Source organism: Promicromonospora sp. NPDC023987 (assembly GCF_040639055.1).
In the GTDB taxonomy this organism is placed as follows: Bacteria; Actinomycetota; Actinomycetes; order Actinomycetales; family Cellulomonadaceae; genus Promicromonospora.
In genome coordinates this window covers 1-54,409 of the sequence record NZ_JBEZZF010000032.1, presented here as the reverse complement: position 1 = coordinate 54,409, position 54,409 = coordinate 1, and the positions used below count along the sequence as shown (strand labels likewise).

59 protein-coding genes, 1 other RNA gene and 2 pseudogenes (1 of these 62 cut by a window edge) are annotated in these 54,409 nt (G+C 70.3%); 34 read left to right on the top strand and 28 right to left on the bottom strand.

Features of this window, described 5'->3' with window-relative positions; all coding sequences use genetic code 11:
- Positions 1-783: the 5' portion of an ABC transporter permease gene (locus tag AB0F40_RS15565; RefSeq protein WP_357469034.1), read on the bottom strand. It extends 45 nt beyond the left edge of the window; 783 of the gene's 828 nt are visible here — the first part of the coding sequence; its start codon is at positions 781-783; its stop codon lies off the left edge, out of view.
- Between the two features lie 2 nt (positions 784-785).
- Positions 786-1,691: an ATP-binding cassette domain-containing protein gene (locus AB0F40_RS15560; RefSeq protein ID WP_357469031.1), complete on the bottom strand. Its 906-nt coding sequence runs from the start codon at positions 1,689-1,691 to the stop codon at positions 786-788.
- Between the two features lie 113 nt (positions 1,692-1,804).
- Here AB0F40_RS15560 and AB0F40_RS15555 point away from each other — a divergent pair, with 113 nt between their 5' ends.
- Together AB0F40_RS15555 and AB0F40_RS15550 are read left to right on the top strand one after the other, a co-directional pair.
- Positions 1,805-2,128 carry a helix-turn-helix transcriptional regulator gene (locus AB0F40_RS15555; protein ID WP_357469028.1) on the top strand — a complete coding sequence of 108 codons (324 nt, stop codon included), beginning with the start codon at positions 1,805-1,807 and terminating at the stop codon, positions 2,126-2,128.
- Positions 2,125-2,769 (top strand): hypothetical protein, encoded by a 645-nt coding sequence (locus tag AB0F40_RS15550; RefSeq protein ID WP_357469026.1) that lies wholly within the window; start codon positions 2,125-2,127, stop codon positions 2,767-2,769. The genes AB0F40_RS15555 and AB0F40_RS15550 overlap by 4 nt, the downstream gene beginning before the upstream one ends.
- Before the next feature lie 68 nt (positions 2,770-2,837).
- On the opposite strand, the gene AB0F40_RS15545 is transcribed toward AB0F40_RS15550, so the two are convergent.
- Positions 2,838-3,500, bottom strand: coding sequence for a histidine phosphatase family protein (locus AB0F40_RS15545; protein ID WP_357469024.1), 663 nt, complete (start codon positions 3,498-3,500; stop codon positions 2,838-2,840).
- Between the two features lie 140 nt (positions 3,501-3,640).
- Here AB0F40_RS15545 and AB0F40_RS15540 point away from each other — a divergent pair, with 140 nt between their 5' ends.
- The 3 genes from AB0F40_RS15540 (at position 3,641) to AB0F40_RS15530 (ending at position 6,076) form a co-directional block, all read left to right on the top strand.
- Entirely contained in the window at positions 3,641-4,411 is a 771-nt protein-coding gene (locus tag AB0F40_RS15540; RefSeq protein WP_357469021.1) for a C40 family peptidase, read from the top strand.
- Between the two features lie 106 nt (positions 4,412-4,517).
- A complete protein-coding gene (locus AB0F40_RS15535; protein ID WP_357469018.1) occupies positions 4,518-5,420 on the top strand; it encodes an alpha/beta hydrolase in 903 nt (300 codons plus the stop codon).
- A 224-nt stretch (positions 5,421-5,644) separates the two neighbouring features.
- Complete coding sequence (locus tag AB0F40_RS15530) at positions 5,645-6,076, top strand: roadblock/LC7 domain-containing protein (protein WP_253867511.1); 432 nt, start codon at positions 5,645-5,647, stop codon at positions 6,074-6,076.
- A 104-nt stretch (positions 6,077-6,180) separates the two neighbouring features.
- Here AB0F40_RS15530 and AB0F40_RS15525 read toward each other — a convergent pair whose 3' ends face one another.
- A complete protein-coding gene (locus tag AB0F40_RS15525) occupies positions 6,181-6,585 on the bottom strand; it encodes a pilus assembly protein CpaE (protein WP_357469014.1) in 405 nt (134 codons plus the stop codon).
- 124 nt (positions 6,586-6,709) lie between these two features.
- Here AB0F40_RS15525 and AB0F40_RS15520 point away from each other — a divergent pair, with 124 nt between their 5' ends.
- Positions 6,710-7,084, top strand: coding sequence for a hypothetical protein (locus AB0F40_RS15520; RefSeq protein WP_357469011.1), 375 nt, complete (start codon positions 6,710-6,712; stop codon positions 7,082-7,084).
- Between the two features lie 8 nt (positions 7,085-7,092).
- Here the strand turns inward: AB0F40_RS15520 and AB0F40_RS15515 are convergent, their stop codons facing one another.
- Positions 7,093-7,794: a GNAT family N-acetyltransferase gene (locus AB0F40_RS15515; protein ID WP_357469008.1), complete on the bottom strand. Its 702-nt coding sequence runs from the start codon at positions 7,792-7,794 to the stop codon at positions 7,093-7,095.
- Between the two features lie 130 nt (positions 7,795-7,924).
- On the opposite strand from AB0F40_RS15515, the gene AB0F40_RS15510 reads away from it, so the two are divergent.
- Entirely contained in the window at positions 7,925-8,959 is a 1,035-nt protein-coding gene (locus tag AB0F40_RS15510) for a hypothetical protein (RefSeq protein ID WP_357469005.1), read from the top strand.
- A gap of 198 nt (positions 8,960-9,157) precedes the next feature.
- On the opposite strand, the gene AB0F40_RS15505 is transcribed toward AB0F40_RS15510, so the two are convergent.
- Both AB0F40_RS15505 and AB0F40_RS15500 read right to left on the bottom strand, forming a co-directional pair.
- Entirely contained in the window at positions 9,158-9,616 is a 459-nt protein-coding gene (locus tag AB0F40_RS15505; RefSeq protein ID WP_357469003.1) for a hypothetical protein, read from the bottom strand.
- Between the two features lie 149 nt (positions 9,617-9,765).
- Entirely contained in the window at positions 9,766-9,942 is a 177-nt protein-coding gene (locus tag AB0F40_RS15500; RefSeq protein ID WP_357469000.1) for a hypothetical protein, read from the bottom strand.
- A 256-nt stretch (positions 9,943-10,198) separates the two neighbouring features.
- On the opposite strand from AB0F40_RS15500, the gene AB0F40_RS15495 reads away from it, so the two are divergent.
- Positions 10,199-10,762: a dihydrofolate reductase family protein gene (locus AB0F40_RS15495; protein WP_357468997.1), complete on the top strand. Its 564-nt coding sequence runs from the start codon at positions 10,199-10,201 to the stop codon at positions 10,760-10,762.
- 120 nt (positions 10,763-10,882) lie between these two features.
- The gene (locus tag AB0F40_RS15490) at positions 10,883-11,839 is read left to right on the top strand and encodes a phosphotransferase (RefSeq protein WP_357468994.1); all 957 of its coding nucleotides are present in this window, start codon (positions 10,883-10,885) and stop codon (positions 11,837-11,839) included.
- A gap of 74 nt (positions 11,840-11,913) precedes the next feature.
- On the opposite strand, the gene AB0F40_RS15485 is transcribed toward AB0F40_RS15490, so the two are convergent.
- The 3 genes from AB0F40_RS15485 to AB0F40_RS15475 form a co-directional block, all read right to left on the bottom strand.
- Positions 11,914-12,642 (bottom strand): SDR family NAD(P)-dependent oxidoreductase, encoded by a 729-nt coding sequence (locus tag AB0F40_RS15485; protein ID WP_357468991.1) that lies wholly within the window; start codon positions 12,640-12,642, stop codon positions 11,914-11,916.
- 99 nt (positions 12,643-12,741) lie between these two features.
- Entirely contained in the window at positions 12,742-13,953 is a 1,212-nt protein-coding gene (locus tag AB0F40_RS15480) for an FAD-dependent oxidoreductase (RefSeq protein ID WP_357468988.1), read from the bottom strand.
- Positions 13,954-14,019: 66 nt separating this feature from the next.
- On the bottom strand, positions 14,020-14,871 hold the full coding sequence (locus AB0F40_RS15475; protein WP_357468985.1) for an SDR family NAD(P)-dependent oxidoreductase: 852 nt from the start codon (positions 14,869-14,871) through the stop codon (positions 14,020-14,022).
- Between the two features lie 252 nt (positions 14,872-15,123).
- Between AB0F40_RS15475 and AB0F40_RS15470 the strand changes: the two genes are divergently transcribed.
- On the top strand, positions 15,124-16,062 hold the full coding sequence (locus AB0F40_RS15470) for an RNA polymerase sigma-70 factor (protein ID WP_357468982.1): 939 nt from the start codon (positions 15,124-15,126) through the stop codon (positions 16,060-16,062).
- A 41-nt stretch (positions 16,063-16,103) separates the two neighbouring features.
- Complete coding sequence (locus AB0F40_RS15465; RefSeq protein ID WP_357468979.1) at positions 16,104-16,376, top strand: hypothetical protein; 273 nt, start codon at positions 16,104-16,106, stop codon at positions 16,374-16,376.
- A 110-nt stretch (positions 16,377-16,486) separates the two neighbouring features.
- On the opposite strand, the gene AB0F40_RS15460 is transcribed toward AB0F40_RS15465, so the two are convergent.
- Entirely contained in the window at positions 16,487-16,816 is a 330-nt protein-coding gene (locus AB0F40_RS15460) for a hypothetical protein (protein ID WP_357468976.1), read from the bottom strand.
- A gap of 475 nt (positions 16,817-17,291) precedes the next feature.
- On the opposite strand from AB0F40_RS15460, the gene AB0F40_RS15455 reads away from it, so the two are divergent.
- Positions 17,292-18,806 carry an MDR family MFS transporter gene (locus AB0F40_RS15455; protein WP_357468973.1) on the top strand — a complete coding sequence of 505 codons (1,515 nt, stop codon included), beginning with the start codon at positions 17,292-17,294 and terminating at the stop codon, positions 18,804-18,806.
- Between the two features lie 171 nt (positions 18,807-18,977).
- Here AB0F40_RS15455 and AB0F40_RS15450 read toward each other — a convergent pair whose 3' ends face one another.
- Positions 18,978-19,379 (bottom strand): squamosa promoter-binding protein 15, encoded by a 402-nt coding sequence (locus AB0F40_RS15450; protein ID WP_357468971.1) that lies wholly within the window; start codon positions 19,377-19,379, stop codon positions 18,978-18,980.
- A gap of 318 nt (positions 19,380-19,697) precedes the next feature.
- Here AB0F40_RS15450 and AB0F40_RS15445 point away from each other — a divergent pair, with 318 nt between their 5' ends.
- Both AB0F40_RS15445 and AB0F40_RS15440 read left to right on the top strand, forming a co-directional pair.
- Positions 19,698-20,411 carry a hypothetical protein gene (locus tag AB0F40_RS15445; RefSeq protein WP_357468968.1) on the top strand — a complete coding sequence of 238 codons (714 nt, stop codon included), beginning with the start codon at positions 19,698-19,700 and terminating at the stop codon, positions 20,409-20,411.
- Between the two features lie 388 nt (positions 20,412-20,799).
- The gene (locus tag AB0F40_RS15440) at positions 20,800-21,210 is read left to right on the top strand and encodes a contact-dependent growth inhibition system immunity protein (RefSeq protein WP_357468965.1); all 411 of its coding nucleotides are present in this window, start codon (positions 20,800-20,802) and stop codon (positions 21,208-21,210) included.
- Positions 21,211-21,232: 22 nt separating this feature from the next.
- Here AB0F40_RS15440 and AB0F40_RS15435 read toward each other — a convergent pair whose 3' ends face one another.
- Positions 21,233-21,748, bottom strand: coding sequence for a hypothetical protein (locus AB0F40_RS15435; RefSeq protein WP_357468962.1), 516 nt, complete (start codon positions 21,746-21,748; stop codon positions 21,233-21,235).
- A gap of 240 nt (positions 21,749-21,988) precedes the next feature.
- Here AB0F40_RS15435 and AB0F40_RS15430 point away from each other — a divergent pair, with 240 nt between their 5' ends.
- From AB0F40_RS15430 to AB0F40_RS15420, 3 genes are all read left to right on the top strand, one after another.
- Complete coding sequence (locus AB0F40_RS15430; RefSeq protein ID WP_357468960.1) at positions 21,989-22,111, top strand: hypothetical protein; 123 nt, start codon at positions 21,989-21,991, stop codon at positions 22,109-22,111.
- Between the two features lie 78 nt (positions 22,112-22,189).
- A complete protein-coding gene (locus AB0F40_RS15425) occupies positions 22,190-22,669 on the top strand; it encodes a hypothetical protein (protein WP_357468957.1) in 480 nt (159 codons plus the stop codon).
- A 663-nt stretch (positions 22,670-23,332) separates the two neighbouring features.
- Complete coding sequence (locus AB0F40_RS15420; RefSeq protein WP_357468954.1) at positions 23,333-24,349, top strand: Fic family protein; 1,017 nt, start codon at positions 23,333-23,335, stop codon at positions 24,347-24,349.
- A 363-nt stretch (positions 24,350-24,712) separates the two neighbouring features.
- On the opposite strand, the gene AB0F40_RS15415 is transcribed toward AB0F40_RS15420, so the two are convergent.
- Positions 24,713-25,114: a squamosa promoter-binding protein 15 gene (locus tag AB0F40_RS15415; protein WP_357468951.1), complete on the bottom strand. Its 402-nt coding sequence runs from the start codon at positions 25,112-25,114 to the stop codon at positions 24,713-24,715.
- 490 nt (positions 25,115-25,604) lie between these two features.
- Here AB0F40_RS15415 and AB0F40_RS15410 point away from each other — a divergent pair, with 490 nt between their 5' ends.
- Both AB0F40_RS15410 and AB0F40_RS15405 read left to right on the top strand, forming a co-directional pair.
- Positions 25,605-25,739 (top strand): hypothetical protein, encoded by a 135-nt coding sequence (locus AB0F40_RS15410; protein ID WP_357468948.1) that lies wholly within the window; start codon positions 25,605-25,607, stop codon positions 25,737-25,739.
- Between the two features lie 69 nt (positions 25,740-25,808).
- Entirely contained in the window at positions 25,809-27,041 is a 1,233-nt protein-coding gene (locus AB0F40_RS15405; protein WP_357468945.1) for a cytochrome P450, read from the top strand.
- A gap of 195 nt (positions 27,042-27,236) precedes the next feature.
- On the opposite strand, the gene AB0F40_RS15400 is transcribed toward AB0F40_RS15405, so the two are convergent.
- Positions 27,237-27,407 (bottom strand): hypothetical protein, encoded by a 171-nt coding sequence (locus AB0F40_RS15400; protein ID WP_357468942.1) that lies wholly within the window; start codon positions 27,405-27,407, stop codon positions 27,237-27,239.
- Positions 27,408-27,652: 245 nt separating this feature from the next.
- Here AB0F40_RS15400 and AB0F40_RS15395 point away from each other — a divergent pair, with 245 nt between their 5' ends.
- Both AB0F40_RS15395 and AB0F40_RS15390 read left to right on the top strand, forming a co-directional pair.
- Positions 27,653-29,728, top strand: a complete 2,076-nt coding sequence (locus AB0F40_RS15395) for a cytochrome P450 (protein ID WP_357468940.1) — start codon at positions 27,653-27,655, stop codon at positions 29,726-29,728.
- A gap of 334 nt (positions 29,729-30,062) precedes the next feature.
- Positions 30,063-30,278: pseudogene (locus tag AB0F40_RS15390) on the top strand (tyrosine-type recombinase/integrase); the annotation flags it as partial.
- Positions 30,279-30,281: 3 nt separating this feature from the next.
- Here the strand turns inward: AB0F40_RS15390 and rnpB are convergent.
- Together rnpB and AB0F40_RS15380 are read right to left on the bottom strand one after the other, a co-directional pair.
- An RNA gene (rnpB, locus tag AB0F40_RS15385) (RNase P RNA component class A) lies at positions 30,282-30,680 on the bottom strand.
- Between the two features lie 41 nt (positions 30,681-30,721).
- The gene (locus AB0F40_RS15380; RefSeq protein WP_357468937.1) at positions 30,722-31,105 is read right to left on the bottom strand and encodes a tautomerase family protein; all 384 of its coding nucleotides are present in this window, start codon (positions 31,103-31,105) and stop codon (positions 30,722-30,724) included.
- Positions 31,106-31,155: 50 nt separating this feature from the next.
- Here AB0F40_RS15380 and AB0F40_RS15375 point away from each other — a divergent pair, with 50 nt between their 5' ends.
- Both AB0F40_RS15375 and AB0F40_RS15370 read left to right on the top strand, forming a co-directional pair.
- Positions 31,156-31,983 carry a peroxide stress protein YaaA gene (locus tag AB0F40_RS15375; RefSeq protein ID WP_357468934.1) on the top strand — a complete coding sequence of 276 codons (828 nt, stop codon included), beginning with the start codon at positions 31,156-31,158 and terminating at the stop codon, positions 31,981-31,983.
- A 131-nt stretch (positions 31,984-32,114) separates the two neighbouring features.
- Entirely contained in the window at positions 32,115-33,359 is a 1,245-nt protein-coding gene (locus AB0F40_RS15370; protein ID WP_357468931.1) for an MFS transporter, read from the top strand.
- 22 nt (positions 33,360-33,381) lie between these two features.
- On the opposite strand, the gene AB0F40_RS15365 is transcribed toward AB0F40_RS15370, so the two are convergent.
- From AB0F40_RS15365 to AB0F40_RS15355, 3 genes are all read right to left on the bottom strand, one after another.
- Positions 33,382-34,134, bottom strand: a complete 753-nt coding sequence (locus AB0F40_RS15365; protein ID WP_357468928.1) for a histidine phosphatase family protein — start codon at positions 34,132-34,134, stop codon at positions 33,382-33,384.
- Complete coding sequence (locus tag AB0F40_RS15360; RefSeq protein ID WP_357468925.1) at positions 34,131-34,889, bottom strand: C4-type zinc ribbon domain-containing protein; 759 nt, start codon at positions 34,887-34,889, stop codon at positions 34,131-34,133. Before AB0F40_RS15360 ends, AB0F40_RS15365 begins: the two co-directional genes overlap by 4 nt.
- A gap of 87 nt (positions 34,890-34,976) precedes the next feature.
- Positions 34,977-35,900, bottom strand: a complete 924-nt coding sequence (locus AB0F40_RS15355) for a Nif3-like dinuclear metal center hexameric protein (protein ID WP_357468922.1) — start codon at positions 35,898-35,900, stop codon at positions 34,977-34,979.
- A 148-nt stretch (positions 35,901-36,048) separates the two neighbouring features.
- Here AB0F40_RS15355 and AB0F40_RS15350 point away from each other — a divergent pair.
- Positions 36,049-36,498, top strand: a pseudogene (locus AB0F40_RS15350) (S-ribosylhomocysteine lyase); the annotation flags it as partial.
- Positions 36,499-36,605: 107 nt separating this feature from the next.
- The gene (gene mtnN, locus AB0F40_RS15345) at positions 36,606-37,346 is read left to right on the top strand and encodes a 5'-methylthioadenosine/S-adenosylhomocysteine nucleosidase (RefSeq protein ID WP_357468919.1); all 741 of its coding nucleotides are present in this window, start codon (positions 36,606-36,608) and stop codon (positions 37,344-37,346) included.
- A gap of 11 nt (positions 37,347-37,357) precedes the next feature.
- On the opposite strand, the gene AB0F40_RS15340 is transcribed toward mtnN, so the two are convergent.
- Entirely contained in the window at positions 37,358-38,266 is a 909-nt protein-coding gene (locus AB0F40_RS15340; protein ID WP_357468916.1) for a LysR family transcriptional regulator, read from the bottom strand.
- A gap of 131 nt (positions 38,267-38,397) precedes the next feature.
- Between AB0F40_RS15340 and AB0F40_RS15335 the strand changes: the two genes are divergently transcribed.
- Positions 38,398-39,714: an aspartate aminotransferase family protein gene (locus AB0F40_RS15335; protein ID WP_357468914.1), complete on the top strand. Its 1,317-nt coding sequence runs from the start codon at positions 38,398-38,400 to the stop codon at positions 39,712-39,714.
- Here the strand turns inward: AB0F40_RS15335 and AB0F40_RS15330 are convergent.
- The 4 genes from AB0F40_RS15330 to AB0F40_RS15315 all read right to left on the bottom strand — a co-directional run bounded on the left by AB0F40_RS15330 (position 39,693) and on the right by AB0F40_RS15315 (position 44,744).
- Positions 39,693-41,585, bottom strand: a complete 1,893-nt coding sequence (locus AB0F40_RS15330) for a bifunctional 3'-5' exonuclease/DNA polymerase (RefSeq protein ID WP_357468911.1) — start codon at positions 41,583-41,585, stop codon at positions 39,693-39,695. The genes AB0F40_RS15335 and AB0F40_RS15330 overlap by 22 nt on opposite strands.
- 187 nt (positions 41,586-41,772) lie before the next feature.
- A complete protein-coding gene (aspS, locus tag AB0F40_RS15325; protein WP_357468908.1) occupies positions 41,773-43,170 on the bottom strand; it encodes an aspartate--tRNA(Asn) ligase in 1,398 nt (465 codons plus the stop codon).
- A gap of 244 nt (positions 43,171-43,414) precedes the next feature.
- Positions 43,415-44,326, bottom strand: coding sequence for an alpha/beta hydrolase (locus AB0F40_RS15320; protein ID WP_357468905.1), 912 nt, complete (start codon positions 44,324-44,326; stop codon positions 43,415-43,417).
- 88 nt (positions 44,327-44,414) lie between these two features.
- The gene (locus AB0F40_RS15315) at positions 44,415-44,744 is read right to left on the bottom strand and encodes a metalloregulator ArsR/SmtB family transcription factor (protein ID WP_357468902.1); all 330 of its coding nucleotides are present in this window, start codon (positions 44,742-44,744) and stop codon (positions 44,415-44,417) included.
- 112 nt (positions 44,745-44,856) lie between these two features.
- On the opposite strand from AB0F40_RS15315, the gene AB0F40_RS15310 reads away from it, so the two are divergent.
- The 3 genes from AB0F40_RS15310 to AB0F40_RS15300 all read left to right on the top strand — a co-directional run bounded on the left by AB0F40_RS15310 (position 44,857) and on the right by AB0F40_RS15300 (position 48,229).
- Positions 44,857-45,507, top strand: a complete 651-nt coding sequence (locus AB0F40_RS15310) for a biliverdin-producing heme oxygenase (RefSeq protein WP_357468899.1) — start codon at positions 44,857-44,859, stop codon at positions 45,505-45,507.
- Between the two features lie 132 nt (positions 45,508-45,639).
- Positions 45,640-46,416, top strand: a complete 777-nt coding sequence (locus tag AB0F40_RS15305; RefSeq protein WP_357468896.1) for an SDR family oxidoreductase — start codon at positions 45,640-45,642, stop codon at positions 46,414-46,416.
- A gap of 76 nt (positions 46,417-46,492) precedes the next feature.
- Positions 46,493-48,229, top strand: coding sequence for an FAD-binding protein (locus AB0F40_RS15300; protein ID WP_357468893.1), 1,737 nt, complete (start codon positions 46,493-46,495; stop codon positions 48,227-48,229).
- A 58-nt stretch (positions 48,230-48,287) separates the two neighbouring features.
- Here AB0F40_RS15300 and AB0F40_RS15295 read toward each other — a convergent pair whose 3' ends face one another.
- The gene (locus AB0F40_RS15295) at positions 48,288-48,938 is read right to left on the bottom strand and encodes a cytochrome b/b6 domain-containing protein (protein WP_357468890.1); all 651 of its coding nucleotides are present in this window, start codon (positions 48,936-48,938) and stop codon (positions 48,288-48,290) included.
- Positions 48,928-49,428, bottom strand: coding sequence for a hypothetical protein (locus AB0F40_RS15290; protein ID WP_357468887.1), 501 nt, complete (start codon positions 49,426-49,428; stop codon positions 48,928-48,930). The genes AB0F40_RS15295 and AB0F40_RS15290 overlap by 11 nt, the downstream gene beginning before the upstream one ends.
- Before the next feature lie 140 nt (positions 49,429-49,568).
- Between AB0F40_RS15290 and AB0F40_RS15285 the strand changes: the two genes are divergently transcribed.
- The 4 genes from AB0F40_RS15285 to AB0F40_RS15270 are packed head-to-tail and all read left to right on the top strand — an operon-like array spanning position 49,569 to position 52,172.
- The gene (locus tag AB0F40_RS15285) at positions 49,569-50,123 is read left to right on the top strand and encodes a sigma-70 family RNA polymerase sigma factor (protein ID WP_357468884.1); all 555 of its coding nucleotides are present in this window, start codon (positions 49,569-49,571) and stop codon (positions 50,121-50,123) included.
- The gene (locus tag AB0F40_RS15280; RefSeq protein WP_357468881.1) at positions 50,120-51,037 is read left to right on the top strand and encodes a hypothetical protein; all 918 of its coding nucleotides are present in this window, start codon (positions 50,120-50,122) and stop codon (positions 51,035-51,037) included. The genes AB0F40_RS15285 and AB0F40_RS15280 overlap by 4 nt, the downstream gene beginning before the upstream one ends.
- Before the next feature lie 56 nt (positions 51,038-51,093).
- Entirely contained in the window at positions 51,094-51,525 is a 432-nt protein-coding gene (locus AB0F40_RS15275; RefSeq protein ID WP_357468878.1) for a group III truncated hemoglobin, read from the top strand.
- Positions 51,526-51,536: 11 nt separating this feature from the next.
- Entirely contained in the window at positions 51,537-52,172 is a 636-nt protein-coding gene (locus tag AB0F40_RS15270; RefSeq protein ID WP_357468875.1) for a helix-turn-helix domain-containing protein, read from the top strand.
- 21 nt (positions 52,173-52,193) lie between these two features.
- Here AB0F40_RS15270 and AB0F40_RS15265 read toward each other — a convergent pair whose 3' ends face one another.
- On the bottom strand, positions 52,194-52,616 hold the full coding sequence (locus AB0F40_RS15265; protein WP_357468872.1) for a hypothetical protein: 423 nt from the start codon (positions 52,614-52,616) through the stop codon (positions 52,194-52,196).
- A 170-nt stretch (positions 52,617-52,786) separates the two neighbouring features.
- On the opposite strand from AB0F40_RS15265, the gene gdhA reads away from it, so the two are divergent.
- Entirely contained in the window at positions 52,787-54,133 is a 1,347-nt protein-coding gene (gdhA, locus tag AB0F40_RS15260; RefSeq protein WP_357468869.1) for an NADP-specific glutamate dehydrogenase, read from the top strand.
- The last annotated feature ends 276 nt before the right edge of the window (positions 54,134-54,409 follow it).

Below are 54,409 nucleotides of genomic sequence, written 5' to 3'. Positions count from 1 at the left end.
GGTAGCCGCAGCTGTCCACCCGAGAGAGCCGACCAGGGCACCGGTGTGGTCGACGGACTCGGATCCACCCCGAGCCAACGACTGGAAGAGCTGCCCGGGCAGCCACCGCGAGAGATCGTCGGAGAGTTCTACGAGCAGGATCTCGACCGGCAGCGCGTAGGCGACACCGACGCCGATCGTGGCTGGTGCCGAGCGCAACAGCATCGCAAGAGCGATCCCGAACGCCGCCCAGCCCCAGGTCGCGACGACGACGTTGCCCATCCCGCCGGCGGACGCCGCCAACCCTGCGCGCGTCCACCAGGCACCCGTCTCGACGTCGGAGCCCGCGAGCAGCTCAGCGAGCACGGCGCCACAGGTCGAAGCCAGGACGACGGCGACTGTCAGGTATCCCATGAGCGCAGTGATCTTGCCGAAGAACAAGCGCGTGCGGTGCGGCTGTCGCACGAGGAGGTTCCGGATCACCCCGTGGTTGTACTCGCTCCCGACGTTGATCGCGACGACTGTGAGCGTGACGATGCCGATGAAGGTGATGGAGTTCCCGAGGCTCCGGCCCAGCCCGTCCGACGCGGTCAGGGCTTCGCTCGAAAGCACGAGACCCGCCGGACCACGGTCAGACGTGACCTCCGGACCGGGCACCGCGATCACCATGGTGATCGCCATGAACGCGGCCATTGCGGCAGCGCAGATCCAATAGGTGCTCTGCCGCAGCTTGATCAGCTCGCTGCTGAACGCACCGGCAAATCCCTGTAGCCGGCCACGCCGGTACATCGGAAGGCGCGTCATGGTCACTCTTCTTCCTCGGTCAGCGCGAAAAAGATCTCCTCAAGGGTGGGTGGCCTGCTGGACAGCTCCGTCAGCGTGACGCCCTGTCCGTGCGCGGCCCGGTTGAGCAGACCGCTTGCCCCGCTCTGTGCGCCGACGACGAGCGTGCCTTGACCGACCACCGCGCTCCATCCATTGTCCCGAGCGATGCGCTCGAGCACGACAAGATGCTCCGGATCCTCCGGCCGGACGGTGATCCGCGCCTTGTTCTGGGCGATGAGGCCGGCGAGCGCACCCTGGTAGACCAGGCGCCCCTTGCGCAGAAGCACGACGTCGTCGCTGACCTCCTGGAGCTCGGAGAGCTGGTGACTGGAGACGAAGACGGTCGCGCCGTCGTCCGCGAGACGGCGTAACAACCTGCGGATGTCGCGGATACCTGCCGGATCGAGGCCGTTGGCCGGTTCGTCCAGGATCACGAGCGACGGGTCGGGAAGGAGCGCAGCGGCCAGTCCCAGCCGCTGCCGCATGCCCAACGAGTAGGTAGCCACCGGATCGTCCGCGCGGTCACTGAGCCCCACCACTTCGAGGACATGGGGAACTCGGTGGTCAAGAGTCGCGAGCCTCGCGAGGACACGTAGGTTCGACCGCCCGCTCAGCCGGGGATAGAACGCAGGGCCGTCAACCAGGGACCCGACTCGGTGGAGGTACGACGGCGCATCTGCCAGCCGCCGGTCCAGCACCTGAGCGGTCCCCGAGGTCGGCCGGATCAGGCCGAGCAGCATCCGGATGGTCGTGGTCTTCCCTGCCCCGTTCGGGCCGACGAAGCCGGTCACCTGGCCGGCTCGTACCTCGATCGTCAGCCGGTCGACGGCGTGGCGCCGACCATAGACCTTGGTGAGGTTGTCGGTGGCTATGGCCACGTCAGACATGGTGCACCTCCGGAAGCTGGTCGGCTGACAGACGGCGAGCGGTAGCGCCACTACCTGTAGCGTTTCTACGCATAGCCGGTACGGTAGCAAAACTTCATGTAGCGTTGCTACCTATGAGTACCGAGAGGTTGAAGGGCCACCTCGATGCACTGCTCCTGGCTGTCCTGGAGCCTGGCCCGCTGCACGGGTACGGCGTGGTCGAGAAGCTGCGGTCCCGCAGCGCCGGCGCCTTCGACCTCCCATCGGGCACCATCTATCCGGCGCTGCACCGTCTGGAGCGGACGGGGTTGATCACCGGCGACTGGAGCGTGCACAACGGCCGCCGTCGGCGCACGTACACGATCACGGCGGCCGGGCGCACGTACCTCGCTTCGGAGCGGACGGAGTGGCGCGGGTTCGCCGGAGTTGTCGACCGCGTCCTGGAGTTTCCGGCATGACTGGGACAAGTGCTGTCGATGCCTACCTCGCACAGGTGGAGACGCAGCTCCCTCGGAGAGGACGGGCACGAGGCGAGATCCTCGACGAGCTCAGGGACGGACTGTCAGAGGCGCTCGAACGGCACCCCGGGACGGACTCCCTGGTGCGCGAGTTCGGTGATCCACGCGAGGTCGGCGCGGCGATGGCCCGCGAGCTGGCGCTACGCGTGTTCCGTCGGCACGCCGCGCAGACGCTCTTCCTACTGCTCCTGACCAGCCTCGGGTGGTACCTGTACGAAGCGCTCGTCGGCGTATCCCGGTCAGCGGTCCCGAGCGGCGGTGCGGCGCCGGTCTTCCTCATCGGCATCGAGGTGCTCAGGGGCGCGATCGCGGCTGCGCTCGTAGGCGCCGTCCTGACCGTTGTCGCCACGTCGCTGCCGACGCGTCGGATCGGGACGTCCGTCCCCACGTGGCTCGGCCGGGCGACGGCGGCGGCTCTGGTCGTCTTCGTCGTGGCGGTGCTGACGATGTTGATATCGATCGCTCCGGCCCATCGGCCCGGCGGGATCCTGCTGGGCGTTCCGGTCGTCGCCGTGGCCCTGCTCGCGCTCGTGATCACGCACCGGGCCGTCCGGAACCGCGCACCGAGAACCGCCGGCTGACGAGTGATGCGGCCGGTGTTGGCACCGGGCCTTCGACAACCTTCGCGCTGGGGCGCCGCTGACGGGGCTCAGTCCTCGACCGGTTCTCCGGTCGGGTCGTCGGCAGCCGGTGCGTCCAGCTCGAGCCCACCGACCGGCCCGGCGGACCAGTCGACGAGCCGCCAGCCGCCGACGGGGTCGCCGTCGATCTCCACCAGACCGGTGTTGGCCAGCGCGGTCCGCTCGACGTGATCGACGTCCACGCCCGCCACGCGCGCCGACACCCAGGAACGGATGGCGGCGCCGTGGGAGACCACGACGACGCTGTCCCAGCCGTGCGCGGCGATCGCCGCGACGGCGCCGTCATACCGGCCGAGGAAAGCGCGGCCGTCCGGCCCTCCGGGCATGGCCCTGCCGACCTCACCGCGCGCCCAGGCGAAGACGGTCCCGAGGTAGCGCAGGTGCGCCTCATGGTCGCCGGCCATCTCGAGCGCCCCCGCTTCGACCTCCTGCAGGCCGTCGACCATCAGCGGTTCGAGGCCCCGCGCTCGGGCGAGAGGCGCGGCCGTACGCGCCGTCCGCACCAGCGGGGACACGGCTATGGCGTCCACCTGTCGATCCCGGAGCGCCTCCGGAACCGCGGCGGCCTGGCGTTCACCGAGCGTGGTCAGCCCAGGACCGGGGTGTGCCGTGTCGAGCAGGCCTTCCACGTTGGCGGGTGTCTGTCCGTGGCGCAGGAGCAGAAGTCTCATGGGGTGCATTCTCTCCGACTGGTCGCGTCGTCTCGCACACCGCCCCGGACAGGGGGTTTCGGTCGCCGTGGCCGTTCCGTTACCCTTGGGCTCGCCGTGAGTCTGATATGCCGTTTTCGATCGGAAAGGTCCCTGCGTTCATGGATCCCCAGTCCAGCCCGGCCACGTCCCAGTCCCTGCGTGGTCGTCACCGGGCAGCACGCGGCCCCGTTCGAACCCTCGTCACGCGGGCAGCCTCCGCGCAGACTGGCGCGATCACCGGTCGTGGTGCCGTGATCGCCGCGGCAGGTGGCGGTGTCCTGCTGTCCCTGGTCGCCCCGCCCGCCCAGGCGGCGCCCGTCCCGGCGGTCAACACAGCCCTGGCAGGCAAGGCCGTCCAGGGCACGCTCAACACGGCCGACCTCAACGCCCTGACCAGCCAGGCCCGCCAGAGCATGGCCGCGACGACTGTCGTCGCCGTCAATCCCAGCGCGGAGCTGAAGGTCGAGAAGGCGGCAGTCTCCGTCATCTCGGCCGCCGAGAACGAGGACTACCAGGCGCAGCGTGCCGCGGAGGCCGAGGCGGAGGCGATCGAGCAACGAGGTTCAGCGGTGGTATCCATCGCGATGCGGTACCTCGGCGTCCCGTACGTGTGGGGCGGGACGACCCCGGCCGGGTTCGACTGCTCCGGCTTCACCTCCTACGTCTACGCCCAGGTCGGCATCGACCTGCCGCGTACGTCGTCCGCGCAGCGATACGCCGGGACCCCCGTGTCCTGGGCGGACGCTCAGCCGGGCGACATGATCTGGACCCCCGGACACATCGCGATCTATGCCGGCGACGGGATGCAGATCGAGGCCCCGGTCCCCGGCAAGAGCGTGCGGTACACCAGCATCTGGCAGTCCAACCCGACGTTCATCCGCGTGGGCTGAACCACTGCGGGTGCGGGGCGGACCCTGACGTCGGTATCCGTCTCGACGATGCCGGGCCGGGTGCCGGACATGGGTGCCGGGCATGGGTGCCGGGCATACTCGAGGTGTGTTCGAGGGCTTCACGACCGAGTGGATCGACAGCGACGAGGCGTCGATCTTCGTCCGGCACGCCGGGTCGGGCCCGCCCGTGCTGCTGCTCCATGGTCATCCACGCACCTCGGCGACCTGGCACCGCGTGGCCCCGCGGCTCGTCGCCGCCGGTTTCTCCGTGGTGTGTCCCGACCTTCGCGGCTACGGCCGGTCACGAGGTCCAGAACCCGGCCCGGACCATTCCGCTCACTCGAAACGAGCGGTCGCCCGGGACATGGTCACGGTCATGAGCCGTCTTGGCCACGAGCGTTTCTGCGCGGCGGGCCATGACCGCGGGAGCCTGGTGGCGCTCCGCCTGGCGCTCGACCACCCGACGGCGGTCGAGCGGCTGGTCCTGATCGACTGCCTCCCCGTCAGCGAGCACCTCCGCCGCGCGGGCGCGGACTTCGCCACACGTTGGTGGCACTGGTTCTTCTTCGCCCAGCCGGAGATCCCGGAGCGGGTGATCAATGCCGACCCTGCCTCGTGGTACGGACGGAAGGCGGACCCGGCCAGCATGGGAGCCGACAACCACGCCGAGCTCATGGACGCCGTCGCGCACCCTGAGGTGGTGCGAGCGATGCTCGAGGACTATCGCGCCGGCCTCTCCGTGGACCGCGCGCACGAGGAGGCGGACCGTGCGGCGCCCCGGCACGTCACCGCGCCGCTTCGCGTCCTGTGGTCGCTCCAGGACGACATCGAAGAGCTCTACGGCAACCCGCTGGACATCTGGCGCGGCTGGGCGGACGAGCTGGACGGATTCGGCATCGACTCGGGCCACCACGTCGCGGAGGAGAACCCGGCTGCCCTCGCGGAAGCCCTGATCGGTCACTTCCGTCCCTTGTCGAGCCAGAGGGGGCCGGTGCCAGGTTTGAGGTGAACGTGCGAGACTGCATCGTTTCCACCACCGTTGCGGCGCTATCGTGGCCGCAGCGACGGATCCCATGCCGACGTTGCGGTACCCCCCGCCGACCCGTTGACCGGACGCACCAGCATGCTGCGCCGCGTCGTTCCCGCACGCATGCACTACGCCCAGATCCGCAAGTTCAACCGGTTGCCTGTCCGAGCCCGTCAGCGGGAAGCAGGCACCAGAGGAGCAGAAGAGTGACCCTCAGTACCGAAGCAACGAATTTCGGGTGGCTGCTCGACAACTTCGTGCGCACCGTGCCGGGCAGCCGGCACACGCTCGTCGTTTCAGCAGACGGCCTGCTCATGGCGATGTCCGACCAGCTCGACCGCACCAGCGGCGACCAGCTCGCGGCGATCGTCTCGGGCATGTCGAGCCTCACGCGCGGAGCCTCGCGACAGCTCAACGGCGGCAACGTCCGCCAGACGATCATCGAGATGGACAAGGGGTTCCTGTTCCTGATGAGCGTCTCGAACGGGTCCGTGCTCGGCGTGGTCGCGGAGGCCACGTGCGACATCGGCCTCGTCGGGTACGAGATGGCTCTCCTGGTCTCCCGCACCGAGGGCACGCTCACCCCGCAGCTGATCTCGGAGATGCGGGGCAGCCTCCCCGTCGACCGCCAGCGCTAGTTCCCGTCTCGCGGACAGCTTTTCGCCGTCCGAGGCGATCTCGCCCGGCGGCGTCGGGCACCGGGGCCGGCCGCGGCCTGGCCAGCACATGGACGTGCTCCAGGTCAGCGGCTGAGCCCGATGAGGGCGAGCAGTGCCCGGCCGTACGCCTCGTCGGGTTGCGGCTCCGCAAAGACGCGAGTCTGCCCCAGGAGCTCGACCTCGACCTCGTAGGCGCCGTCGGTACGCCGTAGGGCCTGGAAGCTCGAGCGCAGGAGGACGCGCAGCTGGTCCTCGCGCGGCAGCCAGAGCGCGTCCTCGATCGCGACCGAGTCCAGCGCCCACTCGGTGGTGCCGTTGAAGCCGAGGATCGTGCCTGTCGGGTATTCGTGCGCCTCGATGGTCATGGTGCTGACGGTGAAGACGTCGCTCGTGAGCTCGGGCGCCTGGACCCGGAACTGGTCACCGTCGGCCGGTGTCCAGACCAGGCCGGCGTCGCGCAGCGTGGCCGCGAGTTCGGTGGAGATCATCGGGCCATTCTCCAGCACCTGGAGCCGGGCCGGCTGTGACGGGAGCCGCCGTAGCTGCCATCGCTGGAGCTCGGCGGCGCACTTTGCTCGGCTTCCAAGGCGGCGATCTATAGGCTCTCGGACCGTGGGAGAGACTGACGCGGACGACCAGGAGACCCGAGCGACGCTCTACGCCGTCGGGCACGCGCTCGCGCTCGTCGCCGCCGCGGTGATCGCCACCTGGACCCTCGTGAACATCTGGACCCTCGCCAACCCGCCCGGCCACGGGACGGTGTGTGCGCTGGTGTACCCGGCGCCGCCTGGTTGTGCGCCGCACGCCCGGTTCACACCGGCGTTCATCTCCGCGGTCGTCATCACCCTGGCCTACAGCACGGTGACGTTCCTCTTGCTGACCCTGGGCCGGCGTCGGGCCATGGTTGCCGCGTGGGGCCTCGGTGGCCTGCTGATCCTCGGCGTCCTCGCCGACCAGTTCGTCACCTGGGGCGGCGTGCGGGGCTGAGCCGGGCATCAGGCCGAAGGCAGTGTCTTCATGCTGGCGGTGCCCCGTTGCCGGTCCCAGTCACTCCGCAACAGCACGCACACGGTGAACGGCGCGTCGTCCCGCTCCCCCTCGACCCCCTCGACTATCCCGCGGCTTCGGATCTCCCCTGCGTAGCGCAAGCCGATGCGCTCCATGACGGCGCGCGAACGCACGTTGTGGCGGACCGTGCACGACGCCACGGCGTGCACTCCGAGGGCGTCGAACGCAAACGCCAGCCCGGCGCGGCCGATCTCAGACGCGTAGCCGCGCCCCCAGAACTCGCGCCGTAGCGCCCATCCGATCTCGAGCCAGTTCGCGTGTGCGACGAACGGGCGGCCCGCCCCGTGCGCCACGCGCACCCACGGCTCGGCCGGAAGGAACTCGTAGATCTGCCCCCAGTCGTCATCGACCGGCGTCCGGGACAACCCGCCGCGACCGACAACCTCGCCGCTCACGCGGTCATACGCCATCCACTTGTGGACGCCGTGAGAACGCCACGCCTCGCCCATGAGTCGCGCCTGCTGCCCCGCTTGTTCGATGCTCGGCTGCTTGCCGCCGTACCACGGCCACACTTCGTCGTCGTCCTGCACGAGCCGCAGGTCACGAGCGTTCGCGGGACCGACCGGCTCCAGCCGCAAACGCTTCGTGAGGCGGGAGTGAACGGCATCGGTCGGTGGTGGGTCGTCCATGTGGCCAACGTCCCACAACGGATGACGACGCTGTACCTGAATTGGGCGACGGCAGCCCGGTCAGGGCCTGAGAGCGGACGAACCGGTTCGTACTTCACCAGCGCGATCGGCCCGCTCTAGGCTGCGTGCCATGGTCAGCAGCCGAAAGCAGAAGCGCGCCATCAAAGATTTGACCGCACAGGTCGACGCGCTGCGCGTTGAACGGCACGCACGTGACGACGTCGAGGTCGTCCACTCCCTGGGATTCGCACTGTTCGAGCTCAGCTCGGAACTGCGGCACAAACCCAGGATGACGCAGGACTACAGGGAGACGCTGAACGAAGGAATCGAAGTCCTCGGCGAATCACGGCTCGACCCGCGGGTCACGAACGCCCTCGGAGCGATGCTCGCGCGGCGCGCCTGGTTGCAGCTCCAGATCGGGGACGATCGGCGTGCCCGCGAGAGCGCGGAAGCCTGTGCTGCCCTGCTGCAGGACGTCCGTGTGACCGACGCGCTCGACCCCGTGGAAGCCGTAGAGTCCCTGGTGACGTCGGCCAAAGTCCTGGCCCGATGCGGTCGGCACGACGCATCTCTGGAGGCAGCTCGCCTGGCGGAAGGATTCGCGGCCGAAGCTGATCAACCGGCGGACTTCGAACGTCTCTCGTGCCTGGCGTTGCTGGCGCACTGCAGCGCGCTCGAAGCCGTGCAAGACCACGATGCGGCGCGGGTCAAGGCTCAGCAGGCGGCTCGCTACGCGAATCGAGCGTTTGAGACTGACGCGAACGGCCAGAACGCCTATGTGACGGCGCTCACTCAGCATGCTGTCGCGACGGCCATGTCCAACGAGCAGAGGCCCCGCGATGCGCTGCCGTTCGCCCAGTCAGCCGTGGACTGGTTCGAGCAGTCCGAGAAGCTCGGGCACAAGTCCTACAGCAGCATGAACCACACTGCCGCCCTGACCACCTTGATGCACCTCCATCTGGCCCTGGGCAACCAGCGAGAGGCGAGGTCATATGCGAACAGTGCCTACAACAGCCTCGGTTACCGGGTGCTGCGCACCTCTGACATCGCTGAGCTGCGGGATCAGGCGCAGGCCGTCGTCAGCGCGCTGCTCGAGGTGGGCAAGACGCGCGACGCGCAGTTCGTGGCACGGGTCGTCAACAAGCGGACCGGGGCTTCGTCCTGAGTGTCGGGCGGCTGCGATGGACGACTTTCTGACGCGACGGCGTCGTCGCTGAAGCCGGCGGACGGCCGACGCGGCTGATCGCCCGGTAGACACGCCATTCTCTGCGTGTCACGCCATCTTCCGCTGCCCGACCGGCTGTTCGGTGGACCATGGCGTGGCACGCGGAGGATGGCGTGGTCCGACGGCGACGCCAGGCAGCTAATCGAAGAACATCCCGTTGATGCACCAGATGATGAAAGCCGCAACGACGCCGAAGAAGAGCCAGGGTGCAAAGGCATCCGCCCATGAGAGCGCAAGGTTGAAGCGCCCTATGTAGATCTCGGTGCGCTCACCCGCTGCAAAGGTGCCCGCTACGGTGCCGGTCTGCTCACGCCCGTTGTCCCAATAGGAGACGGAGGCCCAGGACGACGTCGTGCAGCTATATGTCTGATGTTCGGCAGGACCGTGCCAACCGCAGTCCTGCTCGGTCCAGGTGTCGAGAACGACTGCATCGCGGTACTCGCCGCCGTCCGCGTTCAGCCATCCAACGACCGCGCCCGCGATCACGACACCTGCGATGAGGATCCACAACACGGCACGGTGCAGCGCTTCGAACGCCGCCGTCGACCGGCGCCTCGGCATGCGATGGCCCTTGCTTCGACGCGCTAGCAGCCGCATGATTCCTCCTTCGGCCGAGCTGGGCTCCCCGGCAAGCTAGCCGTGTGCCGCCGGGACCGGTCCCGGCGGCACAGGGCGAGAATCTCGTCGGCCCTGCCCGCGTCAAGGGCGGTGAGCGCTGAGATGACTCGGGCCACACATCCATCCATTCACGACGACGACCTCCGCAACACGTCCTGGTCACGTTGCCCGTCGATCAGCACCTTCGCCGCCCGGTCGATGTTGTCGGCGCACTGGTAGACGCCGATGACGAGCTGGATGGTGCCGGCAACGAGCGTCACGATCCCGAGAATCACCAGCAGCCAAAACACCGAGGCCCCGGCCACGGGACCGAACACACTTCCAAGGAGCAGGACGATCGCACCCCCAGGAGGAGGCTGAGCCCCAGCGCGATCGCGTCTGCCGAACGATAGGCACCCCGCTCCCCTGTTCCGGCGTCTGCGGTGGCACTCATCTCGTCGCGCATGGGGTGAAGCGTGCCACCGAACCGTCCGAGAATCGACGGAAGTACGGCTCGAGGGTCGATGAGTTTCCCGCGCCGCGCCGGTCTCTGTTGAGACAACCGACGGAAGGCACGAAGCCATGCGGAAGCTGCTCTACGGCATGAACCTGTCCCTGGACGGCTACATCGCCGCGCCCGGCGACAACCTCGGCTGGAGCGCGCCGAGCGACGAGCTGTTCCAGTGGTGGCTCGACCAGGAGCGGGCGATCGGCCTGTTCCTGTACGGGCGCAGGCTGTGGGAGACCATGAGCTCCCACTGGCCGACCGGCGACCAGCAGCCGGACGCCACCCCTGCGCAGGTCGAGTTCGCGCGGAACTGGCGGGACACGCCGAAGGTGGTGTTCTCGTCGACGATCGACAAGGTCGACTGGAACACCCGCGTGGTCGCCGACGACGCGGTCGCGGAGATCACCCGGCTCAAAGGCGAGGACGGCGGGCCGATGAGGGTCGGTGGCGCGAAGCTCGCCGGGGCGGCCATGCGGGCCGGGCTGATCGACGAGTACGCGATCGCCACCCATCCGGTCCTGGTGGGTGGCGGCACATCGTTCTTCACCGCGCTGGACAGCTGGGTGAACCTGAACCTGGTGGAGACGCGGAGGTTTCCCGGCGGAGTGGTCCTGAACAGGTACGAGACGAGCAGCTAGTCGGATGGTGCAATCTGCGAACGGTCAAAGCGCAACCCTGCGCCGGCTCACCGCCAAGGCCGCGTTCGGCCGTAAGGTCCTGTGCATGTGCTGCGCTCTCGCCGTTGCGGCCCCGAGCCGATGAACCAGGGCACCCATCCCGAAGGGCCGCTGGCCGAGGTCCTGGACGACGTGGCCGGTGCGGTCGGAGCAGAGGTCACTCTTCTCGGTCGCCTACCCGGAGGCGTCAACGGGGGCGCCACGCGCGTCCAGTTGGCCGGAAGTGCAGCTGCAGTTCTCAAAGCAGTGCCCCGGGCACACCCCAACCACCTGGACGAGACGTTGCGCGCCCAGCGAGTGGTCGAGCACATGCGCAGGCGCGGCTATCCCACACCGGCCTGGCTCGGCGTGGGGGCCACGGCCACTCATGTCTGGCAGCTGATGGACTTCGTCGACGCTGCTGCCGCGTCGGAGCTGACCCCTTCTCTCGTCGAGCAGCTGATGGAGATCATCGAGCTCCAGGCCGGGCAAGCCTCCGAGCCCTACGACCACTGGTCGTACGCCTGGCGGGTCGCCACGGCTCAGGATCCGGCCAGCACCGGGCTGGATCTCAACGAGACGCGGGAGCAGTCACGTCTCCGCCGGTCCATGGCCAGGCTCCCGGGGTACTCCTCCGAGGTGTCGGACCTGGTCGAGCGCCTGCGACTCGTGTGTGCCGACGCCCCACCACCACGCGACGCCCCTGACATGGTCCATGCCGATCTCGCGACCCCCAGCAACATCCTGGTCCGTGACGGAGCGGTAGTGGCGGTCGTAGATGTCGGGAACGCCGGTAGCGGCACGCGGGCGATCGATCTCACGAACCTCGTCTGGTACACCTTCCGGGATCCGCTGCTGGACGATGTCCGACGGCGGCTGTGGACGAGAATCCTCGACCTGGTCGGCCTGGACGGGGCGGCGGTGCTCACAGCGGCGCACGTCCTCCACATGCTTGAGATCCCCGTCCGTGACGGGCGCCACGATGTCGTTCCAGGGGTGGTCAAGCGCGGCCATCGCGCCCTCGACGAACTGAACGCGCTTCGCTGGTCGCGTGCTTGACATCGACCACCGTCACCCCGGTGATACCGACCCCTGAGACGGCCGCGTCCGTCGACGACCAACCAGACGGAGAACTACCAGGCTATGGGGCCGAGGCGATCGATGAAGATCCCGGTCGGCCCGTCAGAGGCGCGCGTCGCGAGCTCGATGATCGGATCGCTGCCCTCGGTGACCGTCAGCTCGCCCATGTGTCTGCTCATGTCGGTGGCGGGGAACCTGCTGGTGGCTAGTTCGCCGGGGATCACTGCGTTGAACTTGATGGCGGGCAGTGCCTGGGCGTATCGGACGGTGATCATGTTCAGCGCCGCCTTCGACGAGGTGTAGGCGAGCTCGTACATCTTCGAGACCGGTTGCCCGGGGTCGGTCACGTACTCGATCGAGCCCCCGGGGCCGGTGACCATCACCACCCGAGGGCTGTCGGCCGCCTGCAACAGCGGCAGGAACGCTTGCGTGACCCGGACCGGCCCGTAGACGTTGGTGTCGTAGACGGCGTGGATGTCCTTGGCTGTCGCGTCCGCCGGGTTGACACCGCCGCCTGGCGTGGCGGCGTTGTTGATCAGCACGTTGATCCGGTCGGTGTGCTCCCGGACCAGCCGCACGGCCCCTGCCACCGACTTCTCCGAGGACACGTCCAAGGGGACCATGATGACGTGTGCGCCGTCGGCGGCCAGCTTCTGGGCGGCAGCCCTACCCCGGCCTTCGTCGCGTGAGCCGAGGAAGACCGTCCAGCCCAGCTCCCCGAGCCTGCGCGCGGTCTCGTAGCCAAGGCCTTTGTTCGCTCCAGTGATCAGTGCTGAGGTCATGTTCTCTCCTGATGTCGTCGTACCTACGGCCAGGTGGCGGGCCGAGCCGATCCCGCGGTGCCGCTGAGGCGTGCGGTCGATCCCGGTGAAAGCTCCGGACTATGCGGCTGCGCGAGCGCCTTCTCGGCGAGACGCGTCCGGCGCAGTGGCGAGCCGGCGCTTGCGCTTGGGCAGGCCGAAGGTCGGGTGCGGGATGCCCCACAGCGAGATCTTGAGGATGCCCGTCTTGATACGCGCGGCTGTCCGGCCGCCCATGTACTTCGGTCTCGCTCGTCCTGTGTGGTCGACCGGCTGCAGGATCCCGTCCCGCCGTCCGAGGCTGATGTGGTTGCCCGGGTAGTCCAGGTTGCCCTTCGCGATCTTGTGGCCGGTCAGGCGTCCGACGATCGCGTCAGTGGCCTGCCGTCCGGTGGAGCCGGCCGACGCGCACGACATCGGCAGTGGCCGGCCGTTGTGGCCGATGACGTGGGCGCTGTCGCCGGCGGCGTAGACGTTCGGGTGCGAGACCGACCGCATGGTGTCGTCGACAACGATCTGGCCGTTCTCGGTGAACTCCAGCCCGCTGGCGGCGGCGATCGGGCTGACCGCGAAACCGGCTGTCCACACGGTTGCGTCGGCTGCCACGGCCGTGCCGTCGGCGCACAGCACCCGCGTCGCTTCGACGGCTCCGACACTGGTGTGCTCCAGGACGGTGATGCCCAGCCGGTCGCAGGCCTGGCGCAGGTGCCTGCGTGCTCCGGCGGAGAGCCGGGCGCCCAGCTCACCGCGGGCGATGAGCGCTACCGACAGGCCGGGCCGGGACTCGGCGAGCTCGGTGGCGGTCTCGATGCCGGTCAGCCCGTCGCCGACGACCAGCACACTCCCGCCGCCCCGCCTGTCCAGACTGTCCAGGCGCTCGCGCAGGCGCAGGGCCGCGGGCCGAGCGGTGACGTGGAAGGCATGCTCGGCCACGCCAGGGACGCCGCAGTCGGCAACGTGGCTGCCGAGCGCGTAGACAAGCGTGTCGTAGCCGAGCTCGCCGCCGCCGTCGGCCATCGCGAGGGCGACGACCTGGCGCTCGGTGTCGACGGCGGCCACACGGGCCAGGCGCAGCCGTATCCCCGTGCCCGCAAAGACGTCGGCGAGCCCTGGAGTATCGATCTCCTGGCCGGCGGCGAGCTGGTGCAGCCGCAGCCGCTGGACGAAGTCCGGCTCAGCGTTGACGACGGTGATCTCGGTGTCGGCCGGGGACAGCCGGCGGGCCAGGTTCCCGGCCACATAGGCCCCGGCGTAGCCAGCGCCGAGGACGACGATGTGATGCTTGTTCCTCATGGGTTGCTCCTCAATGGGTTGCTCTCCTGGTCGGCTTGCTCCGGGTGAGTTGACTCGCCCCAGGGATCACCGATTCTCTGGATCGAGGTTGCCGTGAGCCTCCGCCGAGAGGTCCTGCCAGTCGGCCCAGGTCTTGAGCCGGTCGGCGTAGACCTGCTGGAGCATCGGGTAGAAGCCTTGCCCGAAGAGCACCCGCAGGGGCGGATTGTCGGAGTCGACGAGCTTGAGGAGTGCCTGGGCCGCGGCGGCCGGGTCGCCGGCAGGTTGGTTGCCCGCGAACGCGGCGATGCGCAGGCGAAGGTCGTCATAGATCGGGTTGGGCTCGGACAGGTGGCCGTTGTTGAGCGGATCGGGGTTCTTGCCGGACCGCGTGGCGAAGCCGCCGGGCTCGACAACGGTCACCGTGATGCCGAAGTCGGCGACCTCGTGGGCGAGGGATTCGTTCAGGGCTTCCAGCGCCCACTTGGAGGCGCTGTAGGCGCCGCTGAGCGGCATCGCCATCAGTCCGGCCGCCGAGGACAGCTGGACGATGTGCCCCGAGCGTTGCTCGCGCAGGTGAGGCAGTGCGGCCTGGATCACCCACACCGCGCCGAACAGGTTGGTCTCCAGCTGGTCGCGCAGGTCCTGCTCGGCGAGCTCCTCGACCGTGCCGACCTGGGCCCAGCCGGCGTTGTTCACGATGACGTCCAGACGGCCGAACCGCTCCTTGGCCCGCTTCACGCTCTCGAAGACGGCGGTCTTGTCGGTCACGTCCAGCTCCAGGGGAAACACCGCCTCGCCGTAGGCGGCGACCAGCTCCGCATGGCTTGCTGTAGTCCGGGCAGCCGCGGCCACCTTGTCACCGCGCGACAGAGCGGCCTCGACGAAGTTGCGGCCCAGGCCGCGAGACGAACCAGTGACGAACCAGACCTTGCTCATAGTGCCTCTTCCGTTCCTTCTGCGGTGGCGGTCGCGCGGCGGTCACCACGCAACGAGCCACCGTGATCGCTCGCGGATTCGTGTGCCGCACGTGTCGCGGCGTCCTGACGACCATGTGGCGTCGGCACGGCGAGATTTGTGACAGTGCGGTCATGTGAGGTGTCTCACCGATCATGGGTGTCACACGGCGCAGGACGTCGGCGCCCTGTGCACGGAGCAGAAATATTGCGGACGGACAGGCAGGAGCCAGGTATGGACGAGCGCAAAGATGTGACGACGGGCGCAGCCGAGCTGACGGCTGGCGGCCAGATGGAACACGCGACCGAAGCGTTCCTCGCCCACCGCAACCTGCTGTTCACCGTCGCCTACGAGATGCTTGGCTCCGCTGCCGACGCCGAAGACGCCCTGCAGGAGACCTGGCTGCGGTGGGTCAAGGTCGACCTCGGACAGGTACACGACCAGCGCGCCTACCTGGTCCGGATCGCCACCCGGCGCTCGCTGGACCGGCTGCGCACGATGAAGCGCCGCAAGGAGGCGTATGTCGGCCCCTGGTTGCCCGAGCCGCTGCTCACCGCGCCGGACGTGGCCGAAGACGTCGAGCTTGCCGAGAGCGTGTCGATGGCGCTCATGCTCGTCCTGGAAACGCTTTCGCCGACCGAGCGTGCCGTCTTCGTTCTGCGCGAGGTCTTCGACGTGGACTACGACGAGATCGCGGCCGCCGTCGGCAAGACCCCGGCGGCCGTTCGCCAGATCGCGCACCGGGCCCGCAAGCACGTCGACGCACGCCGCCCGCGCCAGACGGTCTCCCCGGCCCAGACCCGTGAGGCCCTGGAGTCGTTCCAGCGCGCGCTTGAGACCAGGGACCTCCAGGGCCTCCTCGATGTACTCGCCCCTGAGGTCGTGCTGATGAGCGACGGCGGCGGCGTCAAGCAGGCCGCGCCGCGGCCGATCACCGGCGCCGACAAGGTAGCCCGCATGATCGTCGATGGCCTCGGCAAGGCCCGGCTCGCGCTCAGCAGCGAGCTCACCATGGTCAACGGCAACCCGGCCCTCCTCCTTCGCGTGGACGGCGAGATCGACGGCGTCATAGCGGTGGGTATCGAGGACGTCCGCATCACCGGCCTCTACTACGTCCGCAACCCGCAGAAGCTGACCCGCATCACATCGGAGACTCCGCTCACGCTGAGGTGACCTTTCAGCCGCCAGCCTTGATCACGACATCTCGACGATGCGTGCCTACCGCTGCGCGAAGCAGGAGTTCCTGCGAGCTCGACCGTGACCCCGGCGCGTACGCCCTGGAGCAGGAGCGCTCCGAGACCAGCCTGACGATCCACTACGCCAAGGTCGACGGCTCCGTCCGGCGGCTGCAGGACCTGGTCGAGGTAGAGAGGACCTGCTGCGCGTTCGTGGACTGGACTATCGACAAGACTCACCCCGACCTGCGCTTGATCGTGTCCGGCACCCCGCTACAGCTGGCCGCACTCAACATCGGAATGGTCCAGTAGGCCGGTACGCCTCGATCGCGTCCCCGACGCCGTCAATCAGGTTGAGGGGAGGGTCCCGGCACCTGGGCGCCGGTCGGGCCCAGATGCCGGAGGTCCGTCCCAGCGTTGGATCAGCTGTCGTCGCCCACGTTGCCTTCGTCGGACGGCGTCATGTTCGCGTACTCCTCGATCCGGTCGATGAGGCCGTCCTTGAAACCGAAGTACATCGCCACGGGCAGCTCGGTGCCGGACCCGTCGGGCATGTTGATGTGCAGCACGTGCTGCTGGAGCACCTCGTCGGGCTTCTGGAACTGCCGGACGATGTCGTACCGCAACGCAACGACGCCCCCGCCGCTCGACATCTGCTTGAGCTGCTCGAGGTTCTCCTCGATCGTCTGCACGCCCTTGCCGTCGTTGTTCGGCGCCGCAACCAACCAGCCCGTGGAATACCTCTGCCTCATCGAACGACAAGGCGAGCCGCACGCATCCGCGCCCGCACCACCTCGAGGAAATGAACTAGGTCGCCAGCCGGGCAACCACGGCCGTCCCCCTGACGTTTGCCAAGGCGGCAAACAGCTTTGGTGTTCTCCCGCGCGCCGAGCCAGTCTCGTGCATCGACCCAGGCCGCGGTGGCTTCGGGCATCACCAGAGGCAGGAGAACGCAACGATGAAGGTTGTCATCGTGGGTGGCGTGGCCGGTGGCATGTCAGCGGCCACACGCTTGCGCAGGCTCGTACCGGACGCCGAGATCATCGTGCTCGAACGAGGCGAACACCTCAGGAATGGCAACCACCGTGTCACCGGGCGAGATTTGCCGGACTGGCAAAGATGTTTGACGATCTCGCCGGCACGGAGCCAGCCTTGTTCGTCAGAAGCAGGTCGCGTGCAACGTCGCTCTCGACCCCGTCCCACGCGCTGTACGAGAGGGCAAAGCCCATGAGTGCCACGACTGACACATCCGACCACCTGAGCGATCCACCGACCACTGCGGCCACATCCGACGGCGCATCGAGTGACGCCTCCGCGCCGTCACGCACCGACAAGCTCGCCCCAGGCCATCTCCGCGTCATCGCGCTGCTCATGGCGAGCGCGTTCACCGTGATCCTCAACGAGACCACGATGTCCGTGGCGCTGCCGCCGATCATGGCCGACCTGGGCGTGACCGCCACGACGGGCCAGTGGCTCACCACCGCGTTCATGCTGACCATGGCCGTGGTCATCCCCGCGACGGGCTTCCTCATCAACCGGCTGGGCACGCGCCGTGCCTACCTGCTGGCGATGGCGCTGTTCACAGCCGGCACCGCGCTGGCGATGATCGCACCAGGCTTCGCGATCCTCGTCACCGGACGCGTGGTGCAGGCGACGGGCACGGCCATCATGACGCCGCTGCTCATGACCACCATCATGACGATCGTCCCGCCGCACATGCGCGGCCGGATCATGGGCAACGTGACGCTGGTCATCGCGCTGGCGCCGGCGCTCGGCCCGACGCTGTCGGGTGCGGTCCTCGACCCCCTGGGCTGGCGCGGCGTGTTCGGCGTCGTCCTGCCGATCTCGGCGCTCGCCCTGGCCGCCGGCATCCTCTGGATCCGCGACGTGTCCGACAAGGACGAGCACCACCTCGACCCGCTGTCACTGCTGCTCGCACTGGTCGCGTTCGGTGGTGTCGTGTGGGGCCTTTCCGGCCTGGGCGAGGCGGCGCAGCACGCCACGGCGGTCAACCCGTGGATCCCGCTCGGCGTGGGCCTCGCGGTGCTCGGCCTGTTCATCTGGCGGCAGATCGCACGGCAGCGCACCGACTCCGCACTGCTCGACCTGCGCACGTTCCTCGAGCCGAACTTCCGCGTCGCCGTCGTCATCATGGCGGTCGCGATGATGGCGATGTTCGGCACGATGATCGTGCTGCCGCTGGTCCTGCAGGACGCCCTCGGTATGGCGCCGCTGACCGTCGGCCTGCTCATGCTGCCGGGAGGCGTCGCGATGGGTGTGCTCGGCCCGGTCGTCGGCCGCTGGTACGACAGGTTCGGCCCCCGGCCGATCATGATCCCCGCCACCGTGGTGGTCACGGTGGCGAGCGGGGCGTTCGCGTTCATCTCGCCGACGACGTCGATCTTCTACATCCTCGGCGCGCACATCCTGCTCATGGTCGGCCTCGCCTCCGTGTTCACGCCGCTGTTCAGCGCCGCGCTCGGGGTGCTCAAGCCGCACCAGTACTCGCACGGTTCGGCCACCCTCAACACGGTGCAGCAGGTCGCGGGTGCCGCCGGTACCGCGCTCTTCATCGCGATCATGACCATCCGGGCGGCATCCCTGGAAGACGGCGGGTCGTCCGGCGCGGCGGCGATGGCCGAAGGCGCCGGTCTGGCGTTCGGGATCGGTGCCGGCGTCATGGCACTGACCATCGGGCTCGCCACGATGATCAAGCGCCCGGAGAGCGACGGCGCAACCTGAATGCGCTGGTCAGAGCGTTTAAAGCGGACGAGTCGGTCTGTACGCCGGGTTCTCCCGGAGGGCGTACCGGTATGTCTCGCGGTGTCCGCCGAGTTGGTTGGGCACTGCGAGAACGTTGAAATTTCGCGGTTCTGCCGGGTCCGCGGTGCGATCGGTCTTGTGCTTGGCTCTTCACTCCCGAAAGAAGACCTCGTCGTCCTCGCTCGGTACGAGCGGCGCGAACTGCCGAAGCTCGGCGCCGCGGATCATCCACAGCCGGAAGAAGCCCTCTTCCTGGTCCATCACGAACAGTTGCGCCGCGTTCGGCTCGCGCCACGGCGTCTCGAAGAATCGCTGCCGGACAGCATCAAGGTCAGCATGGTTCAGCGCACCCGCCCACACCTCGCACTCGGGCGCCTTCCACCCGCCCCATTGGCCGCCCTCCGCGCTGGTGAGCAACCTCAGATACCCCACTCCGCCACGCTCAGGACTCGACCGGAGGGGAGCCTCCGTCCGCAGCCACTCGCTCAGCGCCTCCGCGTTCTCGGTGTCGTCCATGTCGACCGAGATCATGACGTTCGCCACCCAGCTCATAGCGATCGTTCTACCGGAACGGACAGCACGTCACCAATGAGCGGTGCTCAGCGCCTACACGACGGTACCTATCGCGTCCTCGTTGACTCAACGAGACCTACGGCATCTCCCGGCCACGCAGCGACTTGGCAGTCCTAACCCCTGCCAGTTTTGACGCGATCGACCCAGGCTGCACCCTAGGCTCGATGCTCGCATCGTCGATGGGAGGGTGCCCTCCCATGCATCCGCTGGATCGTGCAGATCGCCGAGTACCGGGCTAGCACCCACGGTCCTGCCTGTCCTGCCCCTAGGTTCCGGTCGCGCCAGTAGCATCTCGGCATGACAGCCGCTCAGAGCACTCCTCCACGGATTTCACGCGGCTGGACGAGAATCGTCCTGGTGGCGGTTGGCGTCGTGCTCATGCTCATCGGGGCTTCCCAGGTCTTCGCCTGGACCGCGTACAAGCTCAGGGCCTTGCCGATCGGACTGTGGCAGGTTCTGGAACACGCCGGATTCAACGGTGTCCTCGGTGAGAACCTCGACGCCGCGATCGGTCGAGGCCTCACATGGACCGTCGGCTTCGTCATCGTCTCGGTGGCCATGCTCGGCATCGTCAGACGCCGAGCGGCGCACAGGCTCCCGGTGTGCGTCGTCGTGCTCGGTGCGGTGTTCATCACGTCATGGGCGGTCCCGGGAAGCGTCGGCCTGACACATGACAGTGCGCGGCACGACTTTTACACGCTGCGCCCCGCGCTCGACGACGTCGTCGAACGCGCGGTGCAGGGCGATCTCGACGGGCCATATGCCGAACTTCCCCGGACCCTGGACTTCGTCTCCGTGACCGGCTCCGTCGACGTCTACCACGAGGCCGAAGGCCCTGATGCGGTGACCATCTTCGTTCCGCAGTGGGCACGGCTGGTCGACGACGCGGGCGGCTACATCTACTCGCCCCACCGCAGACCCGACGTAAACATGCGTGGCATGGCCTGCACCGCCCCGGCCCGGCTGGACGAGGGCTGGTGGTCCTGCGGGATGAGAACAGGATCCAGCTGAGGCCGCTGGCCGGAAACGCTGGGGACTCCGAGACGTCACTGGTTGGGTGGAACGCCCGAGCGTCGAATGGACCCGGCTGTATCGGCGAGATCAGTTCGGGCCGTTGATGGCTGTCCGGCTCGCTGCGCGAGGCTCCGCTCCGGACGACCTCGCACAACGCGACAGCTCGGGCTTCTCCGGCCACCGCTCCGACGCAGGTCAGAGGCTCAAAAGCGGACGAGCCGGTCTGTACGCCGGGTTCTCCCGGATGGTGTGCTGGTATGTCTCGCGGTGTCCGACGAGTTGGTTGGGCGCCGTGAGATCGTTGGAACTTGGCGGTTCTGCCGGGTCCGGGGCGCGTTGGAGAGGCTGGCATCAGATGGGCAGAGACGGCACTCATGTGTACCCGATGTGTACCCGATGTGTACCCGGCGCCCCCGCCGCACGGCGCGGCCTTGACCCTGCCCCGGACGCCACCGGGTTGATGCGGCGCGCGCATGCCACACGTCAGCGGCCGCTGACCGAACTCACTCCTGAAGACCTGCGGGTCCTCGTCGCCCAGCAGCTGGCGCTCGTGCGGGTGCTCCCCATAGCAGTGCAAGTGCTGATCGAGGGCCCCTTCGTGAGCGGGGACTTCTACCCCGGCGACCTGCTGCTCGCGGTCATCCGAGCGCCTGACGACGCCTGGGACCACCTGAGCGACATGACATTGGCATCCCGCCTCGCCACGGTCATCGGCAACCTCCCTGACAGGATGATCGCCACCTTGCCAAGGAACGACGCCGAGTTGCTCGCGAGGTTCAACGCCGTCCACGGCTAAGACAGCGAGCACATCCGCTGTGTCACCCGATCCGGTGCCAGGAGTACTCAGGCTGCGGGTCGTCGAACGACAGCCCGTTCTCGTCCAGGGCGTTGTAGACGGTCACCTGCCCCTCGTCGAACACGAGATGGACAGCGACCATGCCGCTGGCCATGTCGCGGCCCCGCCATTCGAGCAACGAGACTTGCCTGACGGACTGGCCTTGGAGGCCCGACAAGATCGCCGCCGCGTCGCTCCGCCAGCACAGGTCGAAGTCCTCGAACCGCACAGGACCGCCCGGGTCAACCGTGTTCCAGGTGAGTGACAGCTCATCGAACTTGTGGTGCTGGACCTCGACCTGCTCGCTGTCGAACTCGAGGAGCACAGGTGCGTCGGCGAACCACTCGTCGCGTTCGCTATCCCAGAGCAGCCACGCGCAGGTGAGGCGCTGACCGATGAGTCCCGCGAGACGCCGCCGATGCGTTTCCGCGATCGTTGCGAGGCCACGCTGATAGCCCGGCTGGTAGCCCTCGACGCCGAGGTACGGGTAGGTCGTCACGGCGCCAAGGCTATGGCCCAGCCCGGCCCCGGAACCTCAGGAGGCCATCACCGGCCGCCCACCAGATGCCGTAGTAGAGCTCGAAGTCGTATCTGGGGGATGGCCAGCATCGGCCTCGTTGGAAACGTTGGAATCTAGCGGTTTCTGCGTTGGTCGGTGCTGGCTGGAGGAGGTGACTGCCGGGATGCTTGTGAACTCTTCCTGGACTGGCCCGTAGCAAGGCGCAGATAGGCTCCAGCTGTGGAAATCAAGGTCAACGAAGGACAGTTCGTCGAGATCACGACGGCTCAGGGAGTTGATCGCCGGGTATCCGGTGAGTTCATCGGCCCACGCGGCGAGCTGGCGTCGTACGCGTTCGGCTGAGTTTCGGGCGCGGACTCCGGGCGCGCCTCCGTCGGGATCGGCGCCGGCAACGCGGGCGGCGCAACCATCCACGCAGCGGTGTTCGCCCACGACGGCGACATCGCCTACGCCTTGGTCGACGAACCCTTCGAGACTGTGCCCCAGGGCGGCCCGCACCTGACCGCCGTCGAGGCCAGGGAACATGAGGATCTTCCGTTCATCTGGGCTGTGGTCGACGCCGTGATGGCTCTCGACAGCCGCGCGGGATGGCTACGGCACTGCGTCCTTGGTACAGCCAGCGTCGCCACGTCAGGAGTACCGGCTGGCGAGGAACCGGTGCTGTACGTCTCGCACGACGGCGACGACGGGATGTGGCAGTTCATCGGGACGTCCGACGCGACCATCGTGAACGGAAGGATCGGCCACCTCCACCACATCGTCGAACTCGACGCCACCCTGATCGAGGTACTGAACATCGAACCCGGCGAGCACGCCACCCGCACACACGTAGGCGGCGCATGGACCAGGTCCGACGCGAACGGGCGACGGCGAAGGCGCGGCCCGTTCGGACGACGCTGACCAGCGGCCACGGTCCCGGCACTCACGGGCCTATACGCCGGGTTTCCTCGGCAGGCCTTATGGCCTGTCGGGGTACCCGGCAGGATCGGCCGGGAACGTGGGAATTCTGCGGCTCCGCGAGCGTTGGCGGCCTTGGTGTCTGACGGCCTGTGGCACGACTTCCGGGAGACGCGGATCACCGACATCCCGCACTCGGTTCGTCCCTACCTCGGTGAGAAGGCCAGCAACGAGACGATCACTCGTGACTAGGTCGCCCACATGCCCGACGCGGTCGTGGCGGGTAGCCCTATGACCTGGCACGACCAGGCCCAGGCCTGACCCTGCGCGGTCCGTACCCAGTCCGCAGAGAGTCCGCAAGAGCCCTACCAACCGCCGCACGGGCCGGGTCCGCGCCCTCCTCGGCGGCGATGAGCCCTGCGACCTGCGCAACGCGGAGGCCGTACTCCGCGACCGACCCCGGATCGCGGACACCGACCTGCCACCACCCAGCACGACGTAGTCGCCTGAGCACACCCATGTCGTGGGCGAGCTAGATCGCCGTCCTCACAGCCCTCGCTCGCCTGCGGCTGATAAGTTCAATTGGGTCGGCTCCTCGTGTATCAACCAGAGACCTCCTTGATAAGATCCATTGGGTAGCGATCTGGTGTATCGGTCAGGAGGCACATGGCACGCGGGAGACCCTCACGGGCAACGGTGTACGCACGGCTTGAAGGCGCGATCGGTGAGCTCAACGAGCGCCTCGGGGGACTCCCCTCCCCGAAGGAGTCGGAGTTCGTCTGGTCGGACATCTGGCACCTCGAGGCGCACCACTCGACCGCACTCGAAGGCAACACCCTCGTTCTGCGCGAGGTAACCGCGCTACTGGACGACGGCCGCGCAGTAGGAGCCAAGCCCCTCAAGGAATACATGGAAGTCCAGGGGTACGGCACCGCCGCGCAGTGGGTCTACGGACACGCGCTAGAACCCGGTGACTGGCACGACGGCAACCTGATCAGCGTCTTCGAGGTGCGCCAGGTGCATCAGCGGACGATGAGCCCCGTATGGGAGGTCGCACCACATCCGGATGCCACATCCCACGAGGGACCGGGGCAATTCCGAGAACACGACATCCACCCGTTCGGGGCTGGCATGCAACCCCCCGGCTGGCCACTGGTCCCGGCCATGGTCCAGGACTGGGTCGACTCCGTGAACGCCGCACGGGACGAGCTGCGAGACCGGACCAGCCAAGCTCCGTGGCCCGAGCGCCTCGCCGAGATTCACAACCAGTTCGAGCGCGTCCACCCGTTCATCGACGGCAACGGACGCACAGGTCGCCTCCTGCTCAACCTCATCCTGGTCCGTCTTGGCTACCCACCGGTCATCGTGCTCAAGCGCGAACGTCCGGCCTACCTGTCGGCGATGCAGAGGTCGGACGCGGGCGAGCACGGGCCCCTGGGCGAGCTCCTCGCGCGTGCCATGTACGACAACCTCAACCGGTTCATCGTTCCGGCAGTGGCGGGCCCGGCCCGCCTGGTACCGCTCGCGTCGCTGGTAAACAAGGACTTCAGCTTGGCCGCGCTGCGTCAGGCCGCACAGCGTGGCCGGCTCGACGCCATCCAAGGACCCGACGGCATTTGGCGATCAAGCAGAAAGGCCGTCCAGGCTTATCAGCGCACCAAGCGGTCCCGCGCCAAAAAGTAAGCGGAGGACTCCGCCGATATCCGGCGCCCGGTCCTACGGACCCACATGCAGATCACAGGTGGACGACCGGCGCCCCAGGGTCTTTACCGCAGGTCGGAAACTGAAGAGCGGACGAGCCGGTCTGTACGCCGGGTTCTCCCGGAGGGTGTACCGGTATGTCTCGCGGTGTCCGACGAGTTGGTTGGGCGCCGCGAGATCGTTGGAACTTGGCGGTTCTGCCGGGTCCGGGGCGCGTTGGTGGAGGTGGCGTCGCATGGGCTCAGACAGCGCTCATGTGTACCCGATGTGTACCGAGCGGCTCTTCAATCGGACCGCGTGCAGGCTCGCCGCCGTCCGGGTGTGAACGGTCTTGTGCTTGGCTCTTCACTCCCGATAGAAGACCTCGTCGTCCTTGCTCGGTACGAGCGGCGTGAACTGCCGAAGCTCGTCGCCGCGGATCATCCACAGCCGGAAGAAGCCCTCTTCCTGGTCCATCACGAACAGTTGCGCCGCGTTCGGCTCGCGCCACGGCATCTCGAAGAAGCGCTGCCGGACAGCATCAAGGTCAGCATGGTTCAGCGCACCCGCCCACACCTCGCACTCGGGCGCCTTCCACCCGCCCCATTGGCCGCCCTCCGCGCTGGTGAGCAACCTCAGATACCCCACTCCGCCACGCTCAGGACTCGACCGGAGGGGAGCCTCCGTCCGCAGCCACTCGCTCAGCGCCTCCGCGTTCTCGGTGTCGTCCATGTCGACCGAGATCATGACGTTCGCCACCCAGCTCATAGCGATCGTTCTACCGGAACGGACAGCACGTCACCAATGAGCGGTGCTCAGCGCCTACACGACGGTACCTATCGCGTCTTCGTCAACTCAGAGACCTACGGCACCTCCTGGCTACGCAGCGACTGGCAGTCCTACCCCCAGGTTGAAGCGATCGACCCAGGCTGCACCCTAGGCTCGGTGCTCGCATCGTCGATGTGGCGCCCGGGTGCCGGCCAGTGTCGCACGGCGCGCACGATGGTGAGCCCTTCCCCCTACCACGGTCTGCTACCAGACGCGTGCAGCGGGGCCATGGCGTGGGCGGCGATCACCGCCGCACGGGTTGCAGTAGAGCTCGAAGTCGTGCCTGGGGAAAGCCCAGCATCGGCCTCGTTGGAAACGTTGGAGTCTAGCGGTTTCCGCGTTGGCCGGTGCTGGCTGAATGGGGTGACTGCCGGGTCAGTACAGGGAAGTCACGGTGGCAAGGATGGGGTCGAGCTGGCCCTGAGCGGTCATGAACAGAGCGAGGGTCCCGCGAGAGGCGTTCCGGGTGCTGGCGTTCGCGACGGCGATGAGCCCGGACCTGGCCGCCGTGGGGAAGAACGCCGCGTGTTTCGTGTTCTCTGCTGCCCGTGATAGAAACGCCTGATCGGGCGTCTACGCAGGTCGCCCCAGATTTCGATGGATAATTTAGATGAATGTCGACGGGTGGAGGGGCATGCCTGACCTGGAACCGCAGCGGAGCGGGGGCCGGGTCGCGCTGGTGGACCTGACCGGTGCAGAGGACATGACTGCGGCACTGCGCAAGCTGCAGGACCAGTGGGGGGCGGTGGCCCCCGTGGACCTGGAGCCAGGCGTACCGGGCTGGCTCGTGCTGGGGCACGCCGAGGTCATGGAGGTGATGCGCACCGAGAGCGTCTTCGCCCGGAACCCACGGCACTGGAGAGAGCAGCTACCACCGCAGTCGACCCTGCACGCCATCCTGTCCCCGACCGGACGGCGGAACCTGTACTTCTCGGACGGCGCGGAACACCGGCGGCTGCGGCTCCCGGTGGACGAGGCGTTCGCCGACATGGACGAGGTCCGGACGGCAGCACTCGTGCGCGTCGTCTGCGCCCGGCTCATCGACTCGTTCGCCGCCAAGGGCCGTGCGGACCTGATGGGCGAGTATGCGGCGGCGGTGTCATTCCTGGCGGTGTCGGGCATGTTCGGGTTCGACGAGCGGCAGGGGTTCGACCTGTTGCGCTGCGCGAGCGAGATCTTCGGGCACGGCGGCGATCCCGTGTCAGCCCTGGTCCGGATGGACCAGATCGTGCTGGACCACGTCATCGCGACCCGGGCGGAGCCAGGCCCGAACCTGACCGACAGCTTCATCAAGCACCCGAGTTTCGAGGACGACACCGAGATCGTGCACTCCATGGTGATCGCGATCTGCGCGGCCAACGAGATGCTCGTGACCTGGATCGCGGCCACACTTCGCCGCATGCTCACCGACCCCCGGTACACCGGCCGCGTCACCGGCGTGCGCCGCGGCCTCGACGACGCGATGGACGAGACGCTGTGGAGCGAGCCGCCCGTCGCGAACCTGCCCGCCCGGTACGCCGTGACCGACTGCACCCTCGGCACGGCGCGGATCCGCGCCGGCGACGCGATAGTGATGGGCGTGGCCGCCGCGAACAACGACCCGCGGGTACGCACCGCGGACGACCTCTTCGAGGCGAACAACCGGTCGCACCTGTCCTTCGGCGTCGGGCCGCACGCGTGCCCCGCCAAGCGCCCCGGGCGGCTCGTGGTCAAGATCGCGGTGGAGAGCCTCATGGAGCGGCTCGACCTGAGGCTCACCGACCCGGTGGTGAAGTGGGCGCCATCGCCGTGGTCGCGCTACCCGTCCACGCTGCCGGTGACGTTCACTCCCGAGCGCCAGGCCGCCCGCACGCCTGCCCGCGTCTGACCTGCCCCTGGAGCGTCAGACGGCATCGACGTGCGCCTTGCCGTTCACGCAAGTCTTCGTGCGCCATGCCCGCGCGGGGTTCGCCGTCGGGGACCTGCATCTTGCAGCATGAACTCGAGGTTCCAGCGTGCCTCGTCGAGGATGTTGGCGACTCGATCTACCGATGCTCGGGACGAGCACCAGCGGCTGGGGGACTCAGGCCGTGCTGGCGAGGGTCTCCGGGTGCACCGGCGTACGGAACGTCCCGGTGCGCACCCAGGACTCGACCTCGTCCACCGCAGCCTCCCCGAGGCGTCGCACCTCTCCGCCGATCGACCCGGCAATGACGGTGTCGTTCGTGACGAACTGACAGGGGGTCTTCGACACCGGGGTCGGCGTGGCAGGCGGTTGCCGAGGCTGCCAGGTTGCGCCAACGGCGCACAAGACTACCCGCACCGTCACATGGCTGTCTCGTAGTCACTTCTTTACGCAATGGTCACACGGCGACCCGCAAGTGCCGAACGTTCTGCCCGGTATGCACGTTATGTTTAACGTTGTCCGTCGGCAGACGAGATGGTGTCTTGGCTGAAGAAGGAGCCCCAGTGCCTGACCACACCGGTAGATCCCGGAAGATGACAGACGCCGTCGCAGCCAGTTCGGACCGCGAGTCCCGCCGCCGCGTGACCAAGCTGATCCGGCACCTGAGCACGCCCGAAGGGCGCGCCGACCCCCACGCCGTCTACGACGAGCTGCGGGCCATGGGCCCGGCGGTACGCATGCCGTGGGGAGCCTGGATGGTCACCTCGCACGACGCGAGCCACGAGGTGCTCAGCGGATCCGGCTGGCGCACCGTGGACGCCGCCTGGCGCACCGCGCGCCAGCCGACGTGGGCGCGGCACCCGGGCCTGAAGTTCCTGCACGACTCCGCGCTCGGCACCAACCCGCCCGGGCACGCCGGGCTGCGCCGCAGCCTTGGCTCGTTCGTCTCGCCGCAGTCGGTCGCTGACCTCACACCGCAGATCGTCCAGACCGTCCACGAGTACCTCGACCGGTTCGATGCGGTGCTGCGCGCCGACGGCGAGGCGGACTTCGGGGCCCTGGTCGGCGACCGGCTGCCCATGGCGGTGCTCTGCATCGTTCTCGGGCTGCCGCGCGAGGACATCCCGCTGCTGTGCGAGATGAGCCGCATGCTCTCGAACGTGCACGACCTCGCGCCGAGCAAGGCGCGGATGGCGCAGGCCGACCGCGCGGGCAAGCTGTGGAACGCGTACTGGGAACAGCTCGTAGCCCAGCCCAGACCCCGGCTCACGGAGGACTCCCCGCTGGGAGAGTGGCTCGACGCAGAGACCGACCCCGCGGTGCGCGCGGTGGCCGGCTCCCAGCTCAACGTCATGATCGAGGCGGGCCTCGAGACGACGACGTCCCTGCTGTCCGACGGCGTGGTGCAGCTCCTGCGCCGGCCCGACCAGGCCACGTGGATGCTCGAGCACCCGGAAGCCGTGCACGGCGCCGTCGAGGAGCTGGTCCGCTTCGTATCGCCCGTACAGCTCATGACCCGGTACGCAGCGCAGGACACGGAGCTGCCGGGCGGCATCCCGGTGACAGCCGGGCAGATCGTGCACGCCGTGGTCGCCGCGGCCAACCACGACCCCGACGCCTACGACTCGCCGCACGACCTGAACCTCTCGCGCCCGCCCCGCCGCAACCTCGCCTTCGGCGTGGGCATGCACTACTGCCTAGGCGCGCCGCTGGCCCGTCTGGAAGCGACGACACTGTTCCCCGAGGTGCTGCAGCGGTTCGATCTCGAGTTCGCCGGGCCAGTGGGCTACGACGAGACCCTCGCCTTCCGCGGAACGCGTTCGGTGCCGGTACGGCGGCGACCCCGTCCAGCCGCGACCGCGGGTGCTGGTGCGGCGGTGGGTGCTGGTGCGGCGGTGGCCGCTGGTGAGAGCGCGTCCGCCGCCGGACCCGTCGTGGTCAACCGCGAGGACGCCGTGCTGGTGGTGACCCTCACGCGGCCCAACGGCGACAACCGGCTCGACCGAGCGACGCTGACCGCCCTGGGCGACGTGCTCACGACGCTGCCCGACGACGTCGCCGCCGTCGTGCTGCGCGCCGAAGGGCGCCACTTCTGCATAGGCGGCGACCTGGACGAGCTCGGCCAGCTCGCCACCAACGACCCCGACGGCTACCGGAACCTCGTCGAGCTCAGCGACGAGGTGCTGCGCGCCTGGCGCACCTGCCCGGCGGTGACAGTCGCGGCGCTGCACGGCAACGTCGCCGGAACAGGGCTCGGGCTGGCGGTCGCGAGCGACCTGCGCGTGGCCGCCGAGGACGCACGGTTCCGCGCGCCCGAGACGGTCGTCAGCATCCCGGTGGGTCCGAGTGAGGTGCTGGACCGCCTGGTCGCCGAGATCGGTTCCGGCTGGACCCGCGCGATGCTGCTGCTCGGCGATGCCATCAACGCCCAGGAGGCGCTGGAGGGCGGGCTCGTGCAATCCGTCGTCCCGACCGAGAACGTGTGGGCCGAGGCCAAGCGCCTGGCCCGGCGCATCGCCCGGCGCGACCGGGAAGCCATCCGCGTCACCAAGCAGACGATGGCCCGGCTTCCGCACGACGGTCCCGATCCGACGGAGGGCACCGACGTGTGGGAGGCACCACTAGCCCAGGCCCTGCGGCGCCGGATCACCCTTGGCGACGCGAGGTAGCGACTCCTCGTCGACGAAAGGCCGGCGGGGCCAGCGACAATGCTGGCCCCGGGAAGCGCGCCCGAGACGATCGTCAGCATTCCGGTCGGCCCGAGCGAGGTGCTGGACCGGAACTCGCGGCGACCGTCGTCCTGGCGGTCTGGAGACGGCGACCCGTCGACCCGGACGCCGGCAAGTTCACGTTCAAGGAGCACGCCGAGCACTGGCGGACGCTCCAGGTCCATCGCGGCAACACAGAGGACCAGGTCGACGTGGTTCTTGAGATCCGAACCTACCCACGGTTGGGACACCTGCCGCTAGCCCCGATCGACTCCGAGGACATCCAGTCGACTTCCACGATCTGCGTCACTACTACGCGAGCCCGCGCATCCGCCACGGCGCGCCCGTCAAGGCGGTTCAGGCACGACTGGGCCACAAGGACGCGAGTGAGACCCTGGACACCTACTGGTATCACCACGGCCTTCAGGCCAGGCGACCATGGCGCAACTGCGAACGTGATCTCGCGCCTGGAAGCCTCCGACTGGTGCTCCGATGCAGGTCAGGGCGTTAAAAGCGGACGAGCCGGTCTGTACGCCGGGTTCTGTTCCCACGCCGGGTTACCCCCGCGCGGGCGACGGCCATCCATCTAGGCCCTGCGTTGCCGCAGGGCTCGAGCGGTCTACCCGACTGTGCTTCTCAACAGAGAATCGGGCGGGCCGCCCTCAAACACAGTCTGTCTGACCTTGCTCCAGGTGGGGTTTACCTAGCCGCTACCGTCACCGGCAGCGCTGGTGGTCTCTTACACCACCGTTTCACCCTTACCCCAGGTCCTAAGATCTGGGGCGGTCTGTTTTCTGTGGCACTGTCCCGCGGGTCACCCCGGGTGGCTGTTAACCACCACCTTGCCCTGTGGAGCCCGGACGTTCCTCGGCGGGCGCCCGAGGGCACCCAACGCGACCGTCCGACCGACTCGTCCGCAGGTAGAAGAGTACCGCCAAGTCGTCGCACCGCCCGTCAGACGTCGACGCGGTACGCGAGCGCTAGCTCGTCCCCCGAGACGCCGCGGATCCCCCAGTTCTCCTTCGGACTCTCCAGGATGACCACCTCGAGGTCGTTCGCGGCCAGTCCGAGGTGCGGCGCGACGTCGTCGTACAGCGCCGCGATGAGGGCACGCTTGGCCTTGCGGGTGCGGCCGGTGAAGCAGACGATCTCCACGACGAGGTAGGCGTCCGAGCGCGGGGCGACCAGGTCGCCGTCGTCCAGGAGGAGGAAGCGGTGGAACCGCTTGTCCGCCGGAAGCCGCCAGGTGCGCACGAGCGCGACATGCAGCGCGTCGGAGATCTCCGCACGTCGCTCGCCCCACACGGACCGGTTCCCGTACACCTTGATCTGGGCCATGCTCGGAAACCCTAGCCAGCCGTGTCGGCCGGCCGCCTTAGGCTGAGCGGGTGATGTTGCTCCTCCCGCCCTCCGAGGGCAAGACCCCCGCGCCCGACGGCGCAGCTCCCCTCGACCTGGACGCCCTGGTCCACCCGGAGCTCACCGCACGCCGCGAGCAGGTCTTGGCCGATCTCGGACGGGTCAGCGCACGACCGGACGCGACCTCGGTGCTCGGGGTCAGCGCCGGGCTCGCCGACGAGGTCGCGCGCAACACGGCGCTCCGCGAAGCGCCGTCGGCCCGCGCGGCGGAGGTGTACACGGGTGTCCTGTACGCGGCAGCAGGCCTGGCCACGCTGCCCGACGGCGCCGCGCGGCGCGCCCAGGCGAGCGTGCTCACCTTCTCGGGCCTGTGGGGTGTCGTCGCACCCGGTGACCGCATCCCCGCCTACCGGCTCAGCATGGGCGTCGGCCTGCCCGACGTCGGCCGCCTCGCCACGTTCTGGAAGCCCGCCCTCGCGGAGGTCCTCGACGCGCGGGCGGCTGGCGACGTCGTCGTCGACTGCCGTTCCGGCACCTATGTGGCGGCGTGGAAGCCGCGGACGACGGGCGAGGGGTCCGCCGACTGGGTCGAGGTGCGCGTGCTGCGCGAGACCGACGGGAAGCGGACGGTGGTGTCGCACAACGCGAAGCACACGCGCGGTGTGCTGGCCGGGCACCTCCTTCGCCGGGAGCCCGAGGCCCGGACCAGCGAGGACGTGCTCAAGGCCGCACAGGAGCTGGTGGGCTCCGTCGTGCTCACCGAGATCGGCTCGGGCAGGGACCAGACCCTGATCGAGGCCAACCTGCTGGACGCCAAGCCCCGCGGCCCCAGGACCCTGGAGCTCGTGCTCGCCTGAGCCATCTCTCCTTCGAGGCCTAAGCTACTTCGCTTTCGAGGGTCTGAAAGCGAAGCAACTTAGGCCTCGAAGGAGAGAGTCGGGCCCCAAACCCTGGCGCAGTCGCCCGCCGGGCGGTTGGATGGCCGGTCATGACGACAAGCAGCTTGACGGACGCCCGGGTCGCGGTGGCAGCGGCGTTCTTCGCACAAGGCTTCGTCTTCATCAGCCTGACCACTCGCCTGCCCCGGTTCCTGGAGCGCTGGGGCCTCGACGAGATCGCCCTGTCGCTGCTGCTGCTCATGATGGTGCTGCTCGCCGGCGTCGGATCCCTGGTCGCGGAGCACGCGGCGCGGAACGTCGGCAGCGCAGCCACGCTGCGGCTCGGGCTCGCGCTGATGGTCGTGGCGGTGCCCGCGATCACGCTGGCGCCGGCGATCGGCGTCTTCGTGGGCGGGGTCGCGGTGTACGGGGTCGCGCTCGGCCTGGTCGACGCCACGACCAACATGCAGGGCGTCGACCTGGAGCACCGGTACGGCCGGCCCATCCTGCCGTCGTCGCACGGATACTGGACCACCGGTGGCATCAGCGCCGCCGTCCTGGTGCTCGCGACCGGGCACCTCTCCCCCGCCGTGGGAGCGTTCGTGGCGGTGGTCCCGATGCTGATCGCGTTCGCGCGCTTCCTTCCGCACGTCGTGGCGACCCAGCGGATCGCACCGCCAGGCCCCGCCGCGGACGACGGGCCGGTCCCGTGGCGCCCCATCTGGCTCGTGGGGCTCGGGCTGGTCGTGTTCTACATGGTCGACACCACCGCAGCGGCGTGGGGCCCCGTCTACCTGGCGCGCTCGTTCGACGCTCCCGGCAACCTCGTCGCGCTCGCGACCTTTCCCTACCTCGTGACCTCGATCGTCGTGCGCCTGGCGGGCGGCCGTCTCGTGACCCGGTTCGGCGTGGCGCCGCTGCTCCGCGTCGGGGCTGTCATGGCCTGCGGTGCGCTGGCCCTGGTGGCGCTCGCGCCGTCGTGGCAGGTCGCGGTGGTGGGCTTCACGATCCTCGGCGCGGCAGTCGCTCTGGTGGCGCCGCTCAGCTTCTCGGCCGCTGGACGCATCGCGGCGGGCACGGCAGGCACGGCGAACGACCCGGTCGCCGGAACGGCCGCCGGCCCCGCCCCCGAGCCCGACCGCGCGCGCACCGACGCCGTCATCGCGCGCTTCAACCAGTTCAACTACGTGGGCGCCCTGCTCGGCTCCGTACTCACGGGGTTCGTCGGGGCGGACAACCTCCGGCTCGGGTTCGCCCTTCCCGCGGTGCTGGTGCTGGCGTTGGTGCCCCTCGCCCCGGCATTCGCCCGGGGAACGCTCAAGCGTTCAGGCGACCGTCCGGTCACCTGGCAGTAGGCCGGCGGCTCACCGGGACGGCTCAGCCGTCGGTCGGCACGCCGGCGGCGACCACCTCGGCGGAGCCGTCCTCCCACAGCCGCACCACCGACAGGGAGGCGGGCGGGATCCGCAGCCGAGCCCAGTGCGAGGCCGGCGCCCCCAGCGCCTGCCCGACGACGGTCCGGATCTGCGCCACGTGCCCCACCGCCACCACCGTGCGGCCCACGCCGCCGGCCAGCAGGTCGGCGACACCGGCCCAGACGCGCGCGCCGAGCTGCGCGTAGGACTCGCCGCCCGGTGGCACGAAGCTGCCCGTCGAGCGCCAGCGCGCCAGCTCGCCCGGCCAGCCCTGCTCGATCTCGGGCGCGGTGAGCCCCTCCCACTCCCCGTACCGGCACTCGGCGAACCGGTCCTCGGTGGTGACGTGCAGCCCGAGGCGCCGTCCGACGGCGGTCGCCGTCTCCTGGGTGCGCACGGTCGGCGAGGCGACGAGCGCCGTCGGACGCGGGAGGTCCGGCCAGAGGCCGCCGCTACGCTTGCCGCCCGTCGAACCCGCACCGGTCCGCGCGGCACGTCCGATGCGGAAGACGGCGTCAGCGGCCTGCGCGGCCTGGAGCCGGCCCTGCGCGGTCAGGGGCGGGCCGGGAACGTCGGACCCGGAGTATCCTCCGGCCTCCGTCAGCGGCGTCACCCCGTGCCGGACGAAGACCACGGTGAGCGGGAGCGCGCCGTCGGACCGCGCAGGCACGGCCGGTGGACGCCGGTGCGCGTCGGCCCCGGGCGCCTCGCTCATCCGGCGGCAGCGCCGGTCGTCGCGCCGGAGACGCGCACCAGGATCCGGCCGCACTCCTCGCAGCGCACCACGGCGTCGGGGGCCGCGTTCTTGATGGTCGCCAGGTCGCCCGGCGGGAGGTCCATCCGGCAGCCCTCGCAGCGGTTGCCGTTGAGCACCGCCGCGCCCGTGCCGCCCAGCTGCGTCCGGATCTTCTCGTAGAGCGTGACCAGGGCGGTGTCGAGCCCCTCGGCCGCCTTGGCCCGCTCGCCCGCCATCGCCTGGACCTGCGCGTCGATCTGGGCCCAGCCGGCGTCGCGCTCGGCCTCGACCTTCGTCTTCTCAGCGACGAGCTCGCCGTTGGCGGCCTCGACCTTGGCCAGCGCGTCCTCGTGCGCCTCGAGCCGCTCCATGACGTCGAGCTCGATCTCCTCCAGCGCAGCCTGGCGCGTGGCGAGCGAGCCGAGCTCGTCGGTGAGCGCCACGGCGTCCTTGGCGCTCACGCCACCGGCGTCGAGCCGCTGCTGGTCGCGGTCGGCGCGGTTGCGCACCTGCTCGACGTCGGCCTCCGCCTTGGTGAGCTCACGCTTGAGGTCGGCGACCCGCGTACGTGACTCGACGAGCGAGGCGCGCAGGTCGGCGATCCGGCCGTCGAGCTCCGCCAGCGTCGCGAGCGCCGGCAGGTTCTTGCGCTGGTGAGCGAGCTGCTGGGCCCGGGTGTCGAGCGCCTGGACCTCCAGCAGCCTGCGCTGGTCTTCGGGCGGTGCGGTAGCCACGGGAGGCGTCCTCTCGGTCGGGTGCTGGGGGGGCGGTCCAACGCTACCCCGCGCCCGCCCGCGCGGAGTCCACCCGCCTGCCCCGGCTCAGGAAGACGGGACCCGGCCGGTCCAGGGGTCGGTCACGAGCTCGCTGACGCGCGCCTCCACCGCCAGCCCGTCGGTCGCGAGCGCCGCGGCGAGGTCCTCGACGGCGTAGCGCAGCCAGGGCCATTCGCTCGCGTAGTGGGCCGTGTCCACGAGGAACGGGGTGCCCGCCGGTCCACGGGCGCCGGCGGTGCGGGCCTCGAACTCGGCCCGTTCCCGCAGCTCGGAGGCGGGGTGGTGGCGCAGGTCGGAGGTCACGTAGACGTCGGCGGACGCCGCGCGCACGGCGTCGAAGTAGCCGTCACCGGATCCGCCGAGGACGGCGGCGGTGGTCACCGTGGCGTCCGGGTCGCCGGAGAACCGGATGCCTTGCGCTGTGGCGGGCAGCGCTGCCGCGACGCGACGGGCGAAGCCGGCCAGCGTGGTGGGTTCGGTGAGCCGGCCGACCCGGCCGATGCCGCGATCGGTGCCGTAGTCGGTGCCCTGGCCGTGGCCGTCCGTCTCGCCGGCGGCGCTCACCTCGAGCGGCCGCCGGTCGGTGATGCCGACGAGGTCGGCGAGCGCGTCCGCCACGCCGCGCGGGGCGGCGTCGGCGTTGGTGTGCGCGACGTGCAGGGCGCACCCGCCGGTCAGGAGCCGGTGCACGACTGATCCCTTGAAGGTGGTGGCGGCCACGGAGCTCACCCCGCGCAGGAACAGCGGGTGGTGCGTGACGAGCAGGTCGGCGCCCCACTCCAGGGCCTGGTCGACGACGGCCGTCACCGGGTCGACCGCGAACAGCACCTTGCGGACGGGTGCGGCCGGGTCGCCGGCCACGAGCCCGACGGCGTCCCAGCCCTCCGCCGTCGACGGTGGGTAGAGGCCGTCGAGCGCGCCGACGACCTGGGCCAGGGTGGGGCGTGCGGGGATGTCGGCGCTGCTCACGCCTTGCAGCGTAGTACGCGGCGGGACGGCGGGTCTCGGCGGGAGCCATCTGTTCACCGACCTGCCCGCCGCGGTCGAGCACGCCCAATCGCACGTCCTGGAGGCGCAGAGGACATAGGCTCGTGCCGTGACCGAGTCAGCCCCCCGCATGAACGTCGAGTCGTTCAACCTGGACCACCGCGCCGTCGCCGCTCCGTACGTGCGGCTTGCCGACCGCAAGCAGCTCGCGGGAGGGGACGTGATCGTCAAGTACGACGTCCGGTTCACGCAGCCCAACGTCGCGCACCTGGAGATGCCGACGGTGCACTCCCTCGAGCACCTGTTCGCCGAGCACTCGCGCAACCATTCCGACGCCGTCCTGGACTTCTCCCCCATGGGCTGCCAGACCGGCTTCTACCTGATGCTGCAGGGCGACCTCGCCTACGCGGACGTGCTTCAGCTCGTCGAGGCGACGATGCGCGACATCGTCACGGCGTCGGAGGTGCCCGCCGCGAACGAGGTGCAGTGCGGCTGGGGAGCGAACCACTCCCTGGCCGGCGCGCAGGAGGCCGCCTCGGTGTTCCTGTCGGCGCGCGGTGTCTGGTCGCAGGTGTTCGCCGACGGTGCGCCGGGCGAGGCGTCGGCGAGTGACGCGGCGGCACGCGACGCGGCGGCACGCGACGCGGCGGCCCGCGAGGCCGCGGCACGCGACGCGGTCACCGACCGGTGAGCGCCCCGACACCCGTCGCCGTCGTGCTCGTCGCGATGGACGACGAGGCCGCGCCCTTCCTCGAGCTGGCGTCCGAGGTGGGTGAGCCGGAGCGCGTGGGCCTCGCCGAGTACCGGCGCGTCACGCTCGCCGGCCGGCCCGTCGTGCTGGTGCGCAGCGGGATCGGCTTCGTCAACGCGACCGCGGCGGGCGCGAGCGCGATCCTCCGCCATGGCGCGGGCGTGCCGCTGATCAGTGCGGGCAGCGCGGGCGGCCTCGCGAAGGACATCGCCGTGGGCGACGTCGTCCTGGGCGTCCGCCTCGTGAACGCGGACGCCGACGCGCGCGCCTTCGGGTACGTGCTCGGCCAGGTCCCTGGCATGCCCGAGGCGTACGACGCCGCCCCCGTGCTCGCCGACGCCGTCCGGCGGGCCGCCGCCGAAGTCGGGGCGCGCGAACCCGCAGACGGTCAGGGACGCCCCGGGCTGCGCGAGGGCGCCATCGGTTCCGGCGAGAAGTTCGCCACCACCGACCTGGCCCTGCGGCTCCGCGCCGACTTCCCCGACATCCTCGCCGTCGACATGGAGTCCGCCGCGCTGGCGCAGCTGTGCCACAACTTCGGCGCCCGATTCGTGTCGGTGCGGGCGGTCTCCGACCTGTGCGCGCCCGACGGCACCGAGTTCCTCACGCACGTCGACGACGCCGCGCTGCGCTCGGCGCAGGTCGTCACCGCGGCGGTCGGGTTGCTGCCGGACTGAGCCGCTGGGGCCTACGCGACGGCAGTGCTCTCGTCGGCGCTGGCCCGCAGCTGCTTCACGGCGCACGCGACGAGCGCTGCCCGACGCCGGTCCTGGCCGGCGTGGACGACGATGCGGCGCGAGACGCCCGGGCGCATCAGAGGCTTCGTCACGAGCCCCGGGACGAGGTCCGGCACGGCCAGCCGCGGCAGCACGGTGACGCCGATCCCCGCGGCCACGAGCCGGAGCGCCGCCCGGTGGTCGTCGAGCCGGGCGGCATAGCGCGGCGTGAAACCGGCAGCGCTGCATGCGCCCAGGACGATCCGTCCGATCGGGCTGTCATAGATGTCGTGGTCGACCCACGGCTGTTGCGCCAGGTCGCGGAGGCTCACCTCGGACGCGCCGGCCAGCGGGTGCACCGCCGGGAGCACGGCGACGAGCTCCTCGACGACGAGCTCGTGGCGCGCGTACCCGTCGAGACGGATGCCGGCGCCGTCGGCCGGTTCGGTACGGATGCCGAGGTCCGGCCGCCGCCGTCCGCGCCCGTCGACCGGTTCGTTGAGGCTGATCTCGACGGTGAGGTTCGGCTGGAGCCGCCGAACGGCGCGCACCACCGCCGGCATCCACTGCTCGGCCGCCGAGGCGAAGCAGGCGACGGCCAGGTGCTGCCCCTGACCGCCCCGGAGGTCCGCCACCGCCCGTTCGAAACGGCCGAAGTCGGCCAGGAGCGCCTGTGCCTGGTCGGCCAGCTCCCGGGCGGCGTCCGTGGCGGCGATCCCGCGGCCCTGCTTCTCGAACAGGACGAGCCCGGTCTCCCGCGCGAGCGCGGCCATGTGCTGGCTGATCGTGGCGGGCGAGTAGCTGAGGTTCCGGGCCGCCCCGTTGATCGATCCGGCGGCCAGGACCGCGCGCAGGATCTCGAGCCGTCGTGGATTGAGCATGAAGCCGACCGTAGGGCAGACCTGACCGTAAGGCATCTGCGAACGGTCAGCCGCTTTTGTGTGCTTGTGCTGACTCTTTCGAGCGGTCGACGATAGCCCTGTCCGCAGCAGCTCCACGTGGAGGGATGACCATGGATACGACGTTCTGGGACGATGCCGAGCGGCTCCTGATCCGCTACGGCCCGAGCTTCACCCCGCGGGTCATCGAACGGGCCTCGGGCGCGTACGTCTATGACAGCGACGGGACGCCGATCCTCGACTTCACCTCGGGGCAGATGAGCTCCATCCTCGGCCACGCGCACCCGGACATCGTGTCGACGGTCTCGTCGGCCGTCGCGTCGCTGGACCACCTCTTCAGCGGCATGCTCAGCGCCCCTGTGCTGGGGCTGGCCCGGCGGCTCGCCGGGACGCTGCCCGCCCCGCTGGGCAAGACCATGCTGCTGAGCACCGGGGCCGAGGCCAACGAGGCCGCGATCAAGATGGCCAAGCTCCGCACGGGCCGCTACGAGATCGTCTCGTTCGACCGCTCCTGGCACGGCATGACCCAGGGTGCGGCCTCCGCCACGTTCTCCGCCGGACGGCGCGGCTACGGTCCGCCCACTCCGGGCAATCTCGCCCTGCCCACCCCGAACGCCTACCGGTCACCGTTCCGGTCGCCCGACGGGTCCTACGACTGGGAGGCCGAGCTGGCCTACGGCTTCGCGCTCGTCGACCAGCAGTCCGCCGGCAGCCTCGCCGCCTGCGTCGTCGAGCCGATCCTGTCCTCGGGCGGGATCATCGAGCTGCCGCTCGGCTATCTGCGCCGGCTCAAGGAGATGTGCGAGGAGCGCGGGATGCTGCTCATCCTCGACGAGGCGCAGACCGGCCTTGGCCGTACCGGCGACATGTACGCGTTCGAGCGGGACGGCGTCGTCCCGGACATCCTGACGCTGTCGAAGACCCTCGGTGCAGGGCTGCCCGTCGCGGCCGTCGTCACGTCCGCGGAGATCGAGGAGGTCTGCCACGACCGGGGGTTTCTCTTCTACACGACGCACGTCTCGGACCCGCTGGCGGCCGCTGTCGGGCTGACCGTGCTCGACGTCATCGAGCGGGAGCGGCTCGTCGCCCGTGCGGCGACGCTGGGCGAGCAGCTCACCGGCCGCCTGGAGTCGCTCCGGGAGCGGTACGACGTGGTCGGCGACGTGCGCGGCCGGGGTCTGCTCCAGGGCATCGAGCTGGTGCGGGACAAGCGGAGCAAGACGCCCGCCGACGCGCTGGGCAACGCCGTCACCTCGGCCTGCCTGGACCGGGGCCTGCACATGAACATCGTGCAGCTGCCGGGGATGGGCGGCATCTTCCGCATCGCACCGCCCCTCACGATCAGCGAGGACGACCTGCATGCCGGGCTGGACATCCTGGAGGCCTCGCTCCGGGCGGTGCTGGACGCTCAGTCCTTGGCGTCCGCGTAGCTCTCCGTCACGGCGACACTGAGCGGAAAGTCCACCGGGAAGTCGCCGAAGAGCAGGCGCCCGGCCTCGTCGGCGGCGGCGCGCACCTCCTGGGCCACCGCTTCGGCGAGTGCGGCCGGGGCATGCACCACCACCTCGTCGTGCAGGAAGAACACCAGGTGCGGACGACGGTCGAACGGTGCGGGGGCCAGACCCGGCGGGCAACCGGTGGAGTCCTCGCCCAGCGCCCACAGCCGACGACGGATGGACGCGATCCAGCACAACGCCCACTCCGCGGCGGTCCCCTGGACGACGAAGTTCCGGGTGAACCGCCCCCACGAGCGCGTCTGGCTGCGGGCGCGCGACTGGACGTCCGCCCCGGCGTCCTCGTCGAACGCGGAACCCTGCACGGCGGCCCAGGAGTCACCGGGCAGCGGCGAGCTGCGGCCCAGCCGGGTGGTGACCTTCTCACCACGCTCCCCGGCGCGCGCTGCGCGTTCGACGAGCTCGATGGCCTGCGGGAAGGCCCGGGCGAGCCGCGGCAGCACCTGGGCGCTGACCCCCGTGGTGCCCCCGTACATGGCCCCGAGCATGCCCACCTTCGCGTGCTCGCGGGAGTCGACGGCGCCTGCCGCGACGATGCCCGCGTACATGTCGGTGCTGGCGCCGTCCTTGCTGCGGCCCGCCGCCGCCATGCGCTCGTCGCGCGCGAGGGCGGCCAGCACACGTGGTTCGAGCTGCGCCGCGTCGGCGACGACGAAGGTCCAGCCCGGATCCGCCGCGACCGCCCGCCGGACGTTGTGGGGCAGCTGGAGGGCACCGCCTCCGGTGCTCGCCCATCGGCCGGTCACGACACCGCCCACCACGTACTCCATCCGGAACCTGCCGTCCGGCGCCCACGTGTCGAGCCAGTTCCAGCCGTTCGCCGTGTAGAGACGGTAGAGCCCCTTGTACTCGAGGAGCGGGGCGATCACCGGGTGGTCGAGCTTCTCCAGCTCCCACTTGCGCAGGCTCCGCGCGCCCACCCCCGCGTACTCCATGGCGCGCAGCAGGTCAGGATGGGAGTCGGGGTTGAGCGTCGGCGGGGCGTCGATGGCGTCCCGGATCCGGTTGGCCAGGTCTTCCAGCTTCGCCGGCCGGGCGCCCGGACGTGGCCGCGGCCCGAGTGCCTCGGTGAGGATCTCGTCGTGGATGTCGCCGCGCCACGGCAGTCCGGCGTGATGCATCTCGGCAGCCGCGAGCGCCCCGGCGGACTCCGCCGCGAGCAGGAGCCGGAGGCGACCGGGGTCGGTGCTGTCCTTGAGCGTGAGCAGCTGCGCGGTCAGCTCGACGGCGGGGTCGAGGTGGTTCTCGGGGGCGAGCGGCCTGTCGGTGGGGCCGCGGACCTGGTCCGGGGCACGGCGTTCGTCCTGCTCCCGAGTGCTGCCCGGTCCGGCATCGTGACTCCGGCGGTTGCCCGCAGGGTGGTCGGTGCGCGCCGGTGCGGTGATCTCGCCGAGGTCGAAGAGCGGCTCGGAGCCGGGGTGGCGATCGGGCCGGAGCAGCGCGGCTGCCGTCGGGCCGCCCGGGGGTGGGACGGGCGCGAGGCGGTCCCATGCGGTGGGCCCTGCCTCGGCGAGTGCGGTGCGTGCCGACAGGACCGAGGCGCGCAGCACCGCGTGCGCCAGCCGCAGGTCGTGCGCCCGGTCGACCCGGACGCCGTCGGCGAGGAGCGCCGGGTACCAGCTGTTCGTGTCGTCCCAGGCCCAGCGGGTGTGCGACGCCTCGTCCGCGGCCACCTCGCGCGCCAGCGCGGATGCCGCGACGACGCGTTGCTCCCCGGCCGGCGCACCGGAGTCGGACACCGGTCGTAGACCGATGCCCGACCCCTCACCTGAGACCACCGTGTACATGGAGCCCAGTGTGCCGTGCCCCACTGACACGCATCGGACAGGGCCGCGTGGTCGGCAGAAAGTCAGGTGGTCGGCAGCCCGGAATACCGATCACCTGACGTTCTACCGACCACGGTTGCCGGGCCGGGGCCCGGGCCGGGGCCGGGCCGGCCCCGGCCGGGCCGGGGCGGGGCGGGGCGGGGCGGGGCTACGGGACCAGTCGGTGCAGGTCCCTCGGGAACGGGGTCACCTCGCGGATGTTCGCCGCCCCGACGAGTCGCGCCACCCAGCGCTCCAGGCCGATCGCGAACCCGCCGTGCGGCGGCATGCCGTGCCGGAACGCCGCCAGGTACGACGCGTACGCGGCCGGGTCCTCGCCCCCCCGCGCCTCGATCGCCGCGACGTAGTCGGCGTGCCGGTGCAGGCGCTGGCCGCCGGTGACCAGCTCGAGCCCCCGGAACAGCAGGTCGAAGCTGTTGCTCCAGCGCGCGTCTCCCGGCGCGGCGCCCGCGCCCGTCTCCGGGTGGGTGTAGAACGGCCGCTTGGCCATGGGGTAGCCCTCGACGGCGACGAAGTCGGACCCGTGCTCGGTCATCGCCCACTCGCCCAGCGCGCGCTCGTGCTCCGGTGCGAGGTCCGGCTCGTCGGCGGGCGCCCCGACCAGCGCCAGGGCGTCGGCGAAGTGGATCACGGGGAACCGCGCGGGGACCTCCGGCACCTCGAGGCCGAGCCGTTCGGCAGCCCCGGAGCCGCGTACGGCGTCGGTCATGCCTGCGAGCACGTCGCGCAGCACTCCCAGCACGTCGCGATGGTCGCGCACGAACCCGAGCTCGACGTCCAGGGAGCGGTACTCCGCCAGGTGCCGCACCGTGTCGTGCGGTTCGGCCCGGAAGACCGGGCCCACCTCGTAGACCCGCTCGAAGACGCCGACCATCTGCTGCTTGTAGAACTGCGGCGACTGTGCCAGGTACGCGGGCCGGCCGAAGTAGTCCACCGGGAACACGTTCGCCCCCGACTCGGTGGCCGTGCCCACGAGCTTGGGCGTGCAGACCTCGGTGAACCCCGCCGCGTCGAGCGTCGAGCGGAAACCGCGCAGGCTAGCCGCCGCGACCTTCCAGCGCGCCTTCTGCGCGGGGTGGCGCCAGGCGACCGCCGCATGGTCGAGCAGGGTCGGCAGGGCGACCGTAAGGGCGGGCCGCCAGAGCTCTACCGGCGGGGTCTCCGCGGCGTCCGTGAGCGGCGTGATCACGGGTTCCGTGATCTCCACGCCGCCTGGGGCCTGCGGGTTGGCGGTGACCGTTCCGGTCACCTCCACGGTGGTCTCCTCGGGCGGCACCTGCGGCGACACGCGCGACGCCTGCTGCCCGGCACCGGAGCCCTGCCCGAAGCCGACGGCTGCGGCGCGCACCACGACCTGGGCGAGGCCGGTGCGGTCGCGCAGCACGAGGAACGTCACGGTCGCCAGCTCGCGCCGTCGGTGGACCCAGCCCTGCAGTCGCACGACCGATCCCGGCGGGACGGCGGCAAGGTCGTGCGCCAGGGTGCGGACCGGGACGCCCACCGGCCCTTCGGTCGCCGCGCGAGCGGGTGCGCTCGGCGCGGTCATGGACGTGGCCGGGATTGCGAAGGTGGTCTCATCAGTCCTCCAGAGAGCGAAGGCCCTGGAGGAGCGGGCGGGGGCTAGGTCGCGGTGCCACCACTCCTTTGCCGGGAGACCCCGGCCTCTCGTCGGTACGCCGCACGCGCGGGCGGGGCGTTCGCCCGGTCGTCCGGGCCGAGGGTCGTCACGCCTCACGCTCGCCGGCACCAACGTTATGCCCGACGGCGGGGCGCCCGCCAGCCCGTTTCCCTCATCGGCCGGCGTCGAGACGGCCGGTGTCGAGACGGCCGGTGTCGAGCCACCGCAGCACGGCCTGCCCGACGGCGTCGGCGTCCTCCAGCGGCGCGAGGTGGCCGCGCTCCGCGAACGCCACCACCTCGGGGTCTCCGGGGAGCGCCGTCGCGAGCCGTGCGGCCTGCTCGAACGGGATCCACGGGTCGGCTACGCCCCAGCCGATGCGGACCGGGCAGCGCACCCGGTCGAGCCGGTCCACGACCGGTGCCGTGTGCGTCGGCGAGAGCTGGGCGATCTGCCGGTAGAACGCGGCCTGCCCGACCTCGTCGAGCCAGGGCTGGGCGAGCGCCTCGACCACGTCGTCGGACAGGCGGTGGTTGGCGGCGCCCGCGATGTACTCCCGGACCAGGGCCGCGTGCAGGGGGCCGGGCACCGCCGCGAAGACCGGCTCGTTCTCGGCCACGAGCCGGAAGAACGGCGACCCCCACGGATCGAGCGTCACTATGTCGAGCAGGAACAGGCTCGCGAGCTCGACGTCCTCCATCAGGTGCGCGCCCAGCGCTACCGCTCCTCCGATGTCGTGGGCCGCCACGTGGGGCCGGTCCAGCGACCAGTGCCGCAGCAGCGCGGCGAACCTCCGCCGCTGGGCGACGAGGTCGACGGGGTACACCGGATCCTTCGTCGACGCGCCGTACCCGGGCATGTCCCACAAGAACACGCGGTGGTCCTGGCTCAGCGTACGGGCCACCGGCGCCCACACGCGTGCGGACCACGGGGTGCCGTGGCAGAGCACGACGTCGCCGACCGGTGTCCGGTCCGCCGGCTCGAGCACGTAGGTGGCGACGCGGGCGCCGTCGGCCCCGCCGACGTCGACGAAGACCGGTGCGGGCAGTGCGGTGCGGGCCGCGGCAGGCTGTGGAGCAGGCATGGGCCGACGGTAGGACGTCGAGGTCCGTCGGTCCACCAGACTGCGCGCGACAGGATCCGAGCAGGGTCCGTAGAGTGCCCGGCTCCGGCTACTTGAGGCCCACCGGTGTCGCGTCCGCCGGTGCCGCATCGAGCAGCGAGGTGAGGAGCCCGGGAAAGCGGGCCTCCAGGTCGTCGGATCGCAGGTGCACGTAACACCGCGTCCCCTCGTCACGGGTCCGGGTCACGCCGGCGCTGCGGAGCGTCTTCAGGTGATGGCTCAGCGTCGACTTCGACACCGGCGCATCGAGCTCGCCCCACTGGCGTTCCTCGCCGTCCGCCAGAAGGTAGACCACGCCGAGGCGAAGTGGGTCGGCGAGGGCGGACAGCACCTTGGCCAGCGTGATCTCGCTGACGTCCGGGTGTTCGGCGTTCCGCATGGCGCCATGATATCCGGCCCGAGCGGCAGGTTAGGTGATCCTAACTCTATTGCTATGCTCGCAGTGTGATGACACGTTGTCAGCACGTTGCCCCGCGCGGAGGAGAGAATTCATGAGCCTTGCCGTCGAGGAAGACATCCCGCTGTCCGCCCTGCTTCGCGAGGGCACCCGCGCCGACCACGGCGCCGCCAACTCCGAGGACTTCATCGAGCAGCTCATGTCCGGAGCGCTGAACCGGGCCGCCTACGCCGACCTGTCGGCCCAGCTGCTCGTGGTCTACGAGGCGCTCGAAGAGGCCGGTGCCGCCGTACGCGGCGACGAACGGGGCGCCGGCCTCGTCTTCAACGAGCTCACGCGGGTCCCCGCCATCGAACAGGACCTGGCCTTCCTGTACGGGGCCTCCTGGCGCGAGGAGATCCGGATCCTGCCCGCGACGCGGGAGTACGCGGACCGCGTGCGCGAGGTGAGTGGCAGCCTGCCGCACTACGCCGCGCACTCGTACACCCGCTATCTGGGCGACCTGTCGGGCGGCCAGATCGTGAAGCGCATGATGAAGCAGCACTACGACCTGGACGGCGACGGCGTGGCCTTCTACACGTTCCCCGACATCCCCAAGATCAAGCTGTTCAAGGACGCGTACCGCAACGAGCTCGACGACCTCGGCCTGAACGACGACGAGGTGGCCGCGACGCTCGCTGAGGCGCACCACGCGTTCCACCTGAACCGTGTGGTGTTCACCGGGCTCGCCGAGATCCACTGCTGAACCTGGACACCCTTCCGGCACGTCAGCCGCTCAGGTCACGAGAGTGAGCTGAGCGGCTGACACGTCGAGGGGCGGCCGCCTGGCTCGTGATAATTTGTTCGATGTTCTACGTACATCGAACAAGGAGACGCGTTGACGGTCCAGACGACAGTCCAGCCCCAGGAGTCCCTGGCCGGGTCGGTGGTGATCGTCACCGGTGCCGGCTCCGGCATCGGCCGCGCAGCCGCCCGTGCGTTCGCCCGGGCCGGAGCACACGTGCTCGGCGTCGGGCGTCGCCCCGGGGCCCTCGCCGAGACCGCCGACGGACATGCCGGAATCGCCACACTGTCGGCAGACCTTCGCGCCCCCGAGGCGCCCCGGAGCATCATCGACGCCGCGACGGACCGGTGGGGCCGCCTGGACGTGCTGGTCAACAACGCGGGTGCCACCGCGATGATGCCACTGGCCGAGACCACGGCCGAGGGCATCGACGGGCTGCTCAGCCTCAACGTCACCGCACCGAGCCTGCTTGCCCGCGCCGCACTGCCGCACCTGCTCCGGTCCAAGGGCTCGATCGTCAACGTCTCCAGCACCTACGGGCACCGGCCGCTCCCCGGGGCTGCCCACTACGCGGCGTCCAAGGCCGCCGTCGAGCAGCTCACCCGCAGCTGGGCACTGGAGCTGGCCGGCGGCGGCGTCCGGGTCAATGCCGTGGCGCCGGGCCCCACCGAGAGCCAGGCGCTCAGCGCCGCCGGTCTGCCCGACACCGCCGTCGAGCAGATCAAGCGCGACGAGGCCGCTCGCATCCCGCTCGGCCGGCGCGGTGAGCCCGACGAGGTCGCCTCATGGATCGTGCGGCTGGCCGACCCGGCAACCACCTGGCTCACGGGCCAGGTCCTCGCGGTCGACGGCGGACTGCACCTCACCTGATGACCCATCTCACATGTTGAGAATCCTCACAGCCTGAACCTGTCACGGATCGCGGCCTGCGGTGGTCGGATTGAGTATGAACACCACCGAACGTCGAATCTCAACGACAGTGCTGGTCATCGGGACGGGCGGGTCGGGGCTTCGCGCCGCGATCGAGCTCGCAGAACAGGGTGTCGACGTGCTGGCCCTCGGCAAGCGGCCACGCATGGACGCCCACACCTCGCTCGCGGCGGGAGGCATCAACGCCGCGCTCGGCACGATGGACGCCGAGGACAGCTGGCAGCAGCACGCCGCCGACACCATCAAGGAGAGCTACTTCCTGGCCAACCCGCACACGGCCGAGATCGTCGCCCAGGGGGCAGCCCAGGGCATCGCCGACCTCGAGCGGTACGGCATGGCCTTCGCGCGGGAGGACGACGGGCGCATCTCGCAGCGGTTCTTCGGCGCGCACACGTACCGGCGCACCGCGTTCGCCGGCGACTACACCGGCCTGGAGATCCAGCGCTCGCTGGTCAACCGGGCGGTACAGCTCGACATCCCGGTCCTCGACTCGGTCTACGTCACCCGGATCCTCACCCACGACGGCGCGGTGTTCGGCGCCTACGGGTTCGATCTGACCGACGGCACGCCCTACCTGATCCACGCCGACGCCGTGATCCTCGCGGCAGGCGGCCACAACCGGATCTGGCGGCGCACGTCGTCGCGGCGCGACGAGAACACCGGCGACTCGTTCCGGCTCGCCGTCGAGGCGGGCGCGCGCCTGCGGGACCCGGAGCTGGTGCAGTTCCACCCGTCCGGCATCATCGAGCCCGAGAACGCCGCGGGCACCCTCATCTCCGAGGCGGCGCGGGGCGAGGGCGGCATCCTGCGCAACGCCCTGGGCGAGCGGTTCATGGAGCGCTACGACCCCGAGCGGATGGAGCTGTCGACCCGCGACCGGGTGGCGCTCGCCGCGTACACGGAGATCAAGGAGGGACGGGGCACCGAGAACGGCGGCGTCTGGCTCGACGTCTCGCACCTGCCGCGCGAGACGATCATGACGCGCCTGCCGCGCGTCTACCAGACGATGCTCGAGCTGCAGATGCTCGACATCACGGCCGAGCCCATCGAGATCGCCCCCACCGCCCACTACTCCATGGGCGGGGTGTGGGTCCGGCCGGAGGACCACAGCACGGAGGTGGACGGTCTCTACGCGATCGGCGAGGCGTCCAGCGGCCTGCACGGCGCCAACCGGCTCGGCGGCAACTCCCTGATCGAGCTGCTGGTGTTCGGCCGCATCGTCGGCCGGGCCGCCGCCGCCTACTCCGCCGGGCTGGAGGCGCAGCGTCGTTCGCACGAGGCCGAGGCCGAGGCCCGCGCAGAGGTCGCCGACCTGCTGGCCGCCGACGGGCACGAGAACGTGCGTGCCCTGCAGCGCGCGGTGCGCAACACGATGACCGAGCACGCCGGCGTCGTGCGGGACGAGCAGGGGCTGACCGCGGGCCTGCGGGAGCTGGACGAGATCGAGGTGCGCGCCAAGGAGGTCGGTATCCACCCGGACATCGCCGGGTTCCAGGACCTGGCGCACGCCTTCGACCTCAAGGCGTCGCTCATCGCCGCGCGCGCCACGCTGGAGGCCGCCCGCGAGCGCCGCGAGACCCGCGGGTGCCACAACCGCTCGGACTACCCGGACCTCGACCCCGCGCTGCAGGTGAACCTGGTCTGGTCCCCGCGCACGGGCGTGGTCCGCGAGCAGATCCCGGCGATCCCGGACGAGATCGCCGCTCTGGTCGAGACCCAGGAGATCTCGCAGGAGGGCAAGCTGGTCGAGTAGCCGTTGAGTGCGGGGTATTTGCGCTCCTGGCGGTCCCTGGAGCGCAAATACCCCGCACTCAACTTGGGCCGTGGTCGGTCCAGGTCGGCCAGATGCGGGCAGAGTCCGTGCGGCGGAGGTGGCCGCCCAGGTGCATGGCTCGCCAGACGCCGCGGTAGCCGGGCAGGATCCCTGAGGCGATGATCACGTGGCCGACGACGACGGGGGTCACCACGTACGTCGCCCACCGGTGCACCAGCAGGAACCAGACGAAGGCCGGGCCTCCGCTGACGAGCGCCAGCCCGACTCCCGAGACGACGAGGGCGAGCAGCGTCACGACGAGCACCAGGTTGGCGATGCGCTGCCCGGGGTCGAACCGGCCCTCGTGCCGCCCGAACCGCCCGGTGAAGATCGCGGCCGGCCACCGCCGGAACCAGGCGGCGTCACCGCGGTGGAACCGGACGGACTCCCGCCAGAAGATGCGCCACCCCCGCGCGCCGACGACGGCGGCCAGCGCAGTCAGCCCCGCGAGGACCCAGCCGGTGACGGTGTGCAGCTCCGCGTCGGAGGCCCCCGTGGCTCTCGCGAGCACGCTCGGCCTGCCCTCCTGGCCCAGCTGCAGCCACCACCCCGTGGCCAGGAGCACGAGGACCGTCACGTAGACGCCGGCGTGGAACCAGCGGGCGAGCCGTCCGTTGCGCTCGACGGTGCCTGCCGAGTCAGTACCCATCGCTGGTGCCGGAGTCGCCGCCCGTGTCGCTCCCCGTGCCGCCGGCTCCGGCGGTCACGGTGACCTCGGTCTCCACCCCGGCGGGCGAGTGGTCGGCGTTGCGCAGCGACGCGTTGACCACGTGCTCGCCCTCCGGCAGGTCGGCGATCTCGACGCTGTCGCTCTCGACCACCTGGTACTCCTGGTCGTCGCCGTCGAAGAAGACGTGGACGTGGTGGGCGCCGGAGTCCGTCGGACCGAGCTCCTCGCTGGAGGCGAGCTCGACGGTGAACGGCACCTCGACGGTGTCGCCGTCCTGCGGCGACGTGATCTCGAGGGTCATGCCGCCCGCCTCCGCGTCGCCACCACCACCGGCCCCACCGCCGTAGCCGCCACCGGTGCCACCCGTGCCGCCGTCTCCCCCGCCACAACCCGCTGCGAGCAGCACGGTCAGTGCCGCACCGGCGACGAGCCTCGCTCCTCGTGGTCCGTGCCCCCGTAGTCTGAACATGGCTCCTCCTCGTTCCGGTCGTCCTCGTGGGCTTCCGTCACAGGTCCTTACGTGGCGTGGCCCCCGGACGGATCTCTCGCCCGACGGCGCAATCCGTGAACGGCGAGATCCACGAGCGGTGCGTGCACGTAGGAAAGGACATGACGGCATCGGACGAGGCACTCCTCGCCGGGATGGCCGCGGACGACCCGGACGCGGCCGCCGTCTTCGTGCGCCGGCACCAGGCGCGGGTGTACGGGCTCGCGCTCTTCGTGGTGGGCATCCCCGCCGTCGCGGAGGAGGTAGCGCAAGAGGCCTTCGTGCGCGCGTGGCGGCACGCCGACGCCTTCGACCCGCGCCGTGGCCGGGCCACGACGTGGCTCCTCGCGATCGCCCGGCATGCCGCGATCGACGTGCTGCGCGTGCGGCGTGACGTCCCCGTCGACCCCGTGGTCATGGTGGAGACGATCGTGGACCCGGACCCCGACCGCCTCGCCGAACGCGTGGCGACCGGCACCACCGTGAACGCGGCCCTCGCCCGGGTGCCACGCGAGCAGGCGACGGCGGTCGTGCTCGCCGCGGTCTTCGGGCTCAGCGGTGCCGAGATCGCCGAACGGACCGGTGTACCGCTGGGCACGGCCAAGACCCGTGTCCGCCTGGGGCTGCGGCACCTGCGCGACGAGCTGGCGAGCACGAGGGAGGTCGAGACGCCATGACGACCGGACGGTGCGCCGCGCTGCGGGACGCGCTCACCGAGGTGGCGCTGGGCGTCGCCGACGGCACCACGCGCGGCACGGTGCTGACGCACCTCGCGACCTGCGAGAGGTGCCGGGACGACCTCGCGTCGCTGGCCGCCGCGGCCGACGAGCTGCTCCTGCTCGTCCCGGAGCGTGAACCCTCGGCGGGTTTCGAGGGCCGCGTGCTCGCCCGGCTCACGTCCGACGGGTCCGCCCGTCCGGCCGGCTCGTCCGCCCTGGCCGACGGCCGCGTCGCACCCGTCGGCCCGGCTGCCGTCCGGCGGCACAAGGCACGGACGGTCGTCCTCGCCGGGGCGCTCGGCGTGGCGCTGCTCGGCGTCGGCGGCGCGGGGGTGTGGGTCGCCACGGAACCGGACCGCGACCTCGCCGCCGCCTACCGCACGACGCTCGACACGGCGGACGGCCGCTACCTCGCGGCCGCCGACCTCACGACCGACGGGGCGTCCGGGGACCCGACACGGTCGGTCGGCACGGTCTTCCTCTACGAGGGCAACCCGTCCTGGGCGTACGTGGTGGTTCGCGGCGCCGGGACTGCGCCGAGCTACACGGTCGCGGTCACCGTCGCCACGGGCACCGCGGCCGACGGCGGAGCAGGCGCCGCACCAGAGAGCGGAGCGGGGACCGGGTCGGACGCCGGGGACCGCTACCCCTACCGATCGGGCTCCGGTGGAGCAGGCTCCGGCGAGGCACGCCCGCAGCCCCCGCGTCCCGACCCCGCACCAGGCACTCGCGAGGTCCTGCTCGGGTCGTGCGTCGTGGACGCGGGCACCTGCTCGGCCGGCGGCGTGCTCGACGTCGCCGTGCACGACGTCGTGGCCATCCGGCTGACCGCCCCGGACGGCGAGACGTGGGCGACCGCGACCCCATGGTGAGCGGGCAGGCCGATTTGAAAGCATCTAGCCACTTTTTATTCGGGTACCATGGCCCCATGGCAGATCTGGCAGTTCGAGCCGACGTCGAGCACCTGGTGTCGACGTTCTACGAGGCGGCGTTCCAGGACCCGCTGATCGGGCCGGTGTTCACCGAGATCGCGAAGATGGACCTCGACCACCACCTCCCGATCATGTGCGACTTCTGGGAGACGGTGCTGTTCAACGCCGGCCTCTACAAGCGCAACGCGCTGCAGGTGCACTTCGCCCTGCACTCCCGGCACCCGCTCGGGCCGGACCACTTCGAGCGGTGGGTGACCCTGTGGTCCGCGACGGTCGACGCCCGGTACTCCGGGCCGATCGCGGACCGTGCGAAGCTGCAGGCGGGCCGGATCGCCGAGTCCATGCAGCGGCGCCTGGCCGGGCGGTCGGGCAGCCTGCTCGAGACGATCAGCCGCCGCGAGGGCATGGCGCCCGCACCGGAGGTGTGAGGATCAGCCCGATGACAGGACGAAGCGAGGACTACCACGCGGCACTGGCCTCGACCAGCCGCCGCCAGGTCCTGGACGTCCTCCTCGCGGCGGCAGAGCCGCTGGACGCGGCCGGTGTCGCCGAGGCACTCGCGCTGCACGTCACCACCGCGCGCTTCCACCTGGACCAGCTCGCCGACGCGGGCCTGGCCCGGCGTCGGCCCAGCGCGGAGAAGCGACGCGGGCGGCCACGCATCCTCTACGCGCCGGCCGGGGCCGCACACGACTCCGATGCCCGCGAACAGCTCATCGGGGTACTCGCCGACACGCTGGCCCGCGAGAACGAGCCCGCGGCCGACGCGACCAGCGCGGGCCGGCGGTGGGCCGACACCTTCGACACGCCGGCCGCCGACGGGCCCGTCGGTGGCCTGGTCGAGGTGCTCGACCGGATCGGGTTCGACCCGGAGCTGACGCCGGACGGGCAGGCGATCCAGCTGCACGCCTGCCCGTTCCGCGGCGCCGCCAGGGAACATCCCGAGGTCGTGTGCTCCGTGCACCGCGGCCTGGTCCAGCGGCTGCTCGAGAGCACCGGTCCGGCAGCCCAGCTCGTCCCCTTCGTCGAGCCGGAGCTGTGCCTCATCACGCTCGACCGGCCGGCGACCAGCTGACCGGTCGCCCGGCGAGCGCCGTCACCCCGCGAGCGCCGCCACCCCGATCGTGACCAGCAGCAGCACCTTGAGGCACTCCAGGACGACGTACCCGATGTGGAGCCCTCTCCGCGCACGCCCACCGGTCGCCCCTCCGATCCGGAGCCGAGCGTCCATCCGGGGCCGCAGCACGCCCGCCCCCAGCGCGACGACGAGCGCGACGGCGGCGGTCAGCCCGGCACGCCACCACGGCACCTCCGGGAGCGCGAGCACGACGGCGACGGCGAGCGTGACCGCGAAGACCGCCTCGACCGCGTTGAGCGCCCGGAACACCAGCCGGCCGATCCCGACTCCGAGCTGAACGGTGATCCCCGGGGCCCGGAACTTCAGCGGAGTCTCCAGGAACGAGATCCCCAGCACCATCCCGAGCCAGGTGAACGCAACCGCGACCTGCACAGCCGACACGACATCCATCACGCACCGCTTCCCGATTAAAATGTGGCTTGTCCTTTCTATCACCGACCCGAGGTCGGGTCGCACCCCTCGTCGTGCCAAACCGTGGGACGCCAGGACGGCCTGCTGCCGCCAGTGCGTATCGTGTCGCTGCCCTTGCACCACCCGAACGGAGAATTCGCGTGCCCCACTTGGACGAGCGCCTCATCCCGGTCTTCGACGAGGTCATCACCCGCAATCCCGGGGAGACCGAGTTCCATCAGGCCGTGCGCGAGGTGCTGGAGAGCCTCGGCCCCGTCGTCGCCAAGCACCCCCGGTACACCGACGCTGAGGTGATCCGCAGGCTGTGCGAGCCGGAGCGGCAGATCATCTTCCGGGTGCCGTGGACCGACGACGCCGGGCGGGTGCAGCTCAACCGCGGCTTCCGGGTCGAGTTCAACTCCGCGCTCGGCCCGTACAAGGGCGGCCTGCGGTTCCACCCGTCCGTGTACCTGGGGATCGTGAAGTTCCTCGGCTTCGAGCAGATCTTCAAGAACTCCCTCAGCGGGCTGCCGATCGGCGGGGCCAAGGGCGGCAGCGACTTCGACCCGAAGGGCCGCAGCGAGGCCGAGGTCATGCGCTTCTGCCAGTCGTTCATGACGGAGCTGTACCGCCACCTCGGCGAGTACACCGACGTCCCGGCCGGCGACATCGGCGTGGGCGAACGTGAGGTCGGCTACCTCTTCGGGCAGTACAAGCGCATCACCAACCGGTACGAGTCCGGTGTCCTCACCGGAAAGGGCCTCAGCTGGGGCGGGTCCCAGGTGCGCACGGAGGCCACCGGGTACGGGACGGTCTTCTTCGTCAACGAGATGCTCGCCCACGCGGGCCAGTCCTTCGACGGCAAGCAGGTCGTCGTGTCCGGCTCCGGCAACGTCGCGATCTACGCGATCGAGAAGGCTCACCAGCTCGGCGCCCGCGTGGTCGCGTGCTCCGACTCCGACGGGTACGTCGTCGACGAGGCCGGCATCGACCTGGACCTGCTCAAGGAGATCAAGAACGGCCACCGCGGCCGGGTCGCCGACTACGCGAAGGGCCGCAGCAGCGCGCGCTACGTGGCGGGCGGGTCGATCTGGCAGGTGCCCTGCGACATCGCGCTGCCGTGCGCCACGCAGAACGAGCTGACCGGCACCGACGCGAAGGGGCTCGTCGAGAACGGCTGCCTGATCGTCGCAGAGGGCGCCAACATGCCGACCACACCCGACGCGATCCGGCTCCTCCGTGACGCGGGCGTCCGGTTCGCGCCCGGGAAGGCCGCGAACGCGGGCGGCGTCGCCACCAGCGCGCTCGAGATGCAGCAGAACGCCTCGCGCGACTCGTGGAGCTTCGAGCACACCGAGGCACGCCTCGCCGAGATCATGCGGTCCGTCCACCACCGGACGCTGGAGACCGCCGACGAGTACGACGTGCCCGGCGACTACGTGGCGGGCGCGAACATCGCCGGCTTCACCCGGGTCGCGGACGCCATGCTCCACCTCGGACTCATCTGACCACCACGACAGGACGCCGGCTCCCCGGTCTCGACCGGCTGTTCGACCTGCTGTTCGACCGGCTGTCCGACCGGCTGGGCGGCCTCGCGGAACAGGGACGGCAGGTCACGGTGGGCCACGAGATCCTGTTCCGCGAGAGCGCGCCGGCGCAGCCGCGCTGAAGCAGGCTCAGCTCAGCCACCACACCTCACCCCACCTAGCTCAGCTCAGCTCAGCCCAGCTCAGCTCAGCGAGGTCGTGACTTTGCATCGAGGTCGGCACAGGCCTGTGCCGACC

Coding starts and splice junctions, on each gene's coding strand:
- AB0F40_RS15560 (WP_357469031.1), bottom strand. CDS start 1,691: ATGTCTGACGTGGCCATAGCCACCGACAACCTCACCAAGGTCTATGGT.
- AB0F40_RS15555 (WP_357469028.1), top strand. CDS start 1,805: ATGAGTACCGAGAGGTTGAAGGGCCACCTCGATGCACTGCTCCTGGCT.
- AB0F40_RS15550 (WP_357469026.1), top strand. CDS start 2,125: ATGACTGGGACAAGTGCTGTCGATGCCTACCTCGCACAGGTGGAGACG.
- AB0F40_RS15545 (WP_357469024.1), bottom strand. CDS start 3,500: ATGAGACTTCTGCTCCTGCGCCACGGACAGACACCCGCCAACGTGGAA.
- AB0F40_RS15540 (WP_357469021.1), top strand. CDS start 3,641: ATGGATCCCCAGTCCAGCCCGGCCACGTCCCAGTCCCTGCGTGGTCGT.
- AB0F40_RS15525 (WP_357469014.1), bottom strand. CDS start 6,585: ATGATCTCCACCGAACTCGCGGCCACGCTGCGCGACGCCGGCCTGGTC.
- AB0F40_RS15515 (WP_357469008.1), bottom strand. CDS start 7,794: ATGGACGACCCACCACCGACCGATGCCGTTCACTCCCGCCTCACGAAG.
- AB0F40_RS15510 (WP_357469005.1), top strand. CDS start 7,925: ATGGTCAGCAGCCGAAAGCAGAAGCGCGCCATCAAAGATTTGACCGCA.
- AB0F40_RS15505 (WP_357469003.1), bottom strand. CDS start 9,616: ATGCGGCTGCTAGCGCGTCGAAGCAAGGGCCATCGCATGCCGAGGCGC.
- AB0F40_RS15495 (WP_357468997.1), top strand. CDS start 10,199: ATGCGGAAGCTGCTCTACGGCATGAACCTGTCCCTGGACGGCTACATC.
- AB0F40_RS15490 (WP_357468994.1), top strand. CDS start 10,883: ATGAACCAGGGCACCCATCCCGAAGGGCCGCTGGCCGAGGTCCTGGAC.
- AB0F40_RS15485 (WP_357468991.1), bottom strand. CDS start 12,642: ATGACCTCAGCACTGATCACTGGAGCGAACAAAGGCCTTGGCTACGAG.
- AB0F40_RS15480 (WP_357468988.1), bottom strand. CDS start 13,953: ATGAGGAACAAGCATCACATCGTCGTCCTCGGCGCTGGCTACGCCGGG.
- AB0F40_RS15475 (WP_357468985.1), bottom strand. CDS start 14,871: ATGAGCAAGGTCTGGTTCGTCACTGGTTCGTCTCGCGGCCTGGGCCGC.
- AB0F40_RS15470 (WP_357468982.1), top strand. CDS start 15,124: ATGGACGAGCGCAAAGATGTGACGACGGGCGCAGCCGAGCTGACGGCT.
- AB0F40_RS15460 (WP_357468976.1), bottom strand. CDS start 16,816: ATGAGGCAGAGGTATTCCACGGGCTGGTTGGTTGCGGCGCCGAACAAC.
- AB0F40_RS15455 (WP_357468973.1), top strand. CDS start 17,292: ATGAGTGCCACGACTGACACATCCGACCACCTGAGCGATCCACCGACC.
- AB0F40_RS15450 (WP_357468971.1), bottom strand. CDS start 19,379: ATGAGCTGGGTGGCGAACGTCATGATCTCGGTCGACATGGACGACACC.
- AB0F40_RS15445 (WP_357468968.1), top strand. CDS start 19,698: ATGACAGCCGCTCAGAGCACTCCTCCACGGATTTCACGCGGCTGGACG.
- AB0F40_RS15440 (WP_357468965.1), top strand. CDS start 20,800: ATGTGTACCCGATGTGTACCCGGCGCCCCCGCCGCACGGCGCGGCCTT.
- AB0F40_RS15420 (WP_357468954.1), top strand. CDS start 23,333: ATGGCACGCGGGAGACCCTCACGGGCAACGGTGTACGCACGGCTTGAA.
- AB0F40_RS15415 (WP_357468951.1), bottom strand. CDS start 25,114: ATGAGCTGGGTGGCGAACGTCATGATCTCGGTCGACATGGACGACACC.
- AB0F40_RS15410 (WP_357468948.1), top strand. CDS start 25,605: ATGAACAGAGCGAGGGTCCCGCGAGAGGCGTTCCGGGTGCTGGCGTTC.
- AB0F40_RS15405 (WP_357468945.1), top strand. CDS start 25,809: ATGCCTGACCTGGAACCGCAGCGGAGCGGGGGCCGGGTCGCGCTGGTG.
- AB0F40_RS15395 (WP_357468940.1), top strand. CDS start 27,653: ATGACAGACGCCGTCGCAGCCAGTTCGGACCGCGAGTCCCGCCGCCGC.
- AB0F40_RS15380 (WP_357468937.1), bottom strand. CDS start 31,105: ATGGCCCAGATCAAGGTGTACGGGAACCGGTCCGTGTGGGGCGAGCGA.
- AB0F40_RS15370 (WP_357468931.1), top strand. CDS start 32,115: ATGACGACAAGCAGCTTGACGGACGCCCGGGTCGCGGTGGCAGCGGCG.
- AB0F40_RS15365 (WP_357468928.1), bottom strand. CDS start 34,134: ATGAGCGAGGCGCCCGGGGCCGACGCGCACCGGCGTCCACCGGCCGTG.
- AB0F40_RS15340 (WP_357468916.1), bottom strand. CDS start 38,266: ATGCTCAATCCACGACGGCTCGAGATCCTGCGCGCGGTCCTGGCCGCC.
- AB0F40_RS15335 (WP_357468914.1), top strand. CDS start 38,398: ATGGATACGACGTTCTGGGACGATGCCGAGCGGCTCCTGATCCGCTAC.
- AB0F40_RS15330 (WP_357468911.1), bottom strand. CDS start 41,585: ATGTACACGGTGGTCTCAGGTGAGGGGTCGGGCATCGGTCTACGACCG.
- aspS (WP_357468908.1), bottom strand. CDS start 43,170: ATGACCGCGCCGAGCGCACCCGCTCGCGCGGCGACCGAAGGGCCGGTG.
- AB0F40_RS15320 (WP_357468905.1), bottom strand. CDS start 44,326: ATGCCTGCTCCACAGCCTGCCGCGGCCCGCACCGCACTGCCCGCACCG.
- AB0F40_RS15315 (WP_357468902.1), bottom strand. CDS start 44,744: ATGCGGAACGCCGAACACCCGGACGTCAGCGAGATCACGCTGGCCAAG.
- AB0F40_RS15310 (WP_357468899.1), top strand. CDS start 44,857: ATGAGCCTTGCCGTCGAGGAAGACATCCCGCTGTCCGCCCTGCTTCGC.
- AB0F40_RS15300 (WP_357468893.1), top strand. CDS start 46,493: ATGAACACCACCGAACGTCGAATCTCAACGACAGTGCTGGTCATCGGG.
- AB0F40_RS15295 (WP_357468890.1), bottom strand. CDS start 48,938: ATGGGTACTGACTCGGCAGGCACCGTCGAGCGCAACGGACGGCTCGCC.
- AB0F40_RS15290 (WP_357468887.1), bottom strand. CDS start 49,428: ATGTTCAGACTACGGGGGCACGGACCACGAGGAGCGAGGCTCGTCGCC.
- AB0F40_RS15285 (WP_357468884.1), top strand. CDS start 49,569: ATGACGGCATCGGACGAGGCACTCCTCGCCGGGATGGCCGCGGACGAC.
- AB0F40_RS15280 (WP_357468881.1), top strand. CDS start 50,120: ATGACGACCGGACGGTGCGCCGCGCTGCGGGACGCGCTCACCGAGGTG.
- AB0F40_RS15275 (WP_357468878.1), top strand. CDS start 51,094: ATGGCAGATCTGGCAGTTCGAGCCGACGTCGAGCACCTGGTGTCGACG.
- AB0F40_RS15270 (WP_357468875.1), top strand. CDS start 51,537: ATGACAGGACGAAGCGAGGACTACCACGCGGCACTGGCCTCGACCAGC.